This is a genomic window from Pseudomonas sp. Irchel 3A18 (assembly GCF_900187465.1).
Taxonomy (GTDB): Bacteria; Pseudomonadota; Gammaproteobacteria; order Pseudomonadales; family Pseudomonadaceae; genus Aquipseudomonas; species Aquipseudomonas cichorii.
Genome location: NZ_FYDI01000002.1, coordinates 112,780 through 170,450, shown reverse-complemented (window position 1 = coordinate 170,450; position 57,671 = coordinate 112,780). Strand labels below are relative to the sequence as shown.

At 59.2% G+C, this 57,671-nt stretch carries 52 protein-coding genes (2 of these 52 only partly in view); 34 read left to right on the top strand and 18 right to left on the bottom strand.

Annotation, left to right across the window (positions count from 1 at the left end):
• From CKW23_RS03810 to CKW23_RS03755, 12 genes are all read left to right on the top strand, one after another.
• Positions 1–1,193, top strand: partial view of a protein-glutamate O-methyltransferase CheR gene (locus CKW23_RS03810; RefSeq protein WP_095067051.1) — the 3' portion only. 94 nt of this gene lie to the left of the window's left edge; the window shows 1,193 of its 1,287 coding nt (coding positions 95–1,287); its start codon lies beyond the left edge, outside the window; the stop codon is at positions 1,191–1,193.
• Positions 1,190–1,879, top strand: a complete 690-nt coding sequence (locus tag CKW23_RS03805) for a chemotaxis protein CheW (protein WP_095067050.1) — start codon at positions 1,190–1,192, stop codon at positions 1,877–1,879. Before CKW23_RS03810 ends, CKW23_RS03805 begins: the two co-directional genes overlap by 4 nt.
• Complete coding sequence (locus CKW23_RS03800) at positions 1,876–4,266, top strand: hybrid sensor histidine kinase/response regulator (RefSeq protein WP_095067049.1); 2,391 nt, start codon at positions 1,876–1,878, stop codon at positions 4,264–4,266. The genes CKW23_RS03805 and CKW23_RS03800 overlap by 4 nt, the downstream gene beginning before the upstream one ends.
• Positions 4,263–5,273 carry a chemotaxis response regulator protein-glutamate methylesterase gene (locus CKW23_RS03795; protein ID WP_095067048.1) on the top strand — a complete coding sequence of 337 codons (1,011 nt, stop codon included), beginning with the start codon at positions 4,263–4,265 and terminating at the stop codon, positions 5,271–5,273. The genes CKW23_RS03800 and CKW23_RS03795 overlap by 4 nt, the downstream gene beginning before the upstream one ends.
• 45 nt (positions 5,274–5,318) lie before the next feature.
• Positions 5,319–6,326 carry a PleD family two-component system response regulator gene (locus CKW23_RS03790; protein ID WP_025258907.1) on the top strand — a complete coding sequence of 336 codons (1,008 nt, stop codon included), beginning with the start codon at positions 5,319–5,321 and terminating at the stop codon, positions 6,324–6,326.
• Positions 6,327–6,438: 112 nt separating this feature from the next.
• Positions 6,439–7,534, top strand: a protein-coding gene (gene prfB / locus CKW23_RS03785) for a peptide chain release factor 2 (RefSeq protein ID WP_117148217.1) whose coding sequence is annotated in 2 segments (ribosomal slippage) — positions 6,439–6,510 and positions 6,512–7,534 — 1,095 coding nt in all. Because the reading frame shifts where the segments join, the coding sequence is not laid out codon by codon here.
• Between the two features lie 93 nt (positions 7,535–7,627).
• Positions 7,628–9,130: a lysine--tRNA ligase gene (gene lysS, locus CKW23_RS03780; RefSeq protein WP_025258909.1), complete on the top strand. Its 1,503-nt coding sequence runs from the start codon at positions 7,628–7,630 to the stop codon at positions 9,128–9,130.
• 114 nt (positions 9,131–9,244) lie between these two features.
• The gene (locus CKW23_RS03775) at positions 9,245–9,970 is read left to right on the top strand and encodes a TetR/AcrR family transcriptional regulator (RefSeq protein ID WP_095067046.1); all 726 of its coding nucleotides are present in this window, start codon (positions 9,245–9,247) and stop codon (positions 9,968–9,970) included.
• Positions 9,971–9,995: 25 nt separating this feature from the next.
• A complete protein-coding gene (locus CKW23_RS03770; protein ID WP_025258911.1) occupies positions 9,996–10,541 on the top strand; it encodes a hypothetical protein in 546 nt (181 codons plus the stop codon).
• Between the two features lie 33 nt (positions 10,542–10,574).
• Complete coding sequence (locus CKW23_RS03765; protein ID WP_025258912.1) at positions 10,575–11,852, top strand: flavohemoglobin expression-modulating QEGLA motif protein; 1,278 nt, start codon at positions 10,575–10,577, stop codon at positions 11,850–11,852.
• 90 nt (positions 11,853–11,942) lie between these two features.
• The gene (locus CKW23_RS03760) at positions 11,943–12,857 is read left to right on the top strand and encodes an alpha/beta hydrolase (protein ID WP_025258913.1); all 915 of its coding nucleotides are present in this window, start codon (positions 11,943–11,945) and stop codon (positions 12,855–12,857) included.
• The gene (locus CKW23_RS03755; protein ID WP_025258914.1) at positions 12,850–13,179 is read left to right on the top strand and encodes a hypothetical protein; all 330 of its coding nucleotides are present in this window, start codon (positions 12,850–12,852) and stop codon (positions 13,177–13,179) included. The genes CKW23_RS03760 and CKW23_RS03755 overlap by 8 nt, the downstream gene beginning before the upstream one ends.
• A 53-nt stretch (positions 13,180–13,232) precedes the next feature.
• Here CKW23_RS03755 and CKW23_RS03750 read toward each other — a convergent pair whose 3' ends face one another.
• Together CKW23_RS03750 and CKW23_RS03745 are read right to left on the bottom strand one after the other, a co-directional pair.
• Complete coding sequence (locus CKW23_RS03750) at positions 13,233–14,015, bottom strand: OmpA family protein (RefSeq protein WP_025258915.1); 783 nt, start codon at positions 14,013–14,015, stop codon at positions 13,233–13,235.
• Positions 14,016–14,074: 59 nt separating this feature from the next.
• Entirely contained in the window at positions 14,075–14,488 is a 414-nt protein-coding gene (locus tag CKW23_RS03745; protein WP_095067045.1) for a DUF4398 domain-containing protein, read from the bottom strand.
• 426 nt (positions 14,489–14,914) lie between these two features.
• Between CKW23_RS03745 and ppc the strand changes: the two genes are divergently transcribed.
• The 7 genes from ppc (at position 14,915) to CKW23_RS03710 (ending at position 22,198) form a co-directional block, all read left to right on the top strand.
• A complete protein-coding gene (gene ppc / locus CKW23_RS03740) occupies positions 14,915–17,551 on the top strand; it encodes a phosphoenolpyruvate carboxylase (RefSeq protein WP_025258917.1) in 2,637 nt (878 codons plus the stop codon).
• A gap of 258 nt (positions 17,552–17,809) precedes the next feature.
• The gene (adk, locus tag CKW23_RS03735) at positions 17,810–18,457 is read left to right on the top strand and encodes an adenylate kinase (RefSeq protein WP_025258918.1); all 648 of its coding nucleotides are present in this window, start codon (positions 17,810–17,812) and stop codon (positions 18,455–18,457) included.
• 90 nt (positions 18,458–18,547) lie between these two features.
• Complete coding sequence (gene tsaB, locus CKW23_RS03730; RefSeq protein WP_025258919.1) at positions 18,548–19,231, top strand: tRNA (adenosine(37)-N6)-threonylcarbamoyltransferase complex dimerization subunit type 1 TsaB; 684 nt, start codon at positions 18,548–18,550, stop codon at positions 19,229–19,231.
• A gap of 196 nt (positions 19,232–19,427) precedes the next feature.
• On the top strand, positions 19,428–19,751 hold the full coding sequence (locus tag CKW23_RS03725; protein ID WP_025258920.1) for a hypothetical protein: 324 nt from the start codon (positions 19,428–19,430) through the stop codon (positions 19,749–19,751).
• Positions 19,752–19,753: 2 nt separating this feature from the next.
• The gene (locus CKW23_RS03720; RefSeq protein ID WP_177434621.1) at positions 19,754–20,617 is read left to right on the top strand and encodes a DUF72 domain-containing protein; all 864 of its coding nucleotides are present in this window, start codon (positions 19,754–19,756) and stop codon (positions 20,615–20,617) included.
• 55 nt (positions 20,618–20,672) lie between these two features.
• Entirely contained in the window at positions 20,673–21,506 is an 834-nt protein-coding gene (locus CKW23_RS03715; protein WP_025258922.1) for an oxaloacetate decarboxylase, read from the top strand.
• 2 nt (positions 21,507–21,508) lie between these two features.
• Positions 21,509–22,198 (top strand): extensin family protein, encoded by a 690-nt coding sequence (locus CKW23_RS03710; protein WP_095067044.1) that lies wholly within the window; start codon positions 21,509–21,511, stop codon positions 22,196–22,198.
• An 81-nt stretch (positions 22,199–22,279) separates the two neighbouring features.
• Here CKW23_RS03710 and CKW23_RS03705 read toward each other — a convergent pair whose 3' ends face one another.
• The gene (locus CKW23_RS03705) at positions 22,280–22,903 is read right to left on the bottom strand and encodes a hypothetical protein (protein ID WP_025258924.1); all 624 of its coding nucleotides are present in this window, start codon (positions 22,901–22,903) and stop codon (positions 22,280–22,282) included.
• 96 nt (positions 22,904–22,999) lie between these two features.
• On the opposite strand from CKW23_RS03705, the gene CKW23_RS03700 reads away from it, so the two are divergent.
• The gene (locus CKW23_RS03700; RefSeq protein WP_025258925.1) at positions 23,000–23,782 is read left to right on the top strand and encodes a class I SAM-dependent methyltransferase; all 783 of its coding nucleotides are present in this window, start codon (positions 23,000–23,002) and stop codon (positions 23,780–23,782) included.
• A gap of 108 nt (positions 23,783–23,890) precedes the next feature.
• On the opposite strand, the gene CKW23_RS03695 is transcribed toward CKW23_RS03700, so the two are convergent.
• Positions 23,891–24,523, bottom strand: a complete 633-nt coding sequence (locus CKW23_RS03695; protein ID WP_025258926.1) for a TetR/AcrR family transcriptional regulator — start codon at positions 24,521–24,523, stop codon at positions 23,891–23,893.
• 91 nt (positions 24,524–24,614) lie between these two features.
• Between CKW23_RS03695 and CKW23_RS03690 the strand changes: the two genes are divergently transcribed.
• Both CKW23_RS03690 and CKW23_RS03685 read left to right on the top strand, forming a co-directional pair.
• The gene (locus tag CKW23_RS03690) at positions 24,615–25,715 is read left to right on the top strand and encodes an efflux RND transporter periplasmic adaptor subunit (protein ID WP_025258927.1); all 1,101 of its coding nucleotides are present in this window, start codon (positions 24,615–24,617) and stop codon (positions 25,713–25,715) included.
• A 6-nt stretch (positions 25,716–25,721) separates the two neighbouring features.
• Positions 25,722–28,781 (top strand): efflux RND transporter permease subunit, encoded by a 3,060-nt coding sequence (locus CKW23_RS03685; protein WP_095067043.1) that lies wholly within the window; start codon positions 25,722–25,724, stop codon positions 28,779–28,781.
• A gap of 52 nt (positions 28,782–28,833) precedes the next feature.
• Here the strand turns inward: CKW23_RS03685 and CKW23_RS03680 are convergent, their stop codons facing one another.
• The 6 genes from CKW23_RS03680 to CKW23_RS03655 all read right to left on the bottom strand — a co-directional run bounded on the left by CKW23_RS03680 (position 28,834) and on the right by CKW23_RS03655 (position 36,197).
• Entirely contained in the window at positions 28,834–29,523 is a 690-nt protein-coding gene (locus tag CKW23_RS03680) for a DUF4197 domain-containing protein (protein WP_025258929.1), read from the bottom strand.
• Between the two features lie 97 nt (positions 29,524–29,620).
• Positions 29,621–32,107 (bottom strand): glycerol-3-phosphate 1-O-acyltransferase PlsB, encoded by a 2,487-nt coding sequence (gene plsB, locus CKW23_RS03675; protein ID WP_025258930.1) that lies wholly within the window; start codon positions 32,105–32,107, stop codon positions 29,621–29,623.
• 185 nt (positions 32,108–32,292) lie between these two features.
• On the bottom strand, positions 32,293–32,670 hold the full coding sequence (locus CKW23_RS03670; protein ID WP_025258931.1) for a hypothetical protein: 378 nt from the start codon (positions 32,668–32,670) through the stop codon (positions 32,293–32,295).
• An 18-nt stretch (positions 32,671–32,688) separates the two neighbouring features.
• Entirely contained in the window at positions 32,689–33,498 is an 810-nt protein-coding gene (locus tag CKW23_RS03665) for a putative RNA methyltransferase (RefSeq protein ID WP_095067042.1), read from the bottom strand.
• Positions 33,498–34,649 (bottom strand): succinyl-diaminopimelate desuccinylase, encoded by a 1,152-nt coding sequence (gene dapE / locus CKW23_RS03660; protein WP_095067041.1) that lies wholly within the window; start codon positions 34,647–34,649, stop codon positions 33,498–33,500. The genes CKW23_RS03665 and dapE overlap by 1 nt, the downstream gene beginning before the upstream one ends.
• Before the next feature lie 114 nt (positions 34,650–34,763).
• Positions 34,764–36,197: a DHA2 family efflux MFS transporter permease subunit gene (locus CKW23_RS03655; protein WP_218250562.1), complete on the bottom strand. Its 1,434-nt coding sequence runs from the start codon at positions 36,195–36,197 to the stop codon at positions 34,764–34,766.
• A 297-nt stretch (positions 36,198–36,494) separates the two neighbouring features.
• On the opposite strand from CKW23_RS03655, the gene tcdA reads away from it, so the two are divergent.
• Entirely contained in the window at positions 36,495–37,325 is an 831-nt protein-coding gene (tcdA, locus tag CKW23_RS03650) for a tRNA cyclic N6-threonylcarbamoyladenosine(37) synthase TcdA (RefSeq protein WP_095067039.1), read from the top strand.
• On the opposite strand, the gene CKW23_RS03645 is transcribed toward tcdA, so the two are convergent.
• From CKW23_RS03645 to map, 8 genes are all read right to left on the bottom strand, one after another.
• A complete protein-coding gene (locus CKW23_RS03645) occupies positions 37,316–37,723 on the bottom strand; it encodes a SufE family protein (RefSeq protein WP_025258936.1) in 408 nt (135 codons plus the stop codon). The two genes, tcdA and CKW23_RS03645, sit on opposite strands and share 10 nt — an antisense overlap.
• On the bottom strand, positions 37,720–38,925 hold the full coding sequence (locus tag CKW23_RS03640) for an aminotransferase class V-fold PLP-dependent enzyme (protein ID WP_095067038.1): 1,206 nt from the start codon (positions 38,923–38,925) through the stop codon (positions 37,720–37,722). The genes CKW23_RS03645 and CKW23_RS03640 overlap by 4 nt, the downstream gene beginning before the upstream one ends.
• 59 nt (positions 38,926–38,984) lie before the next feature.
• Entirely contained in the window at positions 38,985–40,019 is a 1,035-nt protein-coding gene (dapD, locus tag CKW23_RS03635; RefSeq protein WP_025258938.1) for a 2,3,4,5-tetrahydropyridine-2,6-dicarboxylate N-succinyltransferase, read from the bottom strand.
• Between the two features lie 35 nt (positions 40,020–40,054).
• On the bottom strand, positions 40,055–40,426 hold the full coding sequence (locus CKW23_RS03630) for an ArsC family reductase (RefSeq protein ID WP_038399760.1): 372 nt from the start codon (positions 40,424–40,426) through the stop codon (positions 40,055–40,057).
• A 155-nt stretch (positions 40,427–40,581) separates the two neighbouring features.
• Positions 40,582–41,451 carry a hypothetical protein gene (locus CKW23_RS03625; protein WP_025258940.1) on the bottom strand — a complete coding sequence of 290 codons (870 nt, stop codon included), beginning with the start codon at positions 41,449–41,451 and terminating at the stop codon, positions 40,582–40,584.
• A 121-nt stretch (positions 41,452–41,572) separates the two neighbouring features.
• The gene (gene dapC, locus CKW23_RS03620) at positions 41,573–42,766 is read right to left on the bottom strand and encodes a succinyldiaminopimelate transaminase (protein ID WP_025258941.1); all 1,194 of its coding nucleotides are present in this window, start codon (positions 42,764–42,766) and stop codon (positions 41,573–41,575) included.
• Positions 42,767–42,805: 39 nt separating this feature from the next.
• Positions 42,806–45,505 carry a [protein-PII] uridylyltransferase gene (locus CKW23_RS03615; protein WP_025258942.1) on the bottom strand — a complete coding sequence of 900 codons (2,700 nt, stop codon included), beginning with the start codon at positions 45,503–45,505 and terminating at the stop codon, positions 42,806–42,808.
• A gap of 64 nt (positions 45,506–45,569) precedes the next feature.
• Positions 45,570–46,352, bottom strand: coding sequence for a type I methionyl aminopeptidase (gene map, locus CKW23_RS03610; RefSeq protein ID WP_025258943.1), 783 nt, complete (start codon positions 46,350–46,352; stop codon positions 45,570–45,572).
• A 321-nt stretch (positions 46,353–46,673) separates the two neighbouring features.
• Here map and rpsB point away from each other — a divergent pair, with 321 nt between their 5' ends.
• From rpsB to lpxD, 11 genes are all read left to right on the top strand, one after another.
• A complete protein-coding gene (rpsB, locus tag CKW23_RS03605) occupies positions 46,674–47,417 on the top strand; it encodes a 30S ribosomal protein S2 (RefSeq protein WP_025258944.1) in 744 nt (247 codons plus the stop codon).
• Positions 47,418–47,607: 190 nt separating this feature from the next.
• On the top strand, positions 47,608–48,477 hold the full coding sequence (gene tsf / locus CKW23_RS03600) for a translation elongation factor Ts (protein WP_025258945.1): 870 nt from the start codon (positions 47,608–47,610) through the stop codon (positions 48,475–48,477).
• 204 nt (positions 48,478–48,681) lie between these two features.
• Positions 48,682–49,425, top strand: coding sequence for a UMP kinase (gene pyrH / locus CKW23_RS03595; protein ID WP_025258946.1), 744 nt, complete (start codon positions 48,682–48,684; stop codon positions 49,423–49,425).
• Complete coding sequence (gene frr / locus CKW23_RS03590) at positions 49,422–49,979, top strand: ribosome recycling factor (protein WP_025258947.1); 558 nt, start codon at positions 49,422–49,424, stop codon at positions 49,977–49,979. The genes pyrH and frr overlap by 4 nt, the downstream gene beginning before the upstream one ends.
• 16 nt (positions 49,980–49,995) lie before the next feature.
• Positions 49,996–50,751, top strand: a complete 756-nt coding sequence (gene uppS / locus CKW23_RS03585; protein WP_025258948.1) for a polyprenyl diphosphate synthase — start codon at positions 49,996–49,998, stop codon at positions 50,749–50,751.
• Positions 50,751–51,566 carry a phosphatidate cytidylyltransferase gene (locus CKW23_RS03580; RefSeq protein ID WP_025258949.1) on the top strand — a complete coding sequence of 272 codons (816 nt, stop codon included), beginning with the start codon at positions 50,751–50,753 and terminating at the stop codon, positions 51,564–51,566. The genes uppS and CKW23_RS03580 overlap by 1 nt, the downstream gene beginning before the upstream one ends.
• The gene (ispC, locus tag CKW23_RS03575; protein ID WP_025258950.1) at positions 51,563–52,750 is read left to right on the top strand and encodes a 1-deoxy-D-xylulose-5-phosphate reductoisomerase; all 1,188 of its coding nucleotides are present in this window, start codon (positions 51,563–51,565) and stop codon (positions 52,748–52,750) included. The genes CKW23_RS03580 and ispC overlap by 4 nt, the downstream gene beginning before the upstream one ends.
• Before the next feature lie 101 nt (positions 52,751–52,851).
• Complete coding sequence (rseP, locus tag CKW23_RS03570) at positions 52,852–54,204, top strand: sigma E protease regulator RseP (protein WP_095067037.1); 1,353 nt, start codon at positions 52,852–52,854, stop codon at positions 54,202–54,204.
• A 75-nt stretch (positions 54,205–54,279) separates the two neighbouring features.
• Entirely contained in the window at positions 54,280–56,652 is a 2,373-nt protein-coding gene (gene bamA, locus CKW23_RS03565) for an outer membrane protein assembly factor BamA (protein WP_025258952.1), read from the top strand.
• Between the two features lie 44 nt (positions 56,653–56,696).
• A complete protein-coding gene (locus CKW23_RS03560; RefSeq protein ID WP_025258953.1) occupies positions 56,697–57,200 on the top strand; it encodes an OmpH family outer membrane protein in 504 nt (167 codons plus the stop codon).
• 3 nt (positions 57,201–57,203) lie between these two features.
• A protein-coding gene (lpxD, locus tag CKW23_RS03555; protein WP_095067036.1) for a UDP-3-O-(3-hydroxymyristoyl)glucosamine N-acyltransferase crosses the window boundary here: on the top strand, positions 57,204–57,671 show its start. The gene runs 588 nt beyond the window's last position; only the first 468 of its 1,056 coding nucleotides appear in the window; its start codon is at positions 57,204–57,206; its stop codon lies beyond the right edge, outside the window.

The following is a 57,671-nucleotide window of genomic DNA, read 5'->3' as shown; positions in this document are numbered from 1 at the left end:
GCCAGCGCTCTCAGAGCACCACTGCTGCAGACGATGAAGCCTATTGGCAGTTACTGCTGAGTTCGCCTGATGAGCAGCAGGCCCTGATCGAAGCGGTGATCGTCCCGGAAACCTGGTTCTTCCGTTATCCCGAATCCTTCCTGACCCTGGGCAAGCTGTCATCTGAACGCCTGATGACGCTCAAGAACTCAAGGCCACTGCGTATTCTCAGTTTGCCGTGTTCGACCGGTGAAGAGCCCTATTCCATTGCCATGGCGCTGTTCGATGCCAACATCGGCGCGCAGCATTTCAAGATCGACGCCATCGATATCAGCCCTCTGTCGATTCAAAAGGCTGTTCGTGGCATCTATGGCAAGAATTCGTTCCGGGGCACTGATCTGGGCTTTCGCGACCGGTATTTCAAGCCGGTGGGGGATGGCTACCAGATTGAAGATCGGGTGCAGGCGCGGGTCAACTTCCAGGCCGGCAATCTGTTGGACCCGGCTCTGGCGACTCAGGAACCCTACGATTTTGTGTTCTGTCGCAATCTGGTGATCTATTTCGATCAGGCCACGCAACGCCATGTATTCAAGGTGCTCAAGCGTCTGACCCGTGAAGACGGCGTGTTATTCATAGGTCCCGCCGAGGGTAATCTGCTGAGCCGGGTCGGCATGCGCTCTGCCGGTATCGCGCAATCGTTCGCCTTCAGGCATGCGCCCGGCCAGGACGCCAGTGCGCCAGTACTGGCCGAGCCTGTTCCGATTGCCCGTAGCGTTGCGCCACCGGTTCGCGAGCCTGCCCGGCCCGCGCCACGGCCTTTCGCACCTGCGCCTGTACCAGCCAGTCCGCCCGTTCCTTCACGGCCAGCGCCCGCTGCCACCGGTGGCGACGATGCCGCTACCCAACTGGCGACCATTGCCAGTCTGGCCAACGAGGGCAAAAGCGTGGAAGCGCGTGCGGCCTGCGAGCGTTATCTGCAGCGGCACGAGCCGGTGGCGCAGGTGTTCTACTGGCTGGGGCTGCTCAGCGAAGTGGAGGGCAGTGTGGCGCAGGCCCAGGGTTTCTATCGCAAGGCGCTGTATCTGCAGCCGCAGCATCCTGAGTCCCTGGCACAACTGGCTGCCTTGCTGGCCTCGCAAGGAGACAGTGCCGGTGCCCGCCGCCTGCAGGAACGTGCCACCCGTGGCGCCAATAAACAAGGAAGCAATCGATGACGGGGCTGTCCACTCTTGCGAGTCTGACTCACGACGACGCCCAGGCCATCGATGATTGCTGGAACCGCATCGGCATTCACGGTGATCGTTCCTGTCCGGTATTGCCGGAGCACATTCATTGCCGCAACTGTGCGGTGTACTCCGCTGCCGCCACTCGCCTGCTCGATCGCTATTCCCTGCTTCAGGAGCATCGCGACCCGTTTCAGGGCAGCCAGCTGCAGCGTGATGTCCAGACTCGCTCGATCCTGGTCTTTCGCCTGGGTGATGAATGGCTCGGGCTGGCGACCCGCAGCCTGGCGGAAGTCGCGCCCGATCAGGCCATCCATTCGTTGCCCCATCAGCGTTCCCGTGCGCTGCTGGGGGTGGCCAATGTGCGTGGCGCCCTGGTGGCATGCATTTCTCTGGTCGAACTGCTGGGGCTCGACAGCGGATCGGTGCTGGCCACCAGTGGGCGTGTGGTGCCGCGCATGTTGATCATCGCCGCACAAGGCGGGCCGGTGGTGGTGCCTGTGGATGAAGTCGATGGTATTCACGCCATGGAAGAGCGCCATCTGAATGCGGCGTCGGCCTCCGGCACGCATGCCAATGCACGATTTACTCGTGGTGTCCTGCAATGGAAGGGTCGCAGTCTGCGTTTGCTCGATGAAGATGAGTTGTTGGCGGCGATCAACCGGAGCCTGACATGACCCCCGATCAAATGCGCGACGCCTCACTGTTCGAGCTGTTCACCCTGGAAGCCGAAGCGCAGACCCAGGTGCTGAGTGCCGGCCTGCTGGAACTGGAACGCAATCCGACCCTGGCCGACCAACTGGAAGCCTGCATGCGCGCCGCCCACTCCCTCAAGGGCGCGGCGCGGATTGTCGGGGTCAATTACGGCGTCAGCGTGGCCCATGTCATGGAGGATTGTCTGGTCAGCGCCCAGGAAGGGCGATTACTGCTCCAGGCCGAACACATCGACGCCTTGCTCTTGGGCACCGACCTGTTGATGCGCATTGCCACGCCGACTGACAGCAGCATCGGGCAGAGCGATATCGACAGCTATGTCGAGCGCGTGAATTCATTGCTGACTTCGGGAGTCGGAGCCGCGCGATCGGTCAGTGTTCCATTGCCTGATTCATTGCCAGAGCCGTTACCCGACCTGCTGACGGCCAGCGATATACCGCTGGTCGAGCCGCTGTTGGTGCCAGCGCCGGGCAGCAATCAGGCCTCCCTCGATGCGCTGGCTGCCGCTTTGCGTCTTGAGCCGCCGACGCCCCCCGAGCCTCTGGTGGCCGAACCGGAACCTGCGCCTGCCGCGACACGCGAGCGCCGGGTGTCCGATGGTGGCGAACGAGTCTTGCGGGTGACCGCCGAACGTCTCAATGGCTTGCTGGATCTGTCGAGCAAGGCGCTGGTGGAAACCCAGCGCATGAAACCCTTGCAGGCCGGCATGCAGCGCCTCAAGCGTCTGCAGGTCAGCAGCGACAGGGCCCTGGAAGTGCTTGGGGCATGTTTTGGCGATGCGGGTCTGGAACCTGACGCACAGAAAGCTCTGGATGATGCCCGCGATTTTCTGTCCCAGGCTCAACAGATGCTGATCCAGCAGGCTGCCGAACTGGATGAGTTCGGCTGGCAGTCGGGGCAGCGAGCGCAGTTGTTGTATGACACCGCACTGGCCTGCCGGATGCGCCCGTTTGCCGACGTGCTCACTGGTCAGGCGCGCATGGTTCGCGATCTGGGGCGTGAGCTTGGCAAGCAGGTTCGTCTGAAAATCGAGGGTGACAAGACCCAGGTCGACCGCGATGTGCTTGAAAAGCTGGAAGCGCCTCTGACCCATCTGCTGCGTAATGCCGTGGACCACGGCATCGAATCTCCCGAGCGACGCAAGGAGCTGGGCAAGGACCCGGAAGGGCAGATTCTTCTGCGCGCCTCTCATGAGGCTGGCCTGCTGGTGGTGCAGCTCAGCGACGATGGCAATGGCGTGGATCTCGAACGTCTGCGCAGCAACATCATCGAGCGCAAACTGTCGCCTGCCGAAACCGCTGCGCAGTTGAGCGAAGAGGAGCTTCTGAGTTTTCTGTTCCTGCCGGGTTTCAGCATGCGGGACAAGGTCACGCAAATCTCCGGTCGCGGCGTAGGCCTGGACGCCGTGCAGCATATGGTTCGTCAGATGCATGGCAGTGTCGAATTGCAGCAGTGGGCCGGTGAAGGCAGTTGCTTCCGCATCGAAATGCCGCTGACGCTTTCGGTCGTGCGCAGTCTGGTGGTGGAGGTGGGGGGCGAAGCCTATGCTTTCCCGCTGGCGCATATCGAGCGCATGCGTGATCTGCAGCCCGAAGATATCGTGCAACTGGAAGGGCGCCAGCATTTCTGGCACGAAGATCGCCATGTCGGCCTGGTTTCTGCCAGCCAGTTATTGAATCGCCCCCAGTCACAGCGCAACGATGAAGCGCTCAAGGTGGTGGTGATTCGCGAGCGTGATGCCGTGTACGGTGTCGCGGTGGAGCGGTTCATTGGCGAGCGCACGCTGGTGGTCATACCGCTTGATGCCCGCCTGGGCAAGGTTCAGGATGTGTCCGCTGGCGCTTTGCTCGACGATGGCTCTGTGGTGCTGATCATCGATGTCGAAGACTTGCTGCGTTCGGTAGAGAAACTGCTCAATACCGGGCGCCTGGAGCGCATAGACCGGCGTAATCGTCAGGTCGGCCATGTGGCGCGCAAGCGCGTACTGGTGGTCGATGACTCGTTGACGGTTCGTGAGCTGGAGCGCAAGTTGCTGGTCGGCCGCGGTTATGAAGTGGCCGTTGCCGTTGATGGCATGGATGGCTGGAATGCCTTGCGTGCCGAGGACTTTGACCTGCTGATCACCGATATCGATATGCCGCGCATGGACGGCATCGAACTGGTGACTCTGGTGCGTCGGGATACCCGGTTGCAATCTCTGCCAGTGATGGTGGTTTCCTACAAGGATCGTGAAGAAGACCGGCGCCGTGGCCTGGATGCGGGCGCCGACTATTATCTGGCCAAGGCCAGCTTCCACGACGATGCCTTGCTTGATGCCGTCGCTGAATTGATAGGGGATGCGCAAGAATGAAGATCGCCATCGTCAATGACATGCCCATGGCCGTAGAAGCCTTGCGTCGTGCGTTGGCATTCGAGCCTGAGCATCAGATCGTCTGGGTGGCCGGCAATGGTGCCGAAGCGGTCCGGCTTTGCGCCGAGCAGACGCCGGACCTGATCCTGATGGACCTGATCATGCCGGTCATGGACGGGGTCGAGGCCACGCGCCAGATCATGGCCGAAACACCATGCGCTATCGTTCTTGTGACTGTTGACCGTGAGCAGAACGTCCACCGTGTGTTCGAGGCCATGGGCCATGGCGCACTGGATGTGGTGGATACGCCTGCTATCGGTGCAGGCAACCCGCGGGAGGCAGCCGCGCCACTGCTGCGCAAGATATTGAATATCGGCTGGCTGATCGGCCAGCGCGCCCCTCGCGAGCGAACGGCGCCACCGTCGCTGCGTCATGCCGTCATGCGCCAGGGGCTGGTTGCCATCGGCTCGTCGGCCGGTGGCCCGGCGGCGCTGGAAATTCTATTGAAAGGGCTGCCGGCGAGTTTTCCGGCGGCTATCGTCCTGGTGCAGCATGTGGACCAGGTATTTGCTGCGGGCATGGCCGACTGGCTGTGTACAGCGTCGGGTTTGCCGGTGCGTCTGGCCCGGGAGGGAGAGCCGCCGCAACGCGGTCAGGTACTTCTGGCAGGGACCAACCACCATATCCGCTTGTTGAAGGATGGTACGCTGGCTTATACGGCTGAACCTGTAAACGAAATCTACAGGCCTTCTATCGATGTTTTCTTCGAGAGTGTGGCCCGCTACTGGAATGGTGATGCAGTGGGTGTTTTATTGACCGGCATGGGTCGAGATGGAGCTCAAGGGCTTAAATTGATGCGCGAGCAGGGCTTTCTGACCATCGCTCAGGATCAGGCCAGTTCTGCTGTCTACGGCATGCCCAAGGCTGCCGCTGCAATTGATGCTGCCGTTGAAATCCGGCCATTGCAGACTATCGCGCCTCGCCTGACCGAGGTATTCGCCCAATGACTGTCCAGGTGAATTCACCCGCCGCCGGTGATCAGGAGACGCATCATGCATGACGTGCAGCCCGACGAATTGAAGACTGCCGATGAAAACTCGGCGATGGTGCTGCTGGTGGACGATCAGGCGATGATCGGTGAAGCCGTGCGTCGTGGTCTGGCCAATGAAGAGTCCATCGACTTCCACTTCTGCGCCGACCCCCATCAGGCCATTGCCCAGGCTATGCAGATCAAACCGACGGTCATCCTGCAGGATCTGGTCATGCCGGGTCTGGACGGGCTGACACTGGTGCGCGAATACCGCAACAACCCCATGACCCGGGACATTCCGATCATCGTGCTTTCCACCAAGGAAGACCCGCTGATCAAGAGTGCGGCGTTTGCGGCGGGGGCCAATGACTATCTGGTCAAGCTGCCCGACACCATCGAACTGGTGGCGCGCATCCGTTACCACTCCCGCTCCTACATGACCCTGTTGCAGCGCGATGAAGCCTACCGCGCCTTGCGGGTCAGCCAGCAGCAACTGCTCGACACCAATCTGGTGCTGCAACGCCTGATGAACTCCGATGGCTTGACCGGCCTGTCCAATCGCCGTCATTTCGATGAATACCTGGAGCTGGAATGGCGCCGGGCGACCCGTGAGCAGAGTCAGTTGTCGCTGATGATGATCGATGTGGACTACTTCAAGGCCTACAACGACAACTTCGGTCACCTCGAAGGCGACGAAGCCTTGCGTCAGGTGGCCAAGGCGATTCGCGCCAGTTGCAGCCGTCCGTCCGATTTGCCGGCCCGTTATGGCGGCGAAGAGTTCGCCATGGTCCTGCCCAATACCACCCCCGGTGGCGTCCGGTTGCTGGCTGAAAAACTGCGCCAGAGCGTGGCGGGCATGAACATCCCGCACATGGCACCGGCGCCGGGCTCGACGCTGACCGTGAGCATCGGCGTGGCGACCGTGATTCCGCAGAACGGCCTCAACAGCCGACAACTGATCCTCGATGCCGACAAGGGCCTGTATCTGGCCAAGCACAGTGGTCGTAATCAGGTAGCGGTAGGCGGCTGATCTTCCTGTAAGCAGTCCGATGCCATAACTCCTGTACAACGGGCTGCTTTCATTACTCTCCCTGGGGTATACTCGTCGGCTTTGAAAATTTCGCCTGCGAGTGCTGCCCACCATGGAAATCAACCCGATCCTAAACAGCATCAAGGACCTGTCCGAGCGCTCCGAAACCATTCGGGGGTATCTTTGACTACGATCACAAGCATGATCGTCTGACCGAAGTAAACCGCGAGCTCGAAGATCCCGCTGTCTGGAACAACCCCGAGTACGCACAGAACCTGGGCCGCGAGCGCGCTTCGCTGGCGCAGATCGTCGAAACGCTGGATGACATGACCTCGGGTCTGGCCGACGCCAAGGACCTGTTGCTGATGTCCGCCGAGGAAGAAGACCAGGCTGCCGTCGACGATGTGGCCGCTGAAGTCGAGCGCCTGCGCGAACTGCTGGAAAAGCTGGAATTCCGTCGCATGTTCAGCGGCGACATGGACCCGAACAACGCCTACCTGGACATCCAGGCCGGTTCCGGTGGCACCGAAGCCCAGGACTGGGCCAACATCCTGCTGCGCATGTACCTGCGCTGGGCTGACAAGCGTGGCTTCGATGCAACCATCATGGAGCTGTCCGCCGGTGAAGTCGCCGGTATCAAGGGCGCGACCGTGCATATCAAGGGTGAATACGCCTTTGGCTGGCTGCGTACCGAAATCGGCGTTCATCGTCTGGTGCGCAAGAGCCCGTTCGACTCCGGCAACCGTCGCCACACCTCGTTCTCGGCTGTCTTCGTCTCGCCGGAAATCGATGACAACATCGAAATTGACATCAACCCGGCAGACCTGCGGATCGACACCTACCGCTCCTCCGGTGCCGGTGGTCAGCACGTAAACACCACTGACTCGGCGGTACGTATCACCCACGTTCCGACCAACACCGTGGTCAGTTGCCAGAACGAACGTTCCCAGCATGCGAACAAGGACACCGCCATGAAAATGCTGCGGGCCCGTTTGTATGAGCAGGAAGTGCAGAAGCGCAACGCTGCGTCCCAGGCGCTTGAAGACACCAAGTCCGACATCGGCTGGGGTCATCAGATTCGCTCCTACGTTCTGGATGCCTCGCGCATCAAGGACCTGCGGACCAACATCGAGCGTAGCGACTGTGACAAGGTGCTCGACGGCGACCTCGACGAGTACCTGATCGCAAGCCTCAAGCAAGGCCTGTAATAACGCGCAGCCACCTCGATCCGTGAGCGTGGCTTGCCCGCGATCCCCTGCCGAGGGCGGGGGACAACGAACCTGTGATGGAAAATCTAAGACATGAGCGACCAACAACTCGACCCGCAAGCCCTGCAACAGGAAGAAAACACCCTGATCGCCCTGCGCAAGGAAAAGCTTGCTGCCGAGCGCGCCAAGGGTCAGGCCTTCCCCAACGACTTCCGCCGCGACAGCTACTGCAACGATCTGCAGAAAAAGTATGCTGACAAGACCAAGGAAGAGCTGGCCGATGCAGCGATTCCGGTCAAGGTTGCCGGTCGCATCATGCTTAACCGTGGCTCGTTCATGGTGATCCAGGACATGACCGGTCGCATCCAGGTCTACGTCAACCGCAAGACCCTGCCGGAAGAAACCCTGGCTGCGGTCAAGACCTGGGACCTGGGTGATATCATCGCCACCGAAGGTACGCTGGCCCGTTCCGGCAAGGGCGACCTGTACGTCGAAATGACCAGCGTGCGCCTGCTGACCAAGTCCCTGCGTCCGCTGCCGGACAAGCACCATGGCCTGACCGACACCGAGCAGCGCTATCGTCAGCGTTACGTTGACCTGATCGTCAACGAAGAAGTACGCGATACCTTCCGTGTCCGCTCGCAAGTCATTGCCCACATCCGCAGCTTCCTGATGAAGCGCGACTTCCTTGAAGTCGAAACGCCGATGCTGCAGACCATTCCCGGTGGTGCTGCTGCCAAACCGTTCGAGACGCACCACAATGCCCTCGATATGGAAATGTTCCTGCGCATCGCGCCTGAGCTGTACCTCAAGCGCCTGGTGGTCGGCGGCTTCGAGAAAGTGTTCGAGATCAACCGCAACTTCCGTAACGAAGGCGTTTCTACTCGTCACAACCCTGAATTCACCATGTTGGAGTTCTACCAGGCTTACGCCGACTACGAAGACAACATGGACCTGACCGAAGAACTGTTCCGCGAACTGGCGCAACTGGTTCTGGGCACCACTGACGTGCCTTATGGCGACAAGGTGTTCCACTTCGGCGAGCCGTTCGTTCGTCTGTCCGTGTTCGACTCGATCCTCAAGTACAACCCAGAGCTGACCGCTGATGACCTGAACGACATCGACAAAGCCCGCGCCATCGCCAAGAAAGCCGGCGCCAAGGTGCTGGGCTTCGAAGGTCTGGGCAAACTTCAGGTGATGATTTTTGAAGAACTGGTCGAGCACAAGCTGGAGCAGCCGCACTTCATTACCCAGTACCCGTTTGAAGTCTCGCCGCTGGCACGCCGCAACAATGACAACCCTAGCGTCACCGACCGTTTCGAGCTGTTCATCGGTGGCCGTGAAATCGCCAACGCCTACTCCGAGCTGAACGACGCTGAAGACCAGGCCGAGCGCTTCCAGGCCCAGGTGGCCGACAAGGATGCCGGTGACGACGAAGCCATGCATTACGACGCCGACTTCGTACGTGCGCTGGAATACGGCATGCCGCCAACGGCCGGTGAAGGTATCGGCATCGACCGCCTGGTGATGCTGCTCACCAACTCCCCGTCGATCCGCGACGTGATCCTGTTCCCGCACATGCGGCCACAAGCGTAATCAGCTACAAGACAAGCCGCCCGACAGGGCGGCTTTTTTATATCCATGTTTCGCGAATGAATCCCCGTAGCGAATTCATTCGCGAAGAGACCAATCAGAAAGGAATCCCCCGTCGTGACAATCGCTCAAGAAGGCGCCGCCGACGTTGCCAGCGCCGTGGCCAGGAGTGTCAGGTATCAGGGCCGCAAGGCCAGTCGGGAGGGGAGTGAGCAGCGTCGGCAGAAGATTCTCGATGCGGCCATGCGCATCGTGGTCCGCGATGGTGTGCGGGCGGTGCGGCACCGGGCCGTTGCTACTGAAGCGCAGGTGCCGCTGTCGGCCACCACCTATTACTTCAAGGACATCGATGACCTGCTGACCGATGCCTTCGCTCAGTATGTCGAACGCAGCGCAGCCTATCAGGCCAAATTGTGGCAGAACACCGAAGTCGTGCTGCGGGAAATGCTGACCCGCGGTACCGCCAATCCGGCTGACCGTTTGCGTCTGGCCGATGATATTGCGCGCATGATCATGGAATACATCCGTCACCAGTTGCAGACTCGCCGTGAGTATCTGATTGCCGAGCACGCCTTTCACCATGAGGCATTGATCAATCCTCGGCTGGCGCCGCTGGTGGTTGCCCATCAGGAGATCCTGCTGCAAGGCACCTATCAGTTTCTGCAGGTTATCGGCTCATCGCAGCCTGTTCAGGATGCTCAGGTGTTGACGGGGATTATCCGCCGGATGGAATATCAGGGTCTGCTTCATGGCCCGCACTATCAGGCGGACGAAGAAATACTCGGTATTCTCACTCGCCAGACGCGTCTGGTCCTTGGGATCGACTCATCGGTCTGCCCATGAGATACCCCTTTTTCAGGAGAGCACCATGAAAGCCTGGCGCGCATTGATTGCGCTGTCGTTCCTGCTCTTGAGCGGTTGTCTGGTGACTTTCGAGGACACCCTTCCCGCAGGCAGCGCCGCCCCGGCCCATTTGCTTGGGCCCTGGACCAGCAAGAATGCCTGGGGCGAGCCCCTCGAACTCGAGCTTTCCCGGATCAGCGGCAACCTTTACAAGGCAGTCAGCTATCGTAAAGGTGATCGCAAGCATCGCGATGAGTACCGCTTCACGGTGACCGAGCATGGCAGCCGCTGGTATCTGTCGGCGCAACTGCCTGAAAAATATGGCTCTCACTATGTAATGGCCGGATTCGAGGTGACCGATGCCCATGAACTGGTTGTCTATAACCTGGATCTGGATCGATTCAGGCAATGGGTGGATCAGCAGAACCTCACTGGCCAGCCAGTGGAGAGTGGGATCGGGCAGGGCATTCTGATCACCAGTCCTCTGGACCAGGTGTTCGATTATCTGGACGATCCGGCCAATTCCGATGTTTTCCTGGAGGTCGCACGCTATCAGCGTGTACCCAAGTAGTAGGGCAGCAGCCCGCCAGCCAAGGAGTACCGGGTGGACGAGTACCAGCAAACCATTCGTGCGTTATCGGATCGAATAGTCTTAGCCCAGACGCCGATTCGTGTACTGGATGCGGTGAAGTGGGATGAAAAAGTACGCAAGGATTTTCTCGCCGCCAAAGGCAAGGCATTGCCTGCCGTTGACCGTGCCTATTACGAGAATCGTCCTCTGGGGTTCGACTCCGGGGCTTTGAAGCTCGAGTTCCAGAACATCGAGCGTGATATCACCCGCCAGTTGGGCCAGTTCAACCCGGTCGGGCAGATCATGCGTCGCATGTGCAAGGAATACCGCATGGTGATCCGCATGCTCGAAGCCCGTGGCACACCGGATTTCGGGCTGATCTCCCAGGAACTGTACGGCGCGGCCTCCGATGCATTTCATGCCGGTGACCCGACCCTGGCGGACCTGGGGCTGATGCTTTCGGATTACCTGAACAATATTGCCGGTCGGGGCGACCTTAAGGACGAACCCAAGATACTCACCGCCAAGGATGCCGTTTCCCTGCTGCAGAGCCGCTTGAACAGGGTATTTGGCGAAGCCGAGGAAACCATCCGGGTGTTTGAGTCAGACGGTATCGTTGCCGATGCGGCGGCGGGGGCCGATTACATCAAGATCCGCTCCGACGCGATGTTCAACGAGCGCGATGTGCGAGCGCTTGAAGTCCATGAAGGGCTGGTGCATGTCGGCACCACGCTCAATGGTCAGAACCAGCCGATCTGCACCTTTCTGTCCAAGGGGCCGCCCTCATCGACCGTGACTCAGGAAGGGCTTGCCATCCTGATGGAAGTCATCGCGTTCGCGTCCTATCCCAGCCGCCTGCGCAAGCTGACCAACCGCACTCGTGCGATTCATATGGCGGAGGAGGGCGCTGACTTCCTGCAGGTTTTCGAGTTCTATCGCGAGCAGGGTTTTGGCATGCCGGAGAGCTATGGCAATGCCAGCCGGGTCTTCCGTGGATCGACGCCAAACGGGCTGCCATTCACCAAAGACTTGTCCTACCTCAAGGGTTTCATCATGGTTTACAACTATATTCAGTTGGCCGTGCGCAAGGGCAAGCTTGAACAGGTACCGTTGTTGTTCTGTGGCAAGACCACCCTTGAAGACATGCGTACCCTGCGTCAATTGGTGGATGAGGGGTTGGTGGTCGCGCCCAAATACCTGCCCGACCAGTTCCGCGACATGAACGCCCTGTCGGCCTGGATGTGTTTCTCCAACTTCCTCAACCACTTGAGCCTGGATCGTATCGAGGCCGATTATTCGAATATTTTGTAGCCTCCTTCGTGAATGAATGCTCCCACACAGACACAAACCTTGTGGGCGAATTCATTCGCGAAAAAAACCACCCGAAAAAGGACCCTTAACGTGAAGCTGATCGGCATTCTCGTGTTGATCTTCAGCCTCACAGGCTGCAGTTCGATGCTGTTCTACCCGGAACCCGGTTTGCCGTTCACGCCTGAAAAGGCCCACCTTCAATACCGAGACGTCACGCTGACAGCGGCCGATGGCACTCGTCTGCATGCCTGGTGGCTGCCCGCCAAGGAAGGCGTCCCGGTCAAGGGCACGGTGCTGCATCTGCATGGCAACGGCGGCAACCTGGCCTGGCATCTGGGGGGAAGCGGGTGGTTGCCCGAGCAGGGTTATCAGGTCCTGCTGCTGGACTATCGCGGTTACGGGCTGTCTGAAGGGGCGCCGAGCATACCGGCCATCTATCAGGACATTCAGGCCGCATTCGACTGGCTGGATGCCGAACCTCAGGTACAAGGCAAGCCACGGATCGTGCTGGGGCAGAGTATTGGCGGTGCGTTGGGTGTGCATTATCTGTCGCAACATCCTGAACAGCGCAGCAAGCTGAAGGCGCTGATTCTTGACGGCGTGCCGGCCAGCTATCGCGATGTCGCCCGCTACACCCTTGGCACGTCCTGGCTGACCTGGCCGCTGAAGACCCCGCTGTCATGGCTGATCCCGGATGCCGACAGCGCCATCAACGGATTGCCGCAACTCAAGGGCACACCGATGATGATCTTCCAGAGCATGGACGACACCCTGGTGCCACTTTCCAATGGCATCCGTCTCTATAAGGCCGCGCCTCTGCCGCGGGTGTTGCAAGTGACCCGTGGCGGCCACGTGCAGACCTTCTCTGACCCGCTCTGGCGTCAGGTGATGCTGCGTTATCTGGAAGACCCGGAGCGTTTCAACGGCCTGCGCCGTCTGGCCGAAGTCCCCAACTACCCGCAACCGGCTATTCAAACCGAACCGGCAGAGAGCCCTCATGAGTGAAGAGCGTAACCTTATCCCACTGATCCTCACCGGCATCGGCACCATCATCGGTACGGTCGGGTGCCTGTGGTTCTATGGCTATCTGCATTTCGCCAGGCCCGAAGATGCCTTGCTGCTCAGTGACTTCACTCTGCTCAAGACCGTACCGGGGGAAGACTACATGATCGCCGCGACGCCAGCCGCAGAGGTTGCGCAATGCATCGATGGCGTACTGGTGCTGTTCGACACCTCCCAGAAAGGCCTGTCGGGCGTGTTGGTCAACAACAAGAAACAGGCCGTGCGCTGCATGGGGCAGGAGACGCCACAGCAATTGAAGCCATAAAAAAGCCCCGCCTGCACGAAGCAGGCGGGGCTTGGGTCAGCTGACTCTCGCGATCAACGCAGCGAAGAGCGCGGTGCCACTGGCTGGTTGTCGTTGGAAATGGTCACTTCCACACGACGGTTCATGGCGCGGCCCGAGTTGCTGGTGTTATCAGCGACCGGGTATTCCTTGCCATAGCCGGTTGCCACAATGCGGGCCGGGTCTACACCCACGCGGACCAGAGCAGCACGCACCGAGTTGGCACGGCTTTCGGACAGCGACTGGTTGTAGGAAGCGGAGCCGGTGCTATCGGTATAGCCTTCGACGATCACTTTGCGATCAGGGTTTTCCTGCAGGAACTGCGCAAGTTTGGCGATGTTGCCCTGTGCGCCCGGCTTCAGGTCGGCACGGTTCAGGTCGAACAGCACGTCACCGAAGGTCACCAAGGTGCCGCGTTCGGTCTGTTTGGCGTTCAGGCTGTTCTTGAGCTGGGCGATTTGTGCGTCGCGAGCGTCCAGTCGGGCCTTGGCGCGTTCTGCCGAGGCGTTTTGCAGGGCCGCTTCGGAAGTGCGCAGGTTGATGGTCTCTTTGGCCAGTTCAACGCGCTGGTTGGTCAGGTAAGCCAACTGGTCGACTCTTTTCTCGTCTTCCTTGTCGCGGAAGGCCTTGTCAGCCTTGTCCAGCCAGTCGCTGGCGTCCTTGGTTTCAAGGGCGGCAACTTTGGTAGCCTGCGGGTTGCTTTGCAGGGCGGAGAAGTTGGTCCGCGCCTGTTCCAGATTCGGGTTCGGTTTAGTGGCACAGGCCGCCAGGGCTACGCTCATGGCCAGCAGGGCAGGGATCATCAATTGTTTGCGCATAATAGGATCGTCCTTTAATCAATTACCAATGCATGAAAAACGCAGGGTGCGATCTGTGCTTATTGCACCTGACGCAGGCCTTCTTCACGTAGTTCTTCGACGCCCTGACGAGCATCCTGCACGGCTTTCTCGGCCTTGGCGGCCTGCGATTTACGCTCTGCTACACGAGCATCCCATTCGGCTTGTTCGGCCAGACGGCGGGCTTCGTCGTATTTGTGTTCCTGCATCGCCAGGTCGGCTTGCTTGAGTTTGTCCTGAGCGGCCTTGGTTTCTACCGCGGCGTACTCGGTCCCGCCAGCGCTGACGGCACTGTTGACGGCTGACTGAGTCACTGCGTACTGCTCGGTTGGTGGATTTCCCGCGCAACCAGCCAGAATGAAGGTGCTACCCAGGGCCAGCGCAGCCAGTTTCAACCCGCGCAGGCTTTTGAACTTGGATTTGGCAGTAAGGGTGTTCATGGTGATCAACTCCATTGTCAGACTCCGAACGTGGTTATCCATGACAGTCAGTTTTCCTGGCCGGAAGGCTTCAGGGTATGTTCCCGCTGCCTTGTGGCTTTCTGTAATGGTCAAAGGTTCCGACCTGTGGGTTTTTTGAATAGTTCAGTGAAATTTCTTCAGCATGGTCAGGATTTTTCACCGGACGCTTTGCGTAATGGCATTGGGTGATGTCAGGAAAATATAGTCAGCCTGCGGGAAATATCAGGCTCGCACGGGCTTGCGGGACGATTGGAGAGTGCTCGCCAAAAGACAGATCGACTGTTGCCGGGATGCAAGAATTTGTCGCGGCACAGGTTTTTGGTGCACTGTTGGACACAGTTCATTGAAAGCTACCCGTACACGTCACCCATACAAGTCACCCATACAAGTCAGTCATACAAGAACAGGGGAGAGAGAACGATGGCCGATATCGATGCGCGTTTGCGCGAAGACGTTCACTTGCTGGGCGAGCTTTTGGGAAACACGATTCGCGATCAGCGCGGGGCCGCCTTTCTCGACAAGATCGAGCGTATTCGCAAAGGGGCGAAGGCCGGCAGGCGAGGCTCTGCGGCGGGTGCCGAGCAGTTGAGCTCCAGTGTCGACAGCCTGGACGATGACGAGCTGTTACCCGTGGCGCGAGCGTTCAACCAGTTCCTGAACCTGGCCAATATCGCCGAGCAGTATCAATTGATGCGCCGTCGCGATGACACCCAGCCTCAGCCTTTCGAGGCCCGGGTTCTGCCTGAACTGCTTGATCGGCTCAAGGCTGAAGGCCACTCTCCCGATGCGCTGGCCCGCCAGTTGGGCAAGCTTGAAATCGAACTGGTACTTACTGCGCATCCCACCGAAGTGGCGCGCCGCACGCTGATCCAGAAATACGACGCCATTGCAGCGCAACTGGCGGCGCTGGACCATCGGGATCTCAATAGCATCGAGCGCGAGCAGATCACTTCCAGACTGCAACGACTGATCGCCGAAGCCTGGCACACCGAAGAAATCCGCCGTATTCGCCCTACGCCTGTCGATGAGGCCAAGTGGGGGTTTGCGGTCATCGAACATTCGCTCTGGCACGCGATTCCAAGCTATCTGCGCAAGGCCGATCAGGCGCTGCAAGCGGCTACCGGCCTGCATTTGCCACTGGAAGCGGCGCCGATCCGCTTTGCTTCGTGGATGGGCGGCGACCGGGATGGCAACCCCAATGTCACGGCCAGCGTTACCCGTGAAGTCCTGCTGCTGGCCCGCTGGATGGCGGCCGATCTGTTCCTGCGGGATGTGGATCAACTGGCTGCCGACCTTTCCATGCAGCAGGCCAGCGATGCCTTGCGCGCCAGCGTCGGTGAGAGCGCTGAACCCTATCGTGCTGAACTCAAGCGTTTGCGCGAACGTCTCAGGGCCACCCGAAACTGGGCCAATGCTTCGCTGACCGCGCCACAGCCTGCGCCGGATGCCGTGTTGCACGATAACCGTGAACTGCTTGAACCTCTCATGTTGTGCTTCCAGTCGCTGCATGACTGTGGAATGGGAGTGATCGCCGATGGCCCGTTGCTCGATTGCCTGCGTCGTGCGGTGACTTTCGGGCTTTTTCTGGTGCGTCTGGACGTGCGCCAGGATTCCAGCCGTCACTGCGCGGCCATGACCGAAATCACCGACTATCTGGGCCTGGGTCGTTACGAGGACTGGGATGAGCCGACGCGCATCGATTTCCTGCTGCGTGAATTGAATAACCGTCGTCCCTTGCTTCCCGCTCATTTCAAACCGGCTGCCGACACCGCCGAAGTTCTGGCAACGTGCCGCGTCGTGGCGGCTGCACCGGCGGCTTCGCTGGGTTCTTACGTGATCTCCATGGCCGGTGCCGCATCGGACGTGCTCGCGGTACAACTGCTGCTCAAGGAAGCTGGCCTGCAACGGTCTATGCGCGTGGTGCCGCTGTTCGAGACCCTGGCTGACCTGGATAATGCGGGGCCTGTGATCGAGCGGCTTCTTGGGCTGCCGGGTTATCGCTCGCGGCTGCACGGCCCGCAGGAAGTGATGATCGGCTATTCGGATTCCGCCAAGGATGCCGGCACCACTGCCGCGGCCTGGGCGCAGTACCGGGCGCAGGAAAAACTGGTGGAAATCTGCCGCGAGCAGCAAGTCGAACTGCTGTTGTTCCATGGCCGTGGAGGCACCGTCGGGCGCGGTGGTGGTCCGGCTCATGCGGCGATTCTGTCGCAACCGCCGGGTTCGGTTGCGGGGCGTTTCCGCACGACCGAACAGGGTGAGATGATTCGTTTCAAATTCGGCCTGCCTGACATTGCCGAGCAGAACCTCAACCTTTATCTGGCTGCCGTTCTGGAAGCGACCCTGCTGCCACCTCCTTTGCCTGAGCCGTCCTGGCGGAAAATGATGGATCAGATGGCCACCGACGGGGTGAATGCCTACCGGGCCGTTGTGCGGGAAAACCCCGAGTTCGTCGAGTACTTCAGTCAGGCCACGCCCGAGCAGGAACTGGGTCGCCTGCCGCTGGGCAGTCGCCCGGCCAAGCGTCGTGCGGGTGGTGTCGAAAGCCTGCGGGCCATCCCGTGGATCTTCGCCTGGACCCAGACGCGCCTGATGCTGCCTGCCTGGCTCGGTTGGGAAGCCGCCCTGAGCAAGGCTCTGGAACGCGGCGAGGGTGACGTGCTGGCGCAGATGCGCGAGCAGTGGCCATTCTTCCGCACCCGCATCGATATGCTGGAAATGGTGCTGGCCAAGGCCGACTCGGACATCGCCCAGCTCTACGATGACCGTCTGGTGAGCGCTGAACTGCAGCATTTGGGTGCGCATTTGCGCGGCCTATTGTCGCAGGCGTGCAAGGTTGTCCTGGGCCTCACCGGGCAGCAGCAACTGCTGGCCCATAGTCCGGAGACCCTGGAATTCATCAGTCTGCGCAACACGTATCTGGACCCGCTGCATCTGTTGCAGGCCGAGCTTCTGGCGCGCTCCCGGTATCGTGAGTCCAGCCTGGACAGTCCTCTGGAACTGGCTTTACTGGTGTCTGTTGCAGGTATTGCAGCCGGATTGCGCAATACCGGCTGACAGTCCTTATTCCGGTTGCTTGCAGGCCATTGCCGGGACAGATGTGTATTGCGTGAAAGCGGGTTGAGCAGGTGCGGGTTTGCACAGGTGGGCGCAACTGCCGTCATGCCTTGGGTTGCTGCGACTTTTGGCGTCTTGTGCGGCCTGTGTCTGCTGTGTATCTTGGTCAGCCTTTTGGCCTTTGGCCGACGTTTATTTTTCAGATTGGCCCAAGAGGCGAATCCGACGATTGACTATAAAAATTTGAGGAGCATGACGATGCGCGTGATTCTGCTGGGAGCTCCTGGAGCCGGTAAAGGTACTCAGGCAAAATTCATCACTGAAAAATTCGGCATCCCGCAGGTTTCGACTGGCGATATGCTGCGCGCAGCGGTCAAGGCCGGCACTGAACTGGGCCTGAAGGCCAAAAGTGTCATGGACTCGGGTGGCCTGGTTTCCGATGACCTGATCATCGGCCTGATCAAGGATCGCCTGGAACAGCCTGACTGCAAGAACGGCGTACTGTTCGATGGTTTCCCGCGCACCATTCCTCAGGCTGAAGCCCTGTTGAAGGCAGGTCTGGACATCGACCATGTGCTGGAGATCGCCGTTGATGACGAGGAGATTGTCCAGCGCATGTCGGGCCGTCGCGTCCATGAAGGTTCCGGCCGTATCTACCATGTGCAGCACAATCCGCCGAAGGTTGAAGGTGTTGACGACGTCACTGGCGAGCCTCTGGTTCAGCGCAAGGACGATGTCGAAGAAACCGTGCGCCATCGCTTGTCGGTCTATCACGCACAGACCAAGCCGCTGGTTGCGTTCTACAGCGAACTGAGCAAGAAGAATGGCAAGCCCAAGTGCAGCCATATCGAAGGTGTCGGTTCCGTGGATGCGATCACCGCCAAGGTGCTTGCTGCATTGACCTGAGCCCGAAAGGTCTGAGTTCAACAATGGCCCGCTTGCGGGCCATTTGTCATTTATACTGCGTCACTTTTTCCAACGAAGACGGATACACCGATGACCACCTTGCTGGCCCTGGACACCGCCACTGAAGCCTGCTCGGTCGCTTTGCTGCATGACGGCAAGGTACTGAGCCACTATGAGGTGATCCCGCGTCTGCATGCCCAGCGCCTGCTGCCCATGATCAAGGATCTGCTGGCCGAGGCGGGCATTGCAATGTCGGCGCTGGATGCCATCGCCTTCGGGCGGGGGCCGGGCGCTTTCACCGGCGTGCGTATCGCCATCGGCGTGGTTCAGGGGCTGGCCTTCGCGCTGGAGCGTCCGGTGCTGCCGGTCTCGAACCTGGCGGTGCTGGCGCAGCGTGCCTGCCGCGAGTACGGCGCCCAGCAGGTCGCTTCGGCCATTGATGCCCGGATGGATGAAGTCTATTGGGGTTGCTATCGCGAAACTGCCGGTGAGATGCGTCTGGTCGGCAACGAAGCGGTCTTGCCGCCCGAACAGGTTGCCTTGCCTGTCGATGCCGACGGTCAATGGTTCGGTGCCGGTACCGGCTGGGGGTATGCCGAGCGTATTCCGGTTTCGCTGGTCGGTCAGGACGCGAGCATGTTGCCCCATGCCCAGGATCTGCTGACCCTGGCGACGTTTGCCTGGAACCGTGGCGAGTCGATTCCGGCAGATGATGCCCAGCCGGTCTATCTGCGCGACAAGGTGGCTACGCCCAAGGGGCCTCAAGTCAAGTAAGGGCGTAACACCCACGAAAGACGGGAAAAAGCTACGAAAATATCAATTGGCCATCTACCACTTGTCGACTAATCCGTTCGTTATGCCCGAAGGCGCAAACAATCTGCAATATGTGTGGTCTAGTTATCGTTCACGTATTTGCCAAGTTCCGGCCTGTGACGTTAAATTGCCACTACAAGACGCCGAGTAGATATCGATGCGCATAGACGGACCCTCATCACGTTCATACCCTATCAAGCGAAAGCCGAAGAAGGCTCCTTCGACCGTTGAAGGCACCTTTGAAGAAATCGATGGCGATGTAGACGTCGAATTGCCTGCGCGGCCTGCTCAGGCCTCGCGCCGCGAGTCTTCCGGTGACGCTCAGATTGGCTCCACTGCCAACGTCCCTGCTCGCCCGCAGGACATCATCTTCCCTCGCTCCATGAGCACTCGTGTCGCCAACGCTTTGGCCAGCTATCTGACCACTGCCAGTTTTGTGGATTGGGATCTGGAAGTGTCGGGGCTCGATCTCCACGTCTGACCGTGCCCAGCCTGCCTTACTACCTGGGATGTCCGTCATGGAGCGAAAGCGCATGGCGTGAGTCGTTTTACCCCGAAGATGCCCGTCCCACCGACTTCCTGCGCCTCTACGCCCAGGTCTTCAATGTCGTTGAAGGCAATACCACGTTCTATGCACGTCCCGCACCCGCCACTGTCCAGCGCTGGGCTGAAGTCCTGCCACAGGATTTTCGTTTCACGGCCAAGTTTCCCCGGGACATCAGCCATGACGGCGACCTGCGCCTGCAACTGGATGCCGCTGAAGCCTTTGTAAAGCTGCTGTCCCCTCTTGGCGAGCGTGTTTCACCGTTCTGGCTGCAACTGCCAGCCAGTTTCTCGCCTCATCGTCTGGCGGAGCTGGCGGGTTTTCTCGATGAGCTCAAGGTGCCTCTGGCGGTTGAGGTGCGGCACATGGCCTTTTTCGAGAAGGGCGACGAAGAGCGCATGCTCAACCGAATGCTGCTGGACCGTGGCGTGGAGCGGATCTGCCTGGATTCCCGGGCACTGTTCAGTTGTGTCTCCACGGATCCGGCAGTGCTGCATGCCCAGTCCAAGAAGCCCAAGGTGCCCACGCGCCCGGCGGCCTTGACCCATTCGCCGCAGGTTCGCTTCATTGGCCGCCCGGTGCTGGAGGACAATGACCCGTTCCTGACTCAATGGGTCGAGAAGGTCGCCGTCTGGATCGAGGAAGGGCGCACTCCCTACGTGTTTCTGCACACCCCGGACAACCTTAAGGCGCCTGACCTGGCTCAGCGTTTTCATGGCTTCCTGATGGCGCGCCTGCCGGGGCTGCCGCCATTGCCCGAGCTGGATCGTGGCCCGCAAGTGGAGCAACTGGGCTTGCTCTGAGGTCGATAGTTGTGGGTTCAATAGGCCCCCACCTCACGATGACCTGGAAAAGCTCATGGACTCTCGACAACTGCACCGGGCACACACCTTCAAGGCCTTGCATGAGCGCGACAGCGCCTTTGTAATTCCCAACCCATGGGATGCAGGTTCGGCAAAGTTGCTGGCCTCGCTGGGCTTCGAGGCTTTGGCGACCACCAGTGCCGGTTTTGCCTTCAGCCTTGGGCGAGCCGATGCCGAAGGTGCAATCAGTCGCGATGAAACCCTGGAAAATGTCGCTGACATCGTCGCTGCAACGGACCTGCCCGTGGCGGCTGATCTGGAAAACTGCTTCGCCGACAGTCCCGAAGATTGTGCCGAAACCTTGTTGAAGGCTGCCGCGACCGGGATTGTCGGTGGCTCCATCGAGGATGCCAGTGGCGATGCGGGACAACCCATCTACGATTTCGAGCTGTCTGTCGAGCGGGTGAGGGCGGCGGCTGCGGCGGTGAAGGGGCTGCCATTTCCGTTCCTGCTGACGGCGCGTGCCGAGAACCTGCTGCACGGCCGACTGGATTTTGCCGACACCCTGCGTCGCCTTGAAGCCTACGCCGAAGCCGGTGCTGACGTACTGTATGCGCCGGGGTTGCGGACCCGTGAGGAAGTCATCGCCGTGGTTCGTGCTGTCGCACCCCGGCCAGTGAATGTGCTGATGGGGCTTGGCGGCGTAACCTTGTCGGTCGCTGAGCTGAGCGAGTGTGGCGTCAAGCGCATCAGCGTGGGTTCTTCCATGGCGCGAGCGGCCTGGGGCGCGCTTTATCGGGCGGCCGAAGAGGTTCGCACCCAAGGCACCTTCAGCTACGCCGATCAGGCATTGCCGTTCCATCGGCTCAATACTCTGTTCAAAAGCTGAGGATGCGGATTTTTCTGCTGGTCCTGTTGCTGTGTGCGGCAGCTGTGATGGCGGTCTGGCGAGGCTGGGTCGATGTTCCGCCGCAGTGGAACCCATGGGCGCCTCTGGATGTTCAAGTTGAGCCCAACCTGCTGACGCCCTTCAAGCTGGCGCGGTTGAAGGATGATCCGGCGCTGTGCGATCTGGCGCTGGGCTCATCGAGCCTGCGTTACAGCCGTCAGGCCGACAGCGACCCGTCTGCCCGATGTCCCTTGCAGAACACCTTGCGCATACAGGGCGGCGACATTGCCTTGAGCAGCAGCTTCCTGGCCAGTTGCCCGCTGGCCGTTGCCTACGCCCTGTTCGACATCCACACCTTGCAGCCTGCGGCCCAGACGGTTTTTGGCCAGCGCGTCGCACGGATCGATCACCTGGGCAGTTTCGCCTGTCGCAATATCTATAACCGCGCCAATAGCCGCCTCAGCCAGCACGCCACCGCCAATGCTCTGGACATCGCCAGTTTTCGTCTGGCTGACGGGCAGAGAATCAATCTGCTCAAGGACTGGAGCGACGAAGGCGACAAGGGGCGTTTTCTGAGGCTGGTGCGCGACGGCGCCTGCAAGAATTTCAGCACGGTGCTGGGGCCGGAATACAACGCGGCGCATCGCGATCATTTTCATCTGGATATGGGGTTGTGGCAGGTGTGTCGTTAGGCTCTATATGAAATGTATCTGCGCTCGGTGATGCTGCGTTAAAACAGGCTCACCTTCGCTCGAAAGCATTTCAAACAGAGCCTAGGCAGCCATGCGCAGGTTTTGCAGGATCAGCGGACGAGCCCAGCCATTTTCATAGTCGAACTGGCGCTGTTGAGCCTGGATGGTTTCTTCGTCAAGTGGCAGAGCAGGCTTGTCGGCCAGTTCCCACTCGAGTTCGGCAATCGGCAGGTGCAGAGGACGCGGTTGTGGACCTGGCCCTGGGTTGCCGTTGTAGTTGTAAGGGTTGACCACGGTCGGACGGACCCAGTTGCTGTCGAATTCCAGGTGGCGTTGCTGTTCGATGATTTCGCTGATGCTGAACGGCTCGGCAGCCGGTGGCAGCAGGTCGAGTTCAAATTCGGCAATCGGCAGGAACAGCGGTTCTGGTGGCTTGACCTGAGTGTCGGTGACCGGGCAGGCGCGCTGCTCGACGATCTTGCTCAGGGTGCGTGCGCCAGTGACCGGTTCGCCGGTTTCAACATCGACTTCGATCTTGATTGGCGCTTGCTCAGGCTTGCTGCCATCACCGATCTGTTCTGCCATCGCGCGTGCAAATGCATCCGACCACAACTGCGTCACACCGGTCAGGGTGCGGCTGTTGCTGAGGCTGTAGTCGCCTGCGTGCGACAAGTAGCCGATGGATGATTGAACAATCTCTGACATGGCGATCAGTTCTGGCCTTGGGTCTGGCAAAATGCCCGATACTTGGTTATCGGCAGATTTTGCCGATCATTAACATTTTTTGAGTGTGTGCAGCGAATGAGTGAGCAGCAAGCGGGCAGCCGTATACGGGTCGAAGCCCTGACGGTGAGCGGACAGGATCAGGCATCGCAGTGGGCGCAGCGTCTGAACCTGCCTTTGCAGGATGAGCAGGCCGACTTTGCCCTGCAAGTGAGCGACGATGGCCTGCAATTGCAGCAACTGGGCGATGATGTTCCAGGCCCTGTGCGAGTGGACTTTGTCGAGGGCGCTGTGGCCCATCGCCGTCTGTTCGGCGGTGGCAGCGGGCAGATGATTGCCAAGGCCGTCGGTATTCAACCGGGTGTGCGGCCAAGGGTGCTGGATGCCACGGCAGGCTTGGGCAAGGATGCGTTCGTGCTGGCCAGCCTGGGCTGTGAAATGAGCCTGATCGAGCGTCAGCCGATCATTGCTGCCCTGCTGGAAGATGGTTTGCTGCGCGGTCGTCATGATGCCGATGTGGGTGGCATTATCGCGCAGATGCGTCTGCTGACCGGCAACTCCATCGAGCTGATCCGTGCCTGGGAAGGCGAGCCTCCGCAGGTGATCTACCTCGACCCCATGTTCCCCCATCGCGAAAAGACCGCGCTGGTGAAAAAGGAAATGCGCCTGTTCCGTCCCCTGGTGGGCGATGACATGGACGCACCGGCCTTGCTGGAGGCCGCCCTGGCTCTGGCGACCCACCGCGTAGTGGTCAAGCGTCCGCGCAAGGCTCCCTGCATCGCAGGCCCGAAACCGGGGTATGCGCTGGATGGCAAATCCAGCCGTTATGACATCTACCCGAAGAAAGCGCTCAAGAGCTGAATTCCCGCGTGTCTAGGAGCGAATTCATTCGCGAGAGGCAGTAAATCCAGCGCAACGTGACCTTCGCGACTGAAGTCGCTCCTTCAAAGTCTGTACAGTTTTGCAGTGCTAAACCCCATAAGCCCGCATAAACAATGCCACCACTTCCCGGACATGCTGCTCGGCCTTTTCTGCGTCGGGCATCCCTGCGCAGCCCACCAGAAGACGGAAGTGGAAGAGTCCTTTGACCATGGTCAGGAAGTGCTCGGCGGCGGTTTTCGGGGATTCGATACGCAGCTCGCCTGCCTTGTCGATCTGGATCAGCAGGCGTTCCATCTCGTTGAGAATGCGTTGCGGGCCGGCCTCGAAAAAGATCATCGACAGTTTCGGGTCCTGGGTGCCCAGGTTGACCATCAACCGGTTCAGCTCCAGGGATTCGGGGCTGTTGATCAGCGTGTGGAAGGCGCGAGCGACATTCAACAGCACTGTCTCAACCGGCAGATCACTGCCCAGATGCACGAACAGGGCAGGCATCTGCTCTTCGCAACGGGCGACTACCGCGGCAGAGAACAGCGTTTCCTTGTCGGTGAAGTGGCTGTAGACCGTGAGTTTGGAGACGCCTGCTTCGGCGGCGATGCTGTCCATGCTGGTGTTGCCATAACCGTGACGCACGAAAAGGTCTTTCGCGGCTTCGAGAATGGCTTTGCGCTTTTCCGGATCCTTTGGGCGACCCGGACCTGAGGTCAACGAAGTGTTTGGCATATGTTGAAATAATGAACTGGAGAGTTTGAAAAAATTTAATATACTCGCCAGTACAATTATTCCAAGCCCTATTCGTGCAAAGGTCCACATCATGTTCCGCGATGCTTTGTCTCTCGTCGTGCCGGTTTGTCTGCTGTCATTGCTCACAGCCTGCAGTCAGGAAGTGGCTGCGCCTGTAGTGGTGCGTCCGGCCATGGTGGCCCAGCCACTGCTTTCCTCCCAATCGGTGGACAGTTATCCCGGCGAAGTGCGGGCTCGTTTTGAACCTGAGCTGGCATTCCGCATCGGCGGCAAGGTCAGCAAGCGTCTGGTGGAAGTGGGGCAAAGGGTTAAGGCCGATCAGCCGCTGGCTGAGCTGGATGCCGAGGACGTGCGCCTGCAACTGGAAGCGACCCGCGCCCAGGTCGCGGCCGCAGAAGCCAACCTGAATCTGGTGCGTTCCGAGCGCGATCGCTACAAAACCCTTCTGGATCGCCAGATGGTCAGCCGCTCGCAATATGACAACGCGGAAAACCTCTATCGCTCCGGCGAAGCCCGGCTCAAGCAGATCAAGGCCGAGTTGACCGTCGCCGACAACCAGACCCGCTACACCGTTTTGCGTGCTTCCCAGGATGGCGTCATCGCCGGGCGTTCGGTGGAAGTCGGGCAAGTGGTTGCGGCCGGCCAGACGGTTTTTACCCTGGCGGCAGATGGCGAGCGTGAAGTGTTGATCAGCCTGCCGGAACAGAATTTTGCCCGCTTCAAGGTGGGTCAGCCGGTGTCCGTCGAGCTGTGGACCGTGCGCGATCAGCGTTTTGCCGGTCGTATCCGTGAGCTGTCACCGGCTGCCGATCCGCGTTCTCGTACCTTCGCTGCGCGCATTGCCTTTGCCACCGGGCAGGTTCCGGTCGAACTGGGGCAGAGCGCCCGGGTGTTTATCGCGGCAGAGCATGCGGTTCCGCTGTCCGTCCCACTCTCGGCGGTCAGCTCGGAAAATGGCGCCAGCTACGTCTGGCGGGTCAGCCCTGACGGCATTCTCAAGCGTGCTCCCGTGCAGCTTGGGGCATACGGGCAGGAATCGGTGCCGGTACTCGAAGGCCTGAAAGAAACCGACTGGATCGTCGCCGCTGGCGTGCATGTGTTGCGCGAAGGCGAACGGATCCGCCCGGTGGACCGCAGCAATCGTGCGGTAAAAATGGCGGCCGGGGAGTAGACGCAGATGCATTTCAATCTTTCCGAATGGGCGCTGCGTCATCGCCAGGTCGTCCTGTACCTGATGATCGTGCTGGCGGTTGTTGGAGCGCTTTCCTACACCAAGCTTGGGCAAAGCGAAGATCCTCCTTTCACCTTCAAGGCCATGGTCATCCGTACCTTGTGGCCGGGCGCCAGTGCCGAGGAAGTGGCGCGGCAGGTGACTGATAAAATCGAAAAGAAACTGATGGAAACCGGTGAGTACGAGCGGATTTCCTCGTTCTCGCGTCCCGGTGAATCGACCGTGACGTTCATTGCCCGCGACTCGATCTTTTCGGCGGCGGTGCCCGAGCTCTGGTATCAGTTGCGCAAGAAGATCGGCGATATCCGCCAGACCTTGCCACAAGGCGTGCAGGGGCCGTTTTTCAACGATGAGTTCGGCACCACGTTCGGCAATATCTATGCACTGAGCGGCGAAGGGTTTGATTACGCCGTGCTCAAGGACTATGCCGAGCGCATTCAGATACGTTTGCAGCGGGTCAAGGATGTCGGCAAGGTCGAACTGATCGGCCTGCAGGACGAGAAGGTCTGGATCGAACTGTCGAACGTCAAGCTGGCCACCCTCGGCTTGCCCATGGAGGCCGTGCAGCAGGCCCTTGAGGCGCAGAACACGGTGTCGTCTGCCAGTTTCTTTGAAACCCCGGCCGAGCGTATCCAGTTGCGGGTCAGCGGGCGCTTTCAGTCGGTGGACGAAATTCGCAACTTCCCGATCCGGGTCGGTGATCGCACATTGCGCATCAGCGATCTGGCCGACGTGCATCGCGGCTTCAACGATCCACCGGCACCGCGCATGCGCTTCATGGATGAGGATGCCATCGGTCTGGCGGTGGCCATGAAGGACGGTGGCGACATTCTGGTGCTGGGCCGTGCTCTGGAAGGCGAGTTTGCCCGCCTGCAGAACAACCTGCCCGCCGGCATGCAACTGCGCAAGGTTTCCGATCAGCCAGCAGCGGTGAAAACCGGTGTGGGCGAGTTCGTTCAGGTACTGGCCGAGGCGCTGGTTATCGTCTTGCTGGTGAGTTTCTTCTCGCTGGGCGTGCGCACCGGGATGGTGGTTGCCCTGGCGATTCCGCTGGTATTGGCCATGACCTTCGCCACCATGTATTACCTGGGGATCGGCCTGCACAAGATTTCCCTTGGCGCTTTGGTGCTGGCGTTGGGCTTGTTGGTGGATGACGCGATCATTGCAGTGGAAATGATGGCGATAAAAATGGAGCAGGGCTACGACCGGCTCAAGGCGGCCAGCTTCGCCTGGACCAGCACGGCCTTCCCGATGCTGACCGGCACCTTGATTACCGCAGCCGGGTTTCTGCCGATTGCCACTGCGCTGTCGAGTACCGGCGAATACACCCGCTCGATCTTTCAGGTCGTGACCATTGCGCTGATCGCTTCCTGGATTGTGGCGGTGATGTTTGTGCCTTATCTGGGCGACCGCCTGTTGCCGGATCTGGCGAAGATTCATGCGGCCAAACATGGCTCTGACGCTCCCGATCCTTACGCGACCCCCATGTACAAGCGTGTGCGTGCGCTGGTGGGCTGGTGCGTAGAGCGGCGCAAGACCGTGATTGTCGCCACCGTCGCGCTTTTTGTGTTGTCGGTGGTGATGTTCCGTTTCGTTCCGCAGCAGTTCTTCCCGGCATCGGGACGACTGGAACTGATGGTCGATCTGAAGCTGGCGGAAGGCGCGTCCCTGCAAAACACCACCGAGCAGGTCACCCGGCTGGAGCAGATGCTCAAGGATCATCCGGGTATCGATAACCACGTGGCTTATGTGGGCACCGGTTCGCCGCGTTTCTATCTACCGCTGGATCAGCAACTGCCCGCGCCAAGCTTTGCCCAGATCGTGGTACTGACCAAGACCATCGAAGATCGTGAAGCCCTGCGCAGTTGGCTGATCACCAGTCTCAACGAGCAATTCCCTACTTTGCGTTCACGGGTGACACGCCTGGAAAACGGCCCGCCCGTGGGGTATCCGGTGCAGTTCCGGGTGACGGGCGAGCATATCGAAGTGGTTCGGGAGCTGGCTCGTCAGGTCCGGGAGAAAGTGAGGGAGAACCCGCACGTCTCCAATGTCCATCTGGACTGGGAAGAGCCCAGCAAGGTCGTGCATTTGAATATCGATCAGGACCGGGCGCGGGCGCTGGGCGTCACCACGGCGGATCTTTCGGCCTTCCTGCGAAACTCCCTTACCGGTTCCAGCGTGAGCCAGTTCCGTGAGGACGATGAACTGATCGAAATCCTGCTGCGCGGCACCCGCAACGAACGTGAGCAACTGGGTAATCTGTCGAGTCTGGCGGTGCCCACGCAAAGTGGAGCCAGCATTGCGCTGTCGCAGGTTGCGACCCTGGAGTATGGTTTTGAAGAGGGTGTCATCTGGCATCGCAATCGTCTGCCCAGCGTGACGGTGCGTGCCGATATCTACGGCAAGGAACAGCCGGCGACACTGGTCCAGCAGATCCTGCCGACCCTTGAGCCGGTACGTGCTGAACTGCCGGATGGCTATCTGCTGGAAGTGGGCGGTACGGTGGAGGATTCGGCTCGCGGGCAGAACTCGGTGAATGCCGGTGTGCCGTTGTTCATCGTGGTCGTGCTGACCTTGCTGATGATCCAGTTGCGCAGTTTTTCACGCATGTTCATGGTGTTCGTGACTGCGCCGTTGGGTTTGATCGGCGTGACGCTGTTCCTGCTGATCTTCAACCAGCCGTTCGGCTTCGTTGCCATGCTGGGGACCATCGCCCTGTCCGGGATGATCATGCGCAATTCGGTGATTCTGGTGGACCAGATCGAGCAGGATATCGCCAGCGGCCAGGATCAATGGCACGCCATCATCGAAGCCACGGTGCGCCGTTTCCGCCCGATCGTGCTGACGGCACTGGCTGCCGTCCTGGCCATGATTCCGCTGTCGCGCAGCCTGTTCTTCGGCCCGATGGCAGTGGCGATCATGGGCGGACTGATTGTCGCCACGGCGCTGACCTTGCTGTTCCTGCCAGCGCTTTATGCGGCGTGGTTCAGGGTAAAGCGGTCGTAGGAGCCAATGTATTCGCGAAAAACCATTCGCGGATGAATCCGCTCCTACTCGGTTAAAGCGCTCCAAACACCTTCTTCGCCAATCCGGTCGCTGCTGCAGCCGGGTTGGCGCGGATGCTTTCTTCCTGTTTGGCGATCATCTCGAACAGGCCGTTGAGCGCCTGCTCGGTCACATAGCCTTCAATATTTGAGCTTTTCGCGTCCAGAACGCCCAAGGTGGCGGCCTGACCGGCAAAGGCGTTGTATTTCTGGGCCAGGCCTACCTTGTCGGTGGCCTGCTTGACGATAGGCAGGAATTTGGCGCGGATCTGCTCACGGCTGCTGCTGTTCAGGTACTGAGTGGCGGAGTCCTTGCCGCCACTGAGGATCGACTTGGCATCGGCCACGCTCATTTTCTTGACCGCATCCACCAGCAAGGCCTGAGCCTGGGGAACGGCAGCCTCGGCGGCCTGGTTCATGCTGGCTTCCAGTTGATCGACCTGAGCGCCCATGCCGAACTGCTTCATCTTTTTCGCGACCTTGCCCAGATTCCCCGGCAATTCGATACGCACTTCCTGGTTATTACTGAAACCTCCGGGCACGCCCAGTTGCTTGACCGCTACCTGAGCGCCCTGGGTCAGTGCATCCTTGAGCCCGCCAGTGGCGTCCGATTGCGACAGGTCACCCAGAGACAGGGCAAACACGTTGGCCGACAGCAGCAGGCCTGCGCACAGGCCGGCAAAGCTAAACGATGGGCGAAGCATGGCAGCATCCTTATTTTGTGGAGTCTTGAAAGTCGCGCTGACATGAACATCAGCGCGACCCTGCATTGAGGTTATCAGGGAACCTGAAAAGCGTGGATCAATCTGCGGCAGGCGTTTCTTCGATCTCGTTATGCAGCGTCACCTGCCGGATCGACAGGCGGATATCGCCCGGCAGCACACGCTTGGCTGCGCCTTCCGCCAGTTCTCCGAGCAACGGGTGATGGCTCAGCTTTCCAGCGCCGTCCTTGCGCAGCACACCGAGGTCGAGCAAGGTCTGGATGAAATGCCGGAACAGGCTCTTGTCGAAGAACTCCGGGGCATTTAGGCCATGCAGGATCGATAGCCGCTGGGCCATGACCGTACACAGGTCTTCCAGCTCCTCTGCGCTCAGCGTGTTCTGGCCGCTGTTGAGCAGCAACGAGATGGCCATGTAGAAACGCTGCAAGGTCTGGGCGATGGCCTTGGACAACAGCGTCAGTTGCACATACTCCCTGGAACTCGGTTCCGGACGGACATAGGCATCGTTCTTGAAGCGCAGCAGGCCTTGCTCGACCAGTGCGGCCAGCCATTGGTCGACGACTTCATCCAGCTCTTCCAGGGGCCAGCGAATGAACAGCTCCGATTGCAGGTACGGATACAACGCACGGGTGTAGCGCAGGATCTGCTCGCGGTTCATGCGCGACGAGCTCTGGAAGAAGCTTGCCAGCAGCGAAGGCATCGCGAAGATATGCAGCACGTTGTTGCGGTAGTAGGTCATCAGGACTGCATTCTGTTCGTTCAGATACAGAATCTTGCCCAATGCATCCTTTTGCTCGGCCAGCAGATCCATGCCTTTGACATGCTCGATCAGTGCCCGGCCATTGCCTTCGGGCAATGTCGTGTGTGGTGAATACGGTACTTTGCGCAGCAGTGCCAGATACAGATCCAGCACCCGCTCCATGGCCTGATCGTCCAGCGCCAGCCGTTGGGTGGAAAGCAGTGCTACGGCCACCAGATTCATCGGGTTCACGGCTGCGGCTTCGTTCAGATGCCGGGCTACTCGCTCGCCCAGGCGGTTGGTGGTCTCATTGAGCCACGCCGGACGGAATTGCGGCCCCAGTTCCTGTTCGCGCCAGTCGGGCTGTTCGCTGTCGAGGAACTGCGCCAGCTTGATCGGCTCGCCAAAGTTCACCGACACTTGCCCGAAGCGCTGCTTGAGGGCGCCGATGACCTTGAAGATATCGAAGATCGATTCTTTCTTCTTGCTGGCCCCGCGCAGTTCGCCCAGGTAAGTACGGCCTTCGAGTACCCGCTCATAGCCGATATACACCGGCACGAACACGATGGGCATACGCGAATTGCGCAGGAAGCTGCGCAGGGTAATGGCGAGCATGCCGGTCTTGGGTTGCAGCATGCGTCCGGTACGCGAACGGCCACCTTCGACGAAGTATTCGACCGGAAAGCCCTTGGTGAACAGGGTGTGCAGGTATTCGTTGAACACGGCGGTGTACAGCGGATTGCCCTTGAAGGTCCGACGCATGAAAAACGCGCCACCCCGACGCAGCAGGCCACCGATCACCGGCATGTTCAGGTTGATGCCTGCTGCAATGTGCGGTGGCGTCAGGCCGTTGCGAAACAGCAGATAGGACAGCAGCAGGTAATCGATGTGGCTGCGATGGCAGGGCACATAAATCACTTCATGGCCGGGCGCGACGTCCTGCACGCCTTCTATGTGGCTGACCTTGATCCCGTCGTAGATCTTGTTCCAGAACCAGCTCAGCACCACTTCCAGAAAACGGATGGCCGAATAGGTGTAGTCCGACGCAATTTCGTTGCCGTAGCGCAGGGCCTGTTCCCGGGCCTTCTCGTGAGTGATTTTCTCGCGCTCGGCTTCTTCGACAATCGCCTGCTGGACCATGGGCTCGTCCAGCAGGCCTTTGACCAGATTGCGACGGTGGGAAACGTCGGGACCGATGACCGCTGTTTTCAGGTTGCGAAAGCGCACCCGCAACAGGCGCTGGCTCATGCGCAGCGTCAGTTCCGGGCTTTTGTTTTCGTTGACCAGATCGCGCAGATGGATAGGGTTCGAGAACTGCACGCGGGTCTTGCGGCCCAGAATCAGAATGGTGACCAGGCGACGCAGGCGTCCGGTTACCGCCCAGCTGTCGGCGAACAGCAGTTTCCAGGCGCTGGATTCGCGGTCCGGCGATTGTCCCCAGAACACGCTGACCGGAATGACTTGCGCATCTTCAGTCGGGTTCTGGTTGACCGTCTCAAGCAGCCGTTCAAGCGTCGGCGGCGCACCGCGTTTGTCGTGACGGCCCAGCCAGTCAGGCTCGGGGGTCAGGTAAAAGAACGCGGCAGGTTCCATCAGGTTACCCACCGACACCGGCAGGATCGGTCGCGGCAGGCCGGCCTTGCGGCACTCGGTATCGATGACTGCCAGATCGCTCAGGGATGGCGATTGCAGCACATAGAACACCGGACGACTGCGGTCCAGATTGAGCGTGAAAGACGACTGGTTGATGGTTTCCGAGCGAACCCAGAGGTACAGCAACCGGCGCAGAGTGCCGAATACAAGACGACGGAACGGGGAACGGGTCATACGGCTTCTGCTGAGTGGGATGTAGGGGCGAGCGCCCGATGGGCATCAGTGTGCCGTATCTGTCCGGGATGGGCAAAGTGGCCGATCCCGGAGGCAAACGAGCGGGGGGTGTCTTGGTCGCGACAGTATGTTCAGGTACTGAAAATGTGTGCCTGGATGCTTTCGAGAATGAATTCGCGAAAGGGTTACGAAGTGCGCCAGGTAATCTCTTCTTCGCCATCGGCGCTGATGCGAATCCAGCGATCGGCAGCATCATCGCTTTCTTCTTCGACCCAGGTTCCCGGCGCACAGCGCACTTCGACATCAAGGGCGGCGAAAGCGGCACGGGCGCAGGCGATGTCGTCTTCCCATGGTGTCTTGTCGCTTTCCAGGTAAAGGCTGTTCCATTTGCCCACGGCCTTTGGCAGCCAGGTCACAGGAACATTGCCGGCCTTGCACTTCCAGGTCTGGCCTTTCTGGGTCCAGTCGCTGCAAGGGCCGAGCGCGGTGCCGAGCCATTGGGCAATGGCCTTGTGATCGACGTCTTCGTCTTTGAGGTAAATCTCGATATCGGGTTGGCGCATGGGGGCCTCACTTGAATGCTACAGCAGCACGAAATAATCGTAGCGCATGGAAACGGTGACCTTGAACGGTCCGGGGTGCTCGATGACAGCCGTGCGGCGCTCGGCGCTGGCACGCCATCCATGGGGCGTCATGGCCAGCAGGTCGGCGCGGGACTGCCCGTCGATCAGCTTCAGGGTGTAGCGCAGGGTTTCGCTGTGTTGTAACTGCATGCCTTCCGGCACCAGAGCCAGGTGCTTGTCGTCGGCATAATCGCGAACCTCATCATAGAGCCGCTGGCGCAGCTCCATCAGATGGTCGTTGGTGGGGCCGACGCGCATCAGTCCGCCGCCGGGACTCAGCAAACGCTTGGCTTCTTTCCAGTCCAGAGGGCTGAAAACGCTGGCCAGAAACTGGCAGCTGGCGTCTGGCATTGGCACACGGGCCATGCTGGCGACCATCCAGGTCAGCTTCGGGTTACGGCGGCAGGCGCGCTTGACCGCTTCGCGGGAAATATCCAGCGCATAGCCATCGGCATCAGGCAGGGCCTCGGCGATCTGCGCCGTGTAGTAACCCTCGCCACAGCCGATATCCAGCCAGCGAGCCGGGGCACGTTCTGCAGCCAGCTCGGCCAGACGCTGAGCCACCGGCGCGTAATGCCCGGCATTCAGGAAGTCGCGTCGGGCCTCGACCATGGCCTGATTGTCGCCAGGGTCACGGCTGTTCTTGTGCTGCACCGGCAACAGGTTCAGATAGCCCTGACGTGCACGGTCGAAGCGATGATTGGCGGGGCATACCACGCCATTGTCGGCGGCGCCCAGAGGCGCCGAACAGATTGGGCAGGTCAGCATCAGGCGAGCAACTTGACCATGGTCTGGTAGTAGATCTCGGTCAGGACATCGAGGTCGCTGGCCAGGATACGTTCGTTGACCTGGTGGATGGTCGCGTTGACCGGCCCCAGTTCAACCACCTGAGTCCCCAGGGTTGCGATGAAACGGCCATCCGAAGTGCCGCCACTGGTGGACGCCTTGGTTTCACGGCCGGTGACTTTCCTGATGCTGTCTGAAACCGCATCCAGCAAAGCGCCGGGTTCGGTCAGGAACGGCAGGCCCGACAGCGCCCAGTCCACATGCCAGTCCAGGCCGTGTCTGTCGAGGATGGTGGCGACACGCTGTTGCAAACCTTCGACGGTGGATTCGGTCGAGAAGCGGAAGTTGAATACTGCCACCAGATCACCGGGGATCACGTTGGTCGCGCCAGTGCCCGAATTGAGGTTGGATATCTGGAAGCTGGTCGGCGGGAAAAAGGCATTGCCATCGTCCCAGTGCTCGGCGGCCAGTTCGGCCAGCGCCGGAGCGGCCAGATGAATCGGGTTTTTCGCCAGATGCGGGTAGGCCACATGGCCCTGAATGCCGCGCACGGTGAGCTTGGCGCCCAGCGAGCCGCGACGTCCGTTTTTCACCACATCGCCCACCAGCGTGGTGCTCGACGGTTCGCCGACGATGCACCAGTCCAGGCGCTCTTTACGGGCTGCCAGACGTTCAACCACGGCCTTGGTGCCATGGTGTGCCGGACCTTCTTCGTCGCTGGTGATCAGGAATGCCACCGAACCCTTGTGGTCAGGGTAATCGCTGACGAAACGCTCGCACGCCACCACCATCGCCGCCAGACTGCCTTTCATGTCCGCTGCGCCACGACCGCAGAGCATGCCGTGCTCATCGATCAGTGCATCGAACGGATCGGTCTGCCAGGCCTGGACCGGGCCGGTGGGAACCACATCGGTGTGACCGGCGAAGCACAGCACCGGACCTTCGCTGGTGCCATGGGTGGCCCAGAAGTTGTCGACGTCTTCGATGCGCATGGGCTCCAGCTTGAAGCCCGCACCGCCCAGACGTTGCATCATCACCGTCTGGCAATCGGCATCGACCGGAGTGACCGAAGGACGGCGAATCAGGTCGCAGGCGAGTTGAAGCGTGGGCGAAAGGTCGGCTGGGGCTGTCATGAACAGAACTCCGGGAACAAGGCTGTGGGCGCGAAAAGGCGGATATCTTAAAGCAAAACGAAGTTAAACGGCGTTCATGACCGCCGTTCAATACCCGGACCTTCAATCTCGCTGTCATTTGCGCATGAATATTGCCCCGGTCAGTGATGCCACAAGCGCCAGCAGACCACCGAGCAGGAACGCCGCGCCATAGCCGCCGCTCAAGGCTTCAAGTGCGGTGTGGCCTGCTTCTGTGAGTCGTTCGCTGTAATGCGAAGCCAGGCTGCTGATAATCGCCAGACCCAGCGCGCCTCCCATCATGAAAGAGGTATTGACGATGCCCGAAGCGATACCTTCTTCGCCGGTCTTTGCATCACTCATGGCGGCCACCAGTATCGGGTTGAAACCCATGCCTGCACCCACGCCGATCAGCAGCATCCCCGGCAGGATATCCAGCAGGAAATTGCCATCGACGGGTGCCCTGGCCAACAGGAAAAGACCTGCGGCAGCGAGCCCCAGCCCAAGAACCAGCGGCAGTTTGACGCCGTAGCGAATGATGAGTCTCGAAGACAGGAGCAATGAACACAGTGCCATCACCAGATTGGCCGGAAGAAACGCCAGGCCGACTTCAAGAGGTGAGTAGTCCAGTACTTGTTGAAGATACAGGGCACAAAGAAAAAACCAGGCGAACATGGAAGTTGCCCAAAGCATTCCGATGAAGTTTGCCGTTGTCAGATTTCTTGAGTGGAAAAGTCGTACAGGAATCAGAGGAACTTTCGTACAAAGTTCTATCCGGATAAATACAATGAACATTAGGGTTGCCAAGGTCAGTTGGCTTACTGTTGTTTTAGAAGTCCAGCCAATATGATTGCCATTCATGATTGCATAAACGGCCACTATCAACGCTGCAATTATGGTAATGGCACCTGCTATGTCCAGGGCGCCTTTTTCTGTTATTTCGACAGGTGGCAGCAAGCGCCGACTCAGTGCGAGAACAAGAACGCCTATCGGCAGGTTGATCAGGAAAATCGCATACCACTCATAAAGGTCGGTCAGGACGCCACCGAGCAGTACACCGATGCTGCCGCCACCGGTACATACGAAGCTGTAGGCACCAATGGCTTTTGCACGTTCGGACGGGTCCGTGAACAGGCGAATGATGAGCGACAGCGCCGTCGAGGTCAGCAGTGCACCGCCAAAGCCTTGAAGTGCGCGGGCTGCGATAAGCGTCTCTTGAGTCGTTGCGATACCGCAGGCCAGTGATGCCAGGGTAAACAGGCTGGTGCCCCAGACGAAAATCATCCGCTGTCCGTACAGGTCTCCAAGGCGGCCACCCAGCAACAGGAACCCGCCAAAGGTCAGCAGATAGACATTGATGACCCATGCCAGCGAGACATCATCAAAGCCCAGATCAAGTTTGATAGAGGGAAGTGCAACATTCACGATCGTCGTATCCAGCACGATCATCAGGGTTGCCAGACAGATAACGGCTAACGCTTGCCAGCGCTTTTCCTGAAAGGCAGTTTGCTCCATGGGGGAGGGAAGTGGGTCGGTGCGGGTAGAACTCATGAACATACATCCGTTTTGTAGTTTTTCTGATTGCACAGATCTGAAACTTTCTGGAAGGGCAGGATATAGAACTCATGTCGTCAGTGTGTTGCGGTACTGATTCTGATTTATAAACAAAATAATTCAGTGAAAAGGTTTTCTATGTAGGGCGGTGGTAAGTTGTTCCCGCTTGTAAAGGGAGTCTATGCATATTTGGCCGGTACTCTGCAGGCGCTGATTGCAAACCGGGCGATGATAAGGGTGCCGCGCCTCTGCCAAACCTCTTATAATGCGCGCCGGTTTTTCGGGGTAATTGACATGAGCACAGAAGATCCACGGTTCGCAGGCATCGCCCGTTTGTACGGCATCGAGGGGCTGGAGCGCTTGCGTGCAGCTCATGTGGCCGTGGTCGGTATCGGCGGCGTGGGTTCATGGGCGGCCGAGGCCATGGCGCGCTGCGGTGTGGGCGAGATTTCCCTGTTCGATATGGATGACGTCTGCGTCAGCAACAGCAATCGTCAGTTGCATGCGCTGGACAGCACGGTAGGGCGGCCCAAGGTCGAGGTCATGGCCGAGCGCATAAAGGCCATCAACCCTGCGTGTACGGTTCATGCGGTCAGCGATTTCGTGACCCGGGACACCATGGCGGATTACATCACCCCGGATCTGGACTTCGTGATCGACTGCATCGACAGCGTCAATGCCAAGGCAGCGCTGATTTCATGGTGCAAGCGACGCAAGATCCAGATCGTGACCACGGGAGGGGCTGGTGGGCAGATTGACCCCACCCAGATTCAGATCGGTGACCTGAACCGCACCTTCAACGATCCGCTGGCCTCCAAGGTACGCTCGACTCTGCGCCGCGAATACGGTTTCTCCCGTACGCCGAATCGTCACTACAGCGTGCCCTGTGTGTTTTCCAGCGAGCAACTGCGCTATCCCAAGCCCGATGGCAGCATCTGCCTGCAGAAGCGTTTCGTAGGTGATGGCGTCAAACTCGACTGCGCGGGAGGTTTCGGCGCGGTGATGATGGTGACGGCGACCTTCGGCATGGTCGCGGCCACCCGGGCTATCGACAAGCTGGTGGCCGGAGCACGACGCCCGTCCGAGCGTGCAAAACCGGTTTCGGTCCCGCTGCCTCAGGCGTGAGCCAGTTGCCGCATCTTTTGCAGCACGGCGTTGAGGCCGTTGCTGCGCGAAGGTGACAGCTGGCGACTCAGGCCCAATTGGTTGAACCAGTCGGGCAGGTCAACTTCCAGCAGCTCCTGCTCTGACAGGCCATTGACCCGCTCCAGCAGCAGCGCCACCAGACCGCGAATCAACCGGGCGTCGCTGGCAGCCCGAAACTGCCAGCGTCCATCGCTGACAGCGCCCAGTAACCAGACCTTGCTTTCACAGCCCTGCACCAGATGCTCTTCGGACTTTTCGTCGTCACTCAGGGCGGGCAGCCGGTCGCCCCATTGCATCAGCAGACGAGCGCGTTGTTCCCAGCCTTGAAGCTGGCTGAAGGTGTCCAGCGCGGTTTGTGCACCTGTGGTCAGGGTCATCGCAGCAACTCCAGCGCCTGATCCAGAGCACTGAAAAAGCGCAGCAAGTCATCCGAATCGTTGTACAGGCCAAGTGATACACGGATTGCGCCCGGCAGCCCGAGACTCTTGAGCAGCGGCATCGCGCAATGATGGCCAGCGCGCACGGCAATGCCCTGTTCAGTCAGCAGGTGAGCCAGATCGGCGTTATGCACGCCATCGACCACGAAGCTGACCAGTGCCAGTTCCGGCGAACCCAGCACGCGAATGCCTTCGCGCTGTTGCAAGCCCTCCAGAAGACGCTGATGCAGCCGGGTTTCATGCTCGGCCACGGCCTGCTGATCCAGACTGTCCAGATAATCCAGTGTCGCTCCCAGGCCGATCACGCTGGCAATCGGCGGCGTACCGGCCTCGAAGCCCAGGGGCGCGGGGCGGAAACTGGCCTGCTGATAATCGGCGTCGAGCACCATTTCGCCGCCGTATTGCCAGTGCTTCAGGCGTGGCAGGGCGGTGTTGCTGGCATACAGCACGCCGAGCCCGTCCGGGCCGTAGAGCTTGTGGCTGGAAAACACATAGAAGTCGCAACCCAGTGCCTGCACATCATGCCGACCATGGACCACGCCCTGCGCACCATCCACCACCGTCAATGCGCCTTGCGCCCTGGCCAGTTCCATCAGGCGCGGCAAGGGCTGCCAGGCACCGAGGACGTTGGAGAGCTGACTGACCGCCAGCAGGCGAGTGCGCGGACCGATCAGTGCAGTGGCCGCATTCAGATCGATCAGGCCATGGCTGTCGAGAGGCAGGATCACCAGTTTCAGGTCGCGACGCTGAGCCAGTTGTTGCCAGGGCAACAGGTTGGCGTGGTGTTCCAGAGCGCTGATGACGATCTCGTCGCCAGGGGCGAATTCCTGCTCCAGACCATAGGCCAGCAGGTTGAGGGCCGAGGTCGCGCCATGGGTGAAAATGATCTGGCCGGATTCATGGGCGTTCAGCCAGTGAGCGACCTTGTTGCGGCTGTCCTCGAACGCCTGGGTGGCATGGGCACCAGGTAAATGCTGCGCACGATGCACATTGGCGGCACCGTTTGCGTAGTAATGGGTCAGGGCATTGATCAATGCCTGGGGTTTTTGCGTGGTTGCGGCGCTGTCCAGATAGGTCTGGCCCTGGCGCTGAAGGGCGTCGATGGCAGGAAAGTCAGCGCGCCATGGAGAAATGAGGGGCATTGTTCATCCTGCTTCGATGGAGCGGGTACAGGGTGCGAAGCCCTGTACCCGACACGGCATCAGTTATGAGCGTGCAGTGCTTCGTTCAGCTCGATGGCCGACTTGTGGGTTTTGCATTCCACCGCGCCGGTCTGCGAGTTGCGACGGAACAGCAAGTCAGTCTGGCCTGCGAGATCGCGGGCCTTGACGACTTTGACCAGCTCGTTGTTTTCATCGAGCAGAGCGACTTTGGTGCCAGCGGTGATGTACAGGCCGGCTTCGACGGTGTTGCGGTCGCCCAACGGAATGCCGATACCGGCGTTGGCACCGATCAGGCAGCCTTCGCCAACCTTGATGACGATGTTGCCGCCACCGGACAGGGTGCCCATGGTCGAGCAGCCGCCGCCCAGGTCGGAACCCTTACCGACGAAGACGCCTGCCGAAACACGGCCTTCGATCATGCCTGGCCCTTCGGTGCCGCCGTTGAAGTTGACGAAACCTTCGTGCATCACGGTGGTGCCTTCGCCCACGTAGGCGCCCAGGCGAACACGTGCGCTGTCAGCGATACGCACGCCACTCGGCACTACGTAGTCGGTCATTTTCGGGAACTTGTCCACCGAGAAGACTTCCAGCAGCTCGCCCTTCAGGCGTGCTTCGAGTTGACGCTCGGCCAGCTCGGCCAGATCCACGGCACCCTGGCTGGTCCATGCAACGTTTGGCAACAGCGGGAAGATACCGGCCAGATTCAGGCCGTGTGGCTTGGCCAGACGATGGGACAGCAGGTGCAGCTTGAGGTAGGCCTCAGGCGTAGAAGTCAGCGGCGCATCTTCTGCCAGCAGAGTGGCGACCAGCGGCTTGTGGCTTTCTGCCAGGCGAGTCAGCAGAGCCGCTTGGGTGGCATCGATGGACTTGACCGCATCGGCCAGTTTCGAGGCTTGATCGGTGTTGAACGCAATGGCCTGGTTGCCAGCGGTGTAGCCCAGAACCGGCGCGATAGCGGCAATCAGCTCAGCCGACGGGTTGATCAACGGCTGGGCGTAAAAGACTTCCAGCCACGCGCCTTGACGGTTTTGGGTGCCGACACCGAAGGCCAGGCTGAACAGGGTAGTAGACATGCAAATTCCTCTTGCCAATTAAAGGGCCATCTCAATCAGGCGATGGCCGTTGCATACAGGTCGGGTTTGAAACCAATCAGGGTTTTATCGCCAAGATCCAGCACCGGGCGCTTGATCATCGACGGTTGCGCGAGCATCAGTTCGATTGCCTTTGCCTGATCGAGATCGGCCTTCTGTCCGTCATCGAGCTTGCGAAAGGTCGTCCCCGCGCGGTTCAACACCACTTGCCAGCCGTGTTCATCGCACCACTGCGTCAGGTGCTCACGGTCAATGCCAAGGGTCTTGTAATCATGAAACTCGTAGCTCACAGCATGTTCATCGAGCCAGGTACGCGCTTTTTTCATCGTGTCGCAGGCTTTGATGCCGTATAGACAAATGCCTTTGCTGCCATCGGCGGAATTTCCCATTGCCCAAATGCCTCATGCATCCCGAAAAAACAGCCAGCGATTATGCCACGCCCAAACGCACTGTGCCCGGGCTGTCGCGATATCTGTCGGACAATCCGGGCGCAATGAGAGCGTAGCGCAGCGTCTATACCTTGGTGGCGATGACAAACTGACTGTCAGGAGGTTGCGCCTGATGCCGGTGCCGGGCTCGAAGATGCGACAGGTGCCTGGGCGCTCGCCGTACTGGCTCCAGGCAGAGGCTTCTCTTCTTCCTCTTCTCTGGTTTGTCCTGAATTCATTTCGGCGATCATTTCAAACAGGGTCTGAGAGGGCTTGGTTTTATCTTCTTTCTTGAGCGCGGCAATGCCTTCTTCGAGGTTCATGTGTTGCAGCAGCCACTCTGCCGAGCCTTTCTCTTCCGGGCTGACGTTGTTGAGGAAGGTCAGGCCTGCTTCGTAGTGTTTGGCAGGGTTGGCGGTGAAGGCGTTGGCGGCATTGCTGTCGTACAGGCCCATTGCAATGCCTTGCTGGCGACTCATGGCGCTGGTGGCGGCTTGTTGTTCCTCTTTGGTAAAGAGCCCGTCTTTATTGCTGCTGACGGCATAAAGCGAGCGCCGGTCGAGATCGCCCAGCAGGGAGTTGGTGTCGCGCCCTTCATAGCTATTACGGTCGTAAGGTGTGCCGCTGGCTTCCATTTGCGCGTATTTGTCATTCATGCGTGCGCGGGCGTCAGTGGCGACATCGGCAAAGGTCAGCCCTTTGGAACTGGTGGCCAGCCCCGGATTGGCGGGTGCCATGATCAGGGCGGAGGTGCTCATGCCGGGACGAGCCGGAAATAGTGAGCTGGCAGAAGAGGTCGTCTGGCTGAGTTGCAGGGCAACGTTGGAGAAGGTCGCTTGATCCGTCCCCTTAGGCTGTTGGGTTGTTTCTGGGGGTGTTGTGACTGAAGTTGTAAGTGCAGCGGTTTTGCTGGCAGCAGTGTTTGCAGTTTCAAGGCTGCTGTAGGTGGAAATGGCCGTGTTCGACAGCGTCGATACGAGGTTCATATGCTCTTCCATGAAGTGAGTATGCGAACTGTATCGACTTTGTAACCTGTTTCTGTAGCACACAGACTGTGTCGGAACAGGTTTATTCCATGGCACATTGCGTGCCATGGAATCGCAACACTCAGCGTGTGATAAAGGCGCGAATCCGCTCGGCGGCTTCGATGCATTCGGCCAGCGGTGCAACCAGCGCCAGGCGTACGCGGCCAGCGCCAGGGTTGACGCCATTGGCTTCGCGGGACAGGTAGGAGCCCGGCACAACCGTTACATGCTGGTCGGCGAACAGGTCGCGGCAGAATTCGGCGTCGTCCTTGCCCACGTTTGGCCACAAGTAGAAACCACCATCCGGGCGTTGGACATCCAGCACGGGGGCGAGGATTTCCAGGACTGCGTCGAACTTCTCGCGATACAGGTCGCGGTTGGCGCGTACGTGTTCTTCGTCATTCCAGGCTGCGATGCTGGCCAGTTGGGTTTGAACCGGCATGGCGCAGCCGTGGTAGGTGCGGTACAGCAGGAAAGCCTTGAGGATGTCGGCGTCACCGGCCACGAAGCCTGAACGCAGGCCTGGCAGGTTGGAGCGCTTGGACAGGCTGTGGAAGACCACGCAACGCTTGAAGTCCTGGCGGCCCAGTTCGGCGCAGGCGGTGAGCAGGCCGGGCGGCGGTGTCTGCTCGTCGAAGTACAACTCGCTGTAGCACTCGTCCGCGGCGATCACGAAATCGTATTCGTCGGCCAGGGCAATCAGCTTTTTCAGGGTCGGCAGCGGGATCAGCGCGCCGGTCGGGTTGCCGGGCGAGCACAGGAACAGGATCTGGCAGCGCTTCCAGATATCAGGTGTGACAGCGTCGAAATCGGGATTGAAACCGTTTTCGCTCAGGCAAGGCAGGTAGTGCGGCTGAGCGCCGGCCAGGAATGCTGCGCCTTCGTAGATCTGATAGAACGGGTTGGGGCTGACCACCAGGCCATCGTCGCTGCGGTTGACCACGGTCTGGGTGAAGGCAAACAGCGCTTCGCGGGTGCCGTTGACCGGCAGTACGTTGCGTGCCGGATCGATCCAGCCTTCGGGCACATTGAAACGACGGTTGCACCAGCCGGCAATGGCTTCGCGCAGGGCCGGGATACCCAGCGTCGTTGGATAGACCGCCATTTGATCGAGGTTGTCGGCCAGGGCCTTGGCGACGAACTCGGGTGAACGATGCTTCGGCTCGCCGATAGACAAGGCCACGGGGCGCTTGTCCGGGTTGGGCGTCACGCTGCCGAGCAGGGCGCGAAGCTTCTCGAACGGGTAAGGCTGAAGCTGTTGCATGGCGTTGTTCATGATGCTGGGTCCTCAATGGCTGAGCGCCGAGTCGATTCGTTAGATACTGATCCGCAAACTGCTGTCCGGCTCGGAATTGACACTCAATTGCTTGGCGATGGCTTCCTGCAGGCGGCTGCATAACTGAGGATCAGACAGTGGTTGATTGTTGGCGTCGGTGATGAAAAACACGTCTTCCACTCGCTCTCCCAGGGTCGCGATCTTGGCGTTTTGCAGGGACAGGTCGAACTCCAGAAAAATCTTGCCGATGCGTGCCAGCAGTCCTGGGCGGTCGGGGGCCAGCAGTTCCAGCACGGTCACCGGGCGTTGAGCATCGTTGTGGATGGTCACCTGGGGCGCGAAGGCAAAATGCTTGAGCTGGCGCGGTACGCGACGCTTGATGATGGTCGGGTAGTTGTCCGGGGTGCGCAGCGCTTCGGTCAGGCCGTCACGGATTTGCCGGGTTCGCTCGGGATTGTCGCCGATTGAACCGCCATCGTTGTCCAGCACGATATAGGTATCGAGGGTGAACTGGCTGCTGGACGTAATGATGCGGGCGTCATGGATGTTCAGGTTCAACTGGTCCATCGCGGCCACGGTCACAGCGAAGAAGTCATGCTGGTCCGGTGCGTAGATGAAAATCTGGGTGCCGCCCTCGAACTCGCGCTGGGTGGTTTCCTTGATCAGCACCAACGGGCCGCCATCGGCAGGCTGCTGCAGGATGGCATCGCTGTGCCAGGCCACATCGCCAGCGGTATGGCGCAGGAAGTAATCGTCACCCAGGGCTGACCAGAGCTGTTCCACATCGTCCGGGTCGATGCCGTTGCGCACCAGGATGTCCAGGGCTGCAATCTGCGTACGACGAATCTGTTCTTCGCGGTCGACCGGGTTTTCCAGTCCGCGGCGCAAGGCCCGCTTGGTTTCGGTATACAACTGGCGCAGCAGGCTGGCGCGCCAGGAGTTCCAGAGCGTCGGGTTGGTTGCGTTGATGTCGGCGACGGTCAGTACATAGAGGTAATCCAGATGCACCTCGTCGCCGACGAACTGCGCGAAGTCGTGGATGACCTGAGGGTCGGAAAGGTCTTTGCGCTGCGCGGTGGTGGACATCACCAGATGGTTGCTGACCAGCCAGGCGATCAGGCGTGTGTCCCATGCTGGCAGATGGTGGCGTATGCCGAAGGCCTCGGCATCCACGGCACCCAGTTCGGAGTGGTCGCCGCCGCGTCCCTTGCCGATGTCGTGATACAGACCGGCCAGATAGGCGAGCTCCGGCTTGGGCAGGCGCGCCATGAGCTTGCTGGCCAGAGGGAATTTCTCGGCCACATCGGCGTATTGCAGCCTGCGCATGTGCTTGATCAGGTTCAGCGTGTGCGCATCCACCGTATAGATGTGGAACAGGTCATGCTGCATCTGGCCCACGATATGGCCGAATTCGGGCAGGTACAGGCCCAGGATTCCATAGCGGTTCATCCGGCGCAGGTTGCGGTGGATGCCTTGCTCGCACTTGAATAGCTCGATGAACAGGCTGGTATTGCGGATATCGTTGCGGAAATCGTCGTTGATCAGGTGCCGGTGTTCGCGCAGCAGGCGAATCGTGTCGGCTCGCACGCCCTTGATCTCCGGGCGTTGAGCCATCAGCACGAAGATTTCGATCATGGCGAACGGCGTGCGCTTGAAGACGTTCGGCTTCGTGGCTTCGATATAACCGTCATGCAACTGGAAGCGTGAATTGATCGGCTGCGTGCTGCTGCCGTCATCCTCCACCAGAATGACTTCTTCAAAGTGCTGGATGATCAGGTCGCTCAGTTCGGCGATGCTCATGACCACGCGGTAGTACTTCTGCATGAAGCGTTCGATGGCCAGCTTCGCATCGCTGTCCTGATAACCCAGCAGGCCAGCGATGCTGCTCTGGTAATCGAACAGCAGCCGGTCTTCGGATCGCCCGGCCAGCATGTGCAGGGCGTAGCGCACTTTCCAGAGGAACTCCTGGGAAGAGGCGAGCAGGTTGTTCTCGCTTTCCAGCAGGAAACCTTCACCCGCCAGTGCGTGCAGGTTCAGGGTGCCGTATTGGCGCCGGGCGACCCAGAGGATGGTCTGGATGTCCCGCAGGCCACCGGGGGAACCTTTGACGTTGGGCTCCAGGTTGTATTCGGTGTCGTTGTATTTGTGGTGCCGTTTCTTCTGTTCGGCGCGTTTGGCCAGGAAGAAGTCCTTGCTCGGCCACATATGCTGCGTGCTGGTGACTTCCAGCATCCGCTGGCGCAGGTGCTCGGGGCCAGCGATGGTGCGGCTTTCCATCAGATTGGTGATGACGGTCAGGTCCGCCATGCCTTCCTGGGCGCACTCATCCACAGAACGCACGCTTTGCCCGACTTCAAGGCCAATATCCCACAGCAGGGTCAGGAAGCGCTCGATGGAGTCGCGAAAGACTTCGTGATCGGCGCTGTCCAGCAGGATCAGCAGGTCGATATCCGAATAAGGGTGCAGTTCGCCACGACCGTAGCCGCCGACCGCCAGCAGGGCGATGTCGGCGTCTTCGCTCCAGTCGAACTGATCCCAGGCCTGTTGCAGGATGTTATCCACGAACCAGGCCCGATCCTCGATCAGGCGGCGAATATTCCGGCCTTCACGAAAGCGCTCGTCGAGCACGTCACGCGCTTTGCGGATGGCTTTCTTGAAAGCGGCGATGGGGCTTGCCTTCAAGGCCAGTTCGGCCTGGAACTGGCCGCGGTCGAACAAATCGGGATCCACCTGCGGCATGGAGCGGCTTTCCTTTATATCTATATCTGGCTGTGCGGGCTGGGTGTCGGGCGAACAGGTCGTGTCAGGCTGATGTCCGCGCGATGGTGTCGTCGCTGCGCAGGGTGAAAATCTCATAGCCGTCAGCGGTCACCAGAATCGTGTGCTCCCATTGTGCCGAGAGTTTGCGATCCTTGGTGATAGCGGTCCAGCCGTCGCCGAGAATCTTGGTGTCGGCGCGACCCTGGTTGATCATCGGCTCGATGGTGAAGGTCATGCCTTCAAGCAGCTCGATGCCGGTGCCAGCCTCGCCATAATGCAGTACCTGCGGTTCTTCGTGAAAGACCTTGCCGATGCCGTGGCCGCAGAATTCACGAACGACGGAGAAGCCGTTCTTTTCGGCGTGCTTCTGGATCACCGAACCGATATCCCCCAGGCGCGTGCCCGGACGGACGATCTCGATGGCCTTGTACAGGCATTCCTGAGTGATCTTCGACAGGCGCTCGGCCCACTCAGGCACCTTGCCTACGTGAAACATCTTGCTGGTGTCACCGTGATAACCGTCCTTGATGACGGTGATGTCGATATTCAGGGTGTCGCCATTCTTGAGCTGCTTCTCGCCGGGAATGCCATGGCAGACCACATGGTTGATCGAGGTGCAGATCGACTTGGGGAAGCCTTTGTAGTTGAGCGGCGCCGGAATCGCCTGTTGTTCGTTGACGATGTAGTCGTGGCAGATGCGGTCGAGTTCTTCGGTGGTGACACCGGGCTTGACGTGGGGGGTGATCATTTCCAGTACTTCGGCGGCCAGACGACCGGCGATGCGCATCTTTTCGATGTCTTCTGGAGTCTTGAGGGTCACGGTCATTCGAATTTCTCTCTGCGTGGTTGCACGCGGTCAATGCGAAAAGTGACGATTCTATCAGACCCGGGCTCATGACTAGCGCTTCCTTCTATAAAGGAAACACAGGGGAATCTGTCTGTTTTCAAAAGGATGGAGAAACAAGCGTGTGATTCGGGTTTCGCTGGCTTTCCTTTTGTGATATAAAATGCGCCGCTTTCCAAGGTCCGTCCTGGAAGCTTAAACCCACACACGTGTCGACACGATGACCTGGGTGCCTTTGGCGGCTCGCCACTGGTTGGTCATTGGGATACGTGGAGGCCTAACCCGACTTATCAAGGAACTATCATGTCCCAAGTCAATATGCGCGATATGCTGAAGGCCGGTGTGCACTTCGGTCACCAAACCCGTTACTGGAATCCGAAAATGGGTAAGTACATTTTCGGCGCGCGTAACAAGATTCACATCATCAACCTTGAAAAAACCCTGCCAATGTTCAACGAAGCTCTGACTTTCGTTGAGCGCCTGGCTCAGGGCAAAAACAAGATTCTGTTCGTCGGCACCAAGCGTTCCGCTGGCAAGATCGTTGCTGAAGAAGCAGCACGTTGCGGTTCGCCGTACGTCGATCACCGCTGGTTGGGCGGCATGCTGACCAACTTCAAGACCATCCGTCAGTCGATCAAACGTCTGCGCGAGCTGGAAGTACAGGCTGAAGACGGTACTTTCGCCAAGCTGACCAAGAAAGAAGCCCTGATGCGCACCCGTGATCTGGAAAAACTGGATCGCAGCCTGGGTGGTATCAAGGACATGGGCGGTCTGCCTGATGCACTGTTCGTTATCGACGTTGATCACGAGCGCATTGCTATCACCGAAGCCAACAAACTGGGCATCCCGGTTATCGGCGTAGTCGATACCAACAGCAGCCCGGAAGGCGTTGACTACATCATCCCAGGCAACGATGACGCAATCCGCGCTATCCAGCTGTACATGGGTTCGATGGCTGACGCTGTTATCCGTGGTCGCAACAATGTCGCTGGCGGCACCGACGTATACGTCGAAGAAGCTCCAGCTGCAGCAGCTGTAGAAGGCTGAGTAACAAACGCTTAGCGTTTACTCAGTACGCGAAAAGGGGGCTTGGCCCCCTTTTTGCCCCCTCGAAAATGATTTGTTGGCGTGACCGTGGGCTGCTTGTCATGTGTTGCTGTCACCCTGATTTTTCAAGAATTTGAACGCCCGTTTACCCGGGTGGAATGGTTGAAAACCTATCCAAGAGGATTTTGAAATGGCAGAGATTACTGCAGCGTTGGTCAAAGAACTGCGCGAGCGTACCGGCGAAGGCATGATGGATTGCAAAAAGGCCTTGACCAAGGCTGGCGGCGACATCGAAAAAGCCATCGACGACATGCGTGCTTCCGGCGCCATCAAGGCTGCCAAGAAAGCAGGCAACGTTGCTGCTGAAGGCGCTATCGGCGTTAAAGTCGGTGCAGACGGCAAAGCTGCTGTCATCATCGAAGTCAACTCCCAGACCGACTTCCTGGCTCTGCAGGACGACTTCAAGAACTTCGTGAACAGCAGCATCGAAAAAGCTTTCGCTGACAAGCTGACTGACGCAGCTCCGCTGATCGAAGCTCAGGAAGCCGAGCGTACCGCCCTGGTTGCCAAGGTTGGCGAAAACGTCAACATCCGTCGCCTGGCTCGCATCGAAGGTGACGTGGTCAATGCTTACCTGCACGGCAACAAGATCGGTGTAGTCGTGGCTCTGAAAGGCGGTGACGCCGAGCTGGCCAAAGACATCGCCATGCACGCTGCTGCAAGCAACCCTGAGTTCCTGCTGCCTTCGGAAGTTTCGGCTGAAGCGATCGAGCGCGAGAAGGGCGTCTTCCTGCAACTGAACGAAGACAAGATCAAAGGCAAGCCTGCTGAAATCGTCGAGAAAATGGTGAGCGGTCGTATCACCAAGTTCCTGGCCGAAGCCAGCCTGGTTGAGCAAGCATTCGTCAAGAACCCGGAAATCACCGTTGGTGCTCTGGCGAAGAAAGCTGGCGCTGAAATCGTTTCTTTCACCTACTTCAAAGTGGGCGAAGGCATCGAGAAGCCAGTCGACAACTTCGCTGAAGAAGTTGCTGCTCAAGTAGCTGCAAGCCAGAAGTAAGACGGTTTTACAACTGTCGCCCCAAAGAGGCTGCCCGCTCACGCGCGCGGCCTCTTTGTCAAAAAAGAAAGGGAATTTCCCTTTGAGAATTGGCCGGTAAGGCTGCATTCTCCAGACGCTCTTGCAGCGTCAAGCTAGAGTAAGCGCAGGCCTGAAACGGCCCGCACAGATTTTTTTCAGAAAACGCCGCAGGAGAGATTCGCAATGGCTCAGCAGGGCAGTGGTTATCAGGCTCGCTATAAACGCATTCTACTCAAGCTTAGCGGCGAGGCCCTGATGGGGTCGGAAGATTTCGGTATCGACCCCAAGGTACTGGATCGCATGGCGCTGGAAGTCGGCCAGCTGGTGGGTATCGGCGTTCAGGTCGGGCTGGTTATCGGCGGTGGCAACCTGTTTCGTGGCGCAGCCCTGAGTGCCGCCGGCATGGATCGGGTAACGGGCGATCACATGGGCATGCTGGCCACTGTGATGAATGCTCTGGCAATGCGTGACGCGCTGGAGCGGGCCAACATCTCGGCTATCGTGATGTCCGCCATCTCCATGATGGGCGTGACCGATCACTACGATCGTCGCAAGGCCATGCGCCATCTCAATTCCAAGGAAGTCGTCATCTTTGCTGCCGGAACCGGCAATCCGTTTTTCACTACGGATTCGGCTGCCTGCCTGCGAGCGATCGAAATCGATGCCGATGTCGTCCTCAAGGCGACCAAGGTCGATGGCGTCTACACCGCAGACCCGTTCAAGGACCCGAATGCCGAGAAGTTCGATCATCTGTCTTACGATGAAGTGCTGGATCGCAAGCTGGGTGTAATGGATCTGACGGCTATCTGCCTGTGTCGCGATCACAAGATGCCGTTGCGCGTCTTCAATATGAACAAACCCGGCGCCCTGCTGAATATCGTACATGGTGGCGCTGAAGGAACCCTGATCGAGGAAGTTCAACAATGATCAACGAAATCAAGAAAGACGCTCAGACTCGTATGCAGAAGAGCCTCGAGTCGCTGGCGCACGCATTCAGCCGCATTCGTACTGGCAAGGCGCACCCGGATATCCTCGAAGGTGTCATGGTGCCTTACTACGGCTCCGATACCCCGATCAAGCAAGTGGCCAACATCACCGTCAAGGACTCCCGTACCCTTCAGGTCGTGGCGTTCGAGCGCAACATGCTGGGCGCGGTCGACAAGGCAATCCAGAGCTCCGGTCTGGGCTTCAACCCTACCAACCTGGGCGAACTGCTGCTGATCAGCATGCCGGCCCTGACCGAAGAAACCCGCAAGGGCTTCACCAAGCAGGCTCGTGACGCTGCCGAAGATGCACGTGTTGCCGTACGAAACATCCGTCGTGACGCGCTGAGCCAGTACAAGGATCTGGTCAAGGAAAAGGAAATCAGCGAAGACGAAGAGCGTCGTGCTGCTGATGACATCCAGAAACTGACCGACAAGTTCGTTGCGGACATCGAAGTGGCGGTGAAGCAGAAAGAAGCAGACCTGATGGCCGTATAAGGTTCGGGGCGCTTTCATGGAAAAGACAAAACCGGCCGCATCGTCTTCGGTGCCGCGTCATGTCGCGATTATCATGGATGGTAATAATCGCTGGGCCAAGAAGCGTCTGCTGCCAGGTGTTGCGGGTCACAAGGCAGGCGTTGATGCCGTGCGTGCGGTCATTGAGGTGTGTGCCGAGGCCAAGGTCGAGGTGCTGACGTTGTTCGCGTTCTCCAGCGAAAACTGGCAGCGTCCGGCCGAGGAGGTCGGGGCCTTGATGGAGTTGTTCTTCACAGCCCTGCGGCGCGAAACCCGTCGTCTGAACGAGAATGGCATCAGCCTGCGCATCATTGGTGATCGCTCGCGCTTCCATCCCGAGCTTCAGGCGGCCATGCGTGAGGCGGAGCAGCAGACGGCTGGCAACAACAGTTTCGTCCTGCAGGTCGCGGCCAATTATGGTGGGCAGTGGGATATCGCCCAGGCTGCCCAGCGTCTGTCCCGCGAGGTTCAGGCCGGGCATCTGCAGCCTGAAGACATCACCCCCGAACTGTTGCAGACCTGTCTGGCAACCGGCGATCTGCCGTTGCCGGACCTGTGTATCCGTACGGGTGGCGAGCACCGCATCAGTAACTTCCTGCTCTGGCAGTTGGCTTATGCCGAGCTGTATTTTTCCGACCTGTTCTGGCCGGACTTCAAACACGATGCCATGCGCGCTGCGCTGGCCGATTTCGCTTCGCGCCAACGTCGCTTCGGTAAAACCAGCGAACAGGTCGAAGCTGGAGCCCGGGTTTAATGCTGAAACAACGGATCATCACTGCGCTCATCCTGCTGCCGGTCGCTCTTTGCGGGTTCTTCCTGCTCAAGGGCGCCGACTTCGCCCTGTTCATCGGTCTGGTCGTGGTGCTGGGTGCCTGGGAATGGGCAAGGCTTGCAGGGCTTGTTTCCCAAGGCATGCGAGTGGCTTATGCCGCTGCAGTCGCCTTGTTGCTGTTTCTCATGTATCTGGTGCCGGGCCTTGCGCCCTGGATTCTCGTCGCGGCGGTTATCTGGTGGTGTGCGGCGACCTTTCTGGTTCTGACATTCCCCGACTCCAGTGATTACTGGGCGAGCGCTGCCTGCAAACTGGTCATTGGTCTGTTGATCCTGCTGCCTGCCTGGCAAGGACTTATCCTTATCAAGCAATGGCCTCTGGGCAATGGATTGATTCTGGCGGTCATGGTGCTGGTATGGGCGGCGGACATTGGCGCCTATTTCTCCGGCAAGGCATTTGGCAAGCGCAAGCTGGCACCCAAGGTCAGTCCGGGTAAAAGCTGGGAAGGTGTTTATGGTGGTCTGGTGGTCAGTCTGCTTATTACTGCTGGCGTAGGTCTTTCCCGCGGCTGGTCGGTTTCGCAGTTGATCGTCGCTCTTCTGGGCGCGGCTGCCATCGTCCTGATTTCCGTGGTCGGCGACCTGACCGAAAGCATGTTCAAGCGTCAGGCCGGCGTCAAGGACAGCAGCAACCTGCTGCCCGGTCATGGCGGCGTGCTGGATCGTATCGACAGCCTGACGGCTGCCATTCCGGTTTTTGCCGTGCTGCTCTGGGCTGCTGACTGGGGTGTGCTGTGAAGCCGCAACAGATTACCGTCCTGGGTGCTACCGGTTCGATTGGTCTCAGCACGCTGGATGTCATCGCTCGTCATCCGGGCCGGTATCAGGTTTTCGCACTGACCGGCTTCACCCGCCTGAAGGAATTGCTGGCGTTGTGCATCACGCACACGCCGCGTTTTGCCGTGGTGCCTACCCAGGATGTCGCCCGCAAGTTGCAGGATGATCTTGCTGCTGCCGGGCTCGATACCCGTGTGCTGGTGGGGGAGGGCGGATTGTGTGAAGTGTCCGCACATCCTCAGGTCGATGCTGTCATGGCGGCCATTGTCGGTGCAGCCGGTCTGCGGCCGACACTGGCGGCCGTCGAGGCAGGCAAGAAGGTTCTGTTGGCAAACAAGGAAGCGCTGGTCATGTCCGGCGCCCTGTTCATACAGGCCGTCCGGCAAAGCGGTGCGGTGCTGTTGCCTATCGACAGTGAGCACAATGCGATCTTTCAATGCCTGCCGGGAGATTTTTCCCGTGGCCTGAGTGTCGTGGGTGTCAGGCGCATTCTCCTGACCGCGTCGGGCGGGCCGTTTCGCAAGACGCCTTTGGCGCAACTGCATGACGTTACTCCCGAGCAGGCCTGCGCGCATCCTGTCTGGTCCATGGGGCGCAAGATCTCCGTGGATTCGGCGACCATGATGAACAAGGGGCTTGAACTGATCGAAGCCTGCTGGCTGTTCGATGCTCGCCCGGATCAGGTTGAAGTCGTCATTCATCCCCAGAGCGTGATCCACTCGATGGTGGATTATGTGGATGGTTCGGTATTGGCGCAGCTTGGCAATCCGGACATGCGTACCCCGATTGCCAATGCGCTGGCCTGGCCGCAGCGGATGGATTCTGGCGTTTCGCCGCTGGACCTGTTCCGTATCGGTCAACTGGATTTCGAGGAGCCTGACGAGGAGCGTTTTCCGTGCCTGCGACTGGCCCGGCAGGCGGCTCAGGCAGGAGGAAGTGCTCCGGCCATGCTCAATGCTGCGAATGAAGTGGCTGTCGCTGCATTTCTCGACAGGCGTATTGGTTATCTGGAAATCGCGGGTATGATCGAGGAAGTTCTGAATCTCGAGCCTGCCGTTGCGGTCGAAGAGCTCGATGCGGTGTTTGCGGCCGATGCAAAGGCGCGTGTTCTGGCAGGGCTTTGGCTGGAACGAAACGGACGATAACTGAACATGGATGACAGGGTCGATGTGATGCATCGGGAGCAGGCTTTTGCGGCTGCGATGATAAACACAGTTGCCGGCATCCCGGCACCCGGAGAAGGTTGATGAGCGCGCTATATATGATCATTGGCACCCTGATTGCTCTGGGTGTGCTGGTTACCTTTCACGAATTCGGTCACTTCTGGGTGGCCCGGCGTTGTGGCGTCAAGGTTCTCCGCTTTTCGGTGGGGTTCGGTACGCCGCTGGTTCGCTGGCATGACCGCCACGGGACCGAGTTCGTCGTGGCAGCGATTCCTCTGGGCGGCTACGTCAAGATGCTCGATGAGCGCGAAGGCGATGTGCCTGAGCATCTGGCTGATCAGTCGTTCAATCGCAAGACTGTGTATCAGCGCATTGCTATCGTCATTGCCGGCCCTGCCGCCAACTTTCTGCTGGCCATCGTGTTTTTCTGGGCGCTGGCCATGCTGGGCAGCCAGCAGGTTCGCCCGGTCATCGGTGCAGTGGAGGCGGGCAGTATCGCTCAGCAGGCCGGTCTGAACCCAGGCCAGGAAATCGTTTCGGTAGACGGCAAGGCAACTTCGGGCTGGTCTGCCGTCAATCTTCAACTGGTCCGTCGCCTTGGCGAGAGCGGCACCATTGCGGTCAAGGTTCGCGATGAGGGCTCGACGGTGGATACCACGCACACCCTGACGCTGGATAACTGGCTCAAGGGGGCCGAAGAGCCTGATCCGATCCGCTCCCTGGGTATTCGCCCATGGCGTCCGGCCCTGGCGCCGGTATTGGCTGAACTCGATCCCAAAGGCCCTGCCCAGGCGGCAGGTCTGAAAACCGGCGATCTGCTGCTGGCAGTCGATGGCAAGCCGCTCAACGAATGGCAACAGGTCGTCGACTGGGTCCGCGAGCGCCCGGATGCAAGAATTTCTCTGCGAATCGAACGTGACGGTGCGCAACTCGACGTTCCGCTGACCCTGGCGGCGCGTGGCGAGGGCAAAGCTGCAACGGGTTACCTGGGGGCCGGTGTCAAAGGTGTCGACTGGCCGCCCGAGATGTTGCGCGAGGTCAGCTACGGTCCTCTGGCCGCTGTGGCCGAGGGTGCCAGCCGTACCTGGAACATGAGCGTGCTGACACTGGATTCGCTCAGGAAAATGTTGTTCGGCGAGCTCTCGGTAAAAAACTTGAGTGGACCGATAACCATTGCTAAAGTGGCGGGCGCTTCAGCCCAGTCGGGCATTGGCGATTTCCTGAACTTCCTCGCTTATCTGAGTATAAGCCTGGGTGTTCTGAATCTATTGCCGATCCCCGTGCTTGATGGGGGGCATTTGCTGTTTTATCTGATCGAGTGGGCACGTGGTCGCCCCCTTTCGGAAAAGGTACAAGGTTGGGGAGTTCAGATCGGTATCAGTCTGGTGGTGGGCGTTATGTTGCTCGCGCTGGTCAACGATCTGGGACGACTGTAAGTCCTTGCTGTATTGCGAAATCTGCCGCATTTTGCGGCAGTTTGTTTATTGCCAGTTGGAATAAGAAAGGACTTCATGAAACGTCTGCTGCTAACTGCGGTTCTTGCCGTACTGATGATCGCCGAAGTTCACGCCGAGTCCTTCACCATCTCCGATATCCGTGTCAACGGCCTGCAGCGGGTGTCCGCCGGTAGCGTCTTTGGTGCCTTGCCGCTCAACGTGGGTGAGCAGGCGGATGATGGTCGTCTGGTTGACGCTACTCGTGCGTTGTTCAAAACCGGTTTCTTTCAAGATATCCAGCTGGGACGTGATGGCAATGTTCTTGTCATTACTGTCGTCGAGCGCCCTTCCGTTGCGAGCATCGAAATCGAAGGCAACAAGGCGATTTCCACCGAAGACCTGATGAAAGGGCTGAAACAGTCCGGTCTGGCCGAAGGTGAGATCTTCCAGCGTGCGACCCTCGAAGGCGTGCGTAACGAGCTGCAACGTCAATACGTTGCCCAGGGCCGTTACTCTGCCGAAGTTGCTGCCGAGGTCGTTCCTCAGCCGCGCAACCGTGTCGGCCTGAAGATCAACATCAATGAAGGCACCGTTGCTGCCATTCAGCACATCAACGTGGTGGGCAACTCGGTTTTCCCCGATGAAGACCTGATCGACCTGTTTGAACTCAAGACCACCAACTGGCTTTCCTTCTTCAAGAACGACGACAAGTACGCCCGTGAAAAACTTTCCGGCGACCTCGAGCGTCTGCGTTCCTACTACCTGGACCGCGGCTATATCAACATGGATATCGCCTCGACCCAGGTTTCGATCACGCCTGACAAGAAGAACGTGTACATCACGGTCAACGTCAACGAAGGCGAAAAATACAGCGTCAAGTCGGTCAAGCTCAGCGGCGACCTGAAAGTACCTGAAGATCAGGTCAAGTCCCTGTTGCTGGTTCAGCCGGGTCAGGTGTTCTCACGCAAGGTCATGACCACTACTTCCGAGCTGATCACCCGTCGTCTGGGTAACGAAGGCTACACCTTCGCCAACGTCAACGGCGTACCGACTCCGAACAACGAAGACCATACCGTCGACATCACTTTCGTGGTCGATCCGGGCAAGCGTGCCTACGTGAACCGTATCAACTTCCGTGGTAACACCAAGTCTGCGGACGAAGTGCTGCGTCGCGAAATGCGTCAGATGGAAGGCGGCTGGGCTTCGACCTACCTGATCGACCAGTCGAAAACCCGTCTGGACCGTCTGGGCTTCTTCAAGGAAGTGAACGTCGAAACGCCTGCCGTGCCGGGCACCGATGATCAGGTGGACGTCAACTACGCAGTTGAAGAGCAGGCTTCCGGTTCGATCACCGCCAGCGTCGGTTTTGCACAGAGCGCCGGTCTGATCCTCGGTGGCTCCATCAGCCAGAACAACTTTCTGGGTACAGGTAACCGTGTCAGCATCGGCCTGACCCGTAGCGAATACCAGAGCCGTTACAACTTCAGCTATGTCGATCCGTACTGGACTGCCGATGGTGTGAGCCTGGGCTACAGCGCCTTCTATCGTACGACCAACTACGACGAACTCGACGTCGACGTGGCGAGCTATGCGGTAGACAGCCTGGGCGCCGGTATCAACCTGGGCTACCCGATCAGCGAGACGTCGCGTCTGACCTACGGCCTGAACGTTCAGCAGGACAAGATCAAGACCGGTACCTACACCGTTGACGAGATCTTCGATTTCATCAATAGGGAAGGCGACAGCTTCCTGAACTTCAAGGGTTCCGTCGGCTGGTCCGAGTCCACCCTGAACAAAGGTGTGCTGGCAACCCGTGGTCACTCCCAGAGCCTCGTGTTCGAAACCACTCTGCCGGGCAGCGACCTGTCGTTCTACAAACTGGATTACCGCGCACAGTATTTCCACCCGATCACCGACAACTACACCCTGCGTCTGCACACCGAGCTGGGTTATGGCGACGGCTACGGTTCGACCTCGGGTCTGCCGTTCTATGAAAACTACTATGCCGGTGGCTTCAACTCGGTTCGTGGCTTCAAGGACAGCACCCTGGGCCCTCGCAGCACGCCAAGTTCCGGTCGCAACGCCGGTACGCTCGCTGACCCGGATCAGGACCCGCTGCCATTCGGTGGTAACGTACTGGTTCAGGGTGGTGTAGAGGTCATGTTCCCTCTGCCGTTCATCAAGGATCAGCGTTCCCTGCGTACTTCCGTGTTCTGGGACGTGGGTAACGTATTTGACTCAAATTGCGATTCCAACAGGACGCTCAATGGTCAAAGGGTCGAGTGCAACAACATTGACCTTTCCGGCATGGCAAGTTCTGTCGGTGTTGGTGTCACCTGGATCACCGCTCTCGGTCCTCTGAGCTTCGCACTGGCAATGCCGGTCAAGAAGCCGGACAACGAAGCCGAAACTCAGGTTTTCCAATTCTCCCTGGGCCAGACCTTCTAAGCGTCTGATTCCTGATAACGAAACGAATTCTGTAGGAGTGTATTGTGCGTAAGTTGACTCAATTGGTAATGCTGGCAACCGTTCTCGTCGCAGGTCCTGCGTTTGCGGACATGAAAATCGCTGTCCTGAACTATCAGATGGCCCTGCTGGAATCCGATGCTGCCAAGAAATATGCCGTGGATGCCGAGAAGAAATTCGGCCCCCAACTGACCAAGCTCAAGACTCTGGAAAGCAGCGCCAAGGGCATCCAGGATCGTCTGGTAAGCGGCGGCGACAAGATGGCTCAGCCTGAGCGCGAGCGCCTGGAGCTTGAATTCAAGCAAAAGGCTCGCGACTTCCAGTTCCAGTCCAAGGAGCTGAACGAAGCCAAGGCCGTTGCTGACCGCGAAATGCTCAAGCAACTGAAGCCGAAGCTGGATCAGGCAGTGGAAGAAGTCATCAAGAAAGGTGGTTTCGACCTCGTGTTCGAGCGCGGTGCAGTGATTGATGTCAAACCTCAGTATGACGTCACTCGCCAGGTCATCGAGCGCATGAATCAGCTGAAATAATCCATGAGCACAATCATCAAACTCGGCCAATTGGCCGAGTACCTTGGCGCCACGTTACGTGGCGACCAGGACAAGAACATTACGGGGCTGGCCACTTTACAAGAGGCCGGCCCTGATCAGCTCAGCTTCCTGGCAAATCCACAGTACCGCAAGTTTCTCGCGGATGCCCGGGCTGCTGCGGTGCTGTTGAAGCCGGCAGACGCTGAAGGCTACGCGGGCGATGCGCTGCTGGTGCCGGATCCGTATCTGGCCTATGCACGCATCTCCCACCTGTTCGATCCCAAGCCCAAGGCTGCTGCCGGTGTACACGCCACGGCCCTCATCGCTGAGGACGCCCAGGTAGACCCTGCTGCCAGTATCGGTGCCTATACGGTGATCGAAAGCGGTGCGCGGATCGGCGCGAACGTGACTATCGGCGCTCATTGCTTCATCGGTGCTCGCTGCGAGATCGGCGAGGGCGGCTGGCTCGCT

Bases quoted from the DNA above. Each gene is read 5' to 3' on its own strand.
- CKW23_RS03805 (WP_095067050.1), top strand. From the start codon at position 1,190: ATGACGGGGCTGTCCACTCTTGCGAGTCTGACTCACGACGACGCCCAG.
- CKW23_RS03800 (WP_095067049.1), top strand. From the start codon at position 1,876: ATGACCCCCGATCAAATGCGCGACGCCTCACTGTTCGAGCTGTTCACC.
- CKW23_RS03795 (WP_095067048.1), top strand. From the start codon at position 4,263: ATGAAGATCGCCATCGTCAATGACATGCCCATGGCCGTAGAAGCCTTG.
- CKW23_RS03790 (WP_025258907.1), top strand. From the start codon at position 5,319: ATGCATGACGTGCAGCCCGACGAATTGAAGACTGCCGATGAAAACTCG.
- lysS (WP_025258909.1), top strand. From the start codon at position 7,628: ATGAGCGACCAACAACTCGACCCGCAAGCCCTGCAACAGGAAGAAAAC.
- CKW23_RS03770 (WP_025258911.1), top strand. From the start codon at position 9,996: ATGAAAGCCTGGCGCGCATTGATTGCGCTGTCGTTCCTGCTCTTGAGC.
- CKW23_RS03755 (WP_025258914.1), top strand. From the start codon at position 12,850: ATGAGTGAAGAGCGTAACCTTATCCCACTGATCCTCACCGGCATCGGC.
- CKW23_RS03750 (WP_025258915.1), bottom strand. From the start codon at position 14,015: ATGCGCAAACAATTGATGATCCCTGCCCTGCTGGCCATGAGCGTAGCC.
- CKW23_RS03745 (WP_095067045.1), bottom strand. From the start codon at position 14,488: ATGGAGTTGATCACCATGAACACCCTTACTGCCAAATCCAAGTTCAAA.
- ppc (WP_025258917.1), top strand. From the start codon at position 14,915: ATGGCCGATATCGATGCGCGTTTGCGCGAAGACGTTCACTTGCTGGGC.
- adk (WP_025258918.1), top strand. From the start codon at position 17,810: ATGCGCGTGATTCTGCTGGGAGCTCCTGGAGCCGGTAAAGGTACTCAG.
- tsaB (WP_025258919.1), top strand. From the start codon at position 18,548: ATGACCACCTTGCTGGCCCTGGACACCGCCACTGAAGCCTGCTCGGTC.
- CKW23_RS03725 (WP_025258920.1), top strand. From the start codon at position 19,428: ATGCGCATAGACGGACCCTCATCACGTTCATACCCTATCAAGCGAAAG.
- CKW23_RS03715 (WP_025258922.1), top strand. From the start codon at position 20,673: ATGGACTCTCGACAACTGCACCGGGCACACACCTTCAAGGCCTTGCAT.
- CKW23_RS03710 (WP_095067044.1), top strand. From the start codon at position 21,509: ATGCGGATTTTTCTGCTGGTCCTGTTGCTGTGTGCGGCAGCTGTGATG.
- CKW23_RS03705 (WP_025258924.1), bottom strand. From the start codon at position 22,903: ATGTCAGAGATTGTTCAATCATCCATCGGCTACTTGTCGCACGCAGGC.
- CKW23_RS03700 (WP_025258925.1), top strand. From the start codon at position 23,000: ATGAGTGAGCAGCAAGCGGGCAGCCGTATACGGGTCGAAGCCCTGACG.
- CKW23_RS03695 (WP_025258926.1), bottom strand. From the start codon at position 24,523: ATGCCAAACACTTCGTTGACCTCAGGTCCGGGTCGCCCAAAGGATCCG.
- CKW23_RS03690 (WP_025258927.1), top strand. From the start codon at position 24,615: ATGTTCCGCGATGCTTTGTCTCTCGTCGTGCCGGTTTGTCTGCTGTCA.
- CKW23_RS03685 (WP_095067043.1), top strand. From the start codon at position 25,722: ATGCATTTCAATCTTTCCGAATGGGCGCTGCGTCATCGCCAGGTCGTC.
- CKW23_RS03680 (WP_025258929.1), bottom strand. From the start codon at position 29,523: ATGCTTCGCCCATCGTTTAGCTTTGCCGGCCTGTGCGCAGGCCTGCTG.
- plsB (WP_025258930.1), bottom strand. From the start codon at position 32,107: ATGACCCGTTCCCCGTTCCGTCGTCTTGTATTCGGCACTCTGCGCCGG.
- CKW23_RS03670 (WP_025258931.1), bottom strand. From the start codon at position 32,670: ATGCGCCAACCCGATATCGAGATTTACCTCAAAGACGAAGACGTCGAT.
- CKW23_RS03665 (WP_095067042.1), bottom strand. From the start codon at position 33,498: ATGCTGACCTGCCCAATCTGTTCGGCGCCTCTGGGCGCCGCCGACAAT.
- dapE (WP_095067041.1), bottom strand. From the start codon at position 34,649: ATGACAGCCCCAGCCGACCTTTCGCCCACGCTTCAACTCGCCTGCGAC.
- CKW23_RS03655 (WP_218250562.1), bottom strand. From the start codon at position 36,197: ATGAGTTCTACCCGCACCGACCCACTTCCCTCCCCCATGGAGCAAACT.
- tcdA (WP_095067039.1), top strand. From the start codon at position 36,495: ATGAGCACAGAAGATCCACGGTTCGCAGGCATCGCCCGTTTGTACGGC.
- CKW23_RS03645 (WP_025258936.1), bottom strand. From the start codon at position 37,723: ATGACCCTGACCACAGGTGCACAAACCGCGCTGGACACCTTCAGCCAG.
- CKW23_RS03640 (WP_095067038.1), bottom strand. From the start codon at position 38,925: ATGCCCCTCATTTCTCCATGGCGCGCTGACTTTCCTGCCATCGACGCC.
- dapD (WP_025258938.1), bottom strand. From the start codon at position 40,019: ATGTCTACTACCCTGTTCAGCCTGGCCTTCGGTGTCGGCACCCAAAAC.
- CKW23_RS03630 (WP_038399760.1), bottom strand. From the start codon at position 40,426: ATGGGAAATTCCGCCGATGGCAGCAAAGGCATTTGTCTATACGGCATC.
- CKW23_RS03625 (WP_025258940.1), bottom strand. From the start codon at position 41,451: ATGAACCTCGTATCGACGCTGTCGAACACGGCCATTTCCACCTACAGC.
- dapC (WP_025258941.1), bottom strand. From the start codon at position 42,766: ATGAACAACGCCATGCAACAGCTTCAGCCTTACCCGTTCGAGAAGCTT.
- CKW23_RS03615 (WP_025258942.1), bottom strand. From the start codon at position 45,505: ATGCCGCAGGTGGATCCCGATTTGTTCGACCGCGGCCAGTTCCAGGCC.
- map (WP_025258943.1), bottom strand. From the start codon at position 46,352: ATGACCGTGACCCTCAAGACTCCAGAAGACATCGAAAAGATGCGCATC.
- rpsB (WP_025258944.1), top strand. From the start codon at position 46,674: ATGTCCCAAGTCAATATGCGCGATATGCTGAAGGCCGGTGTGCACTTC.
- tsf (WP_025258945.1), top strand. From the start codon at position 47,608: ATGGCAGAGATTACTGCAGCGTTGGTCAAAGAACTGCGCGAGCGTACC.
- pyrH (WP_025258946.1), top strand. From the start codon at position 48,682: ATGGCTCAGCAGGGCAGTGGTTATCAGGCTCGCTATAAACGCATTCTA.
- frr (WP_025258947.1), top strand. From the start codon at position 49,422: ATGATCAACGAAATCAAGAAAGACGCTCAGACTCGTATGCAGAAGAGC.
- uppS (WP_025258948.1), top strand. From the start codon at position 49,996: ATGGAAAAGACAAAACCGGCCGCATCGTCTTCGGTGCCGCGTCATGTC.
- CKW23_RS03580 (WP_025258949.1), top strand. From the start codon at position 50,751: ATGCTGAAACAACGGATCATCACTGCGCTCATCCTGCTGCCGGTCGCT.
- rseP (WP_095067037.1), top strand. From the start codon at position 52,852: ATGAGCGCGCTATATATGATCATTGGCACCCTGATTGCTCTGGGTGTG.
- bamA (WP_025258952.1), top strand. From the start codon at position 54,280: ATGAAACGTCTGCTGCTAACTGCGGTTCTTGCCGTACTGATGATCGCC.